Origin of the sequence: Acidithrix ferrooxidans (assembly GCF_000949295.1) — a bacterium.
In the GTDB taxonomy this organism is placed as follows: Bacteria; Actinomycetota; Acidimicrobiia; order Acidimicrobiales; family Acidimicrobiaceae; genus Acidithrix; species Acidithrix ferrooxidans.
In genome coordinates, this window is sequence record NZ_JXYS01000004.1 from 1 (window position 1) to 57671 (window position 57671).

Below are 57671 nucleotides of genomic sequence, written 5' to 3' on the forward strand. Positions count from 1 at the left end.
CCCCCCTGATGCTGCACTGGTACTATGTATTGACGAAAAGACACAGATCCAGGCGTTGGATAGAACCCAGCCACTGCTTCCCATGAGACCTTTTGTTCCAGAGCGGCAAACACATGACTACAAACGCAACGGCACAACAAATCTCTTTGCAGCACTTGATGTTGCCTCTGGCAAGGTGATCACCAACACCACAAAGGCTCATCGGGCGATCGAGTTCATAGCCTTTTTGGATCAGGTGAAAAAAGAAGTTCCAAAAGAACTCGAAGTCCACGTCATCCTGGACAATTATGCAACGCATAAAACCGATGCTGTACGGGCCTGGCTCATAAAAAACCCCAGATTCCACTTCCATTTTACACCCACCTACTCCTCGTGGATGAACCTGGTTGAGAGATGGTTCTCGGAACTGACTACCAAAATGCTCCACACATCCACCCATAAGTCACAAAAGCAACTCGTTGCTTCGATCAACACCTGGGCAGAGCGCTGGAACCAAGACCCAACACCATTTAGGTGGGTAAAGACAGCTGACGAGATATTCGCATCGATGGCAAAGTATCTGGGGAACTAGAACTCAGGGAACTTATGAGAGGGGATACTAGTGGGTGATACCCCCTTAGGTTGGTATAACCAAAGTAAGCTCCTTCTTTTTTGTTTCCATATACCTGACATACTGTGGAATCAACATCAATGGTAAGCGGCTCATCACCTCGACCTGCTCCAGCGAGCCAGGCTCGTTTTAGCAACAAAGCTGCAACTCATTCAACATCTGCGATGTCACTGGTCTCAAAACTACGCAAGAAGACACCAAACCTAGAAGGTGCTGGCATTATCTGACCAAGAATCACTTGTGCATTTGGGCTTTCAAGGATTGCAGTGTCATCAATGCAATCACCACCGGCCAAGATAGATGCGACGATAGCCATAGCTTTTCTGCCAACATTTGCTCGTCCAGGACGATCCTCTAGGTCAATGTGTAAATCAAAGAGATCCCTAAGGCCAAGTCTCTCAGCAAGGGTGATAGGGAGTATTAATCCACTGTTGGAAACTGCGTTCGAATCGTCAAAGGTGACTATCAAACACTCTAAAGCACTAGCAGATGCTCGCATCTAAAAGGTGCTCCTTGAACTGGTTGTTTTTTGACTATTACAACCTAAAGTTTACCAGTTCAGAGCACCTTTTCTATGCCAAAATCAAAGTCGATCGGCTAAATTTTCGGTGGATCCAGGGTTAGGTTCATGGTGGGAGTCGCCAACTCTACGAGGAGTGCCAAGGGATGCAAAAGCTATATCCCGAGTCAGCTCGAAAGGTCAAAAAGAAAAAGGCAATCTTTGGATCGACCTCTTGGTGCTTATTAATTCGAAGAGAACGCCAGATAAACTCATGGCTCAGCTGACTTTTTAAAAATTGACGCTTGATTCACTGAAGTGAAATATATTATCTCTCCAGCAAGTATCAAAGATAAACCAACTAGTCGAACTCGATTAAAAAGCAGTTTAACTGCTTCATTTCATTCAAGTCAGAGATATCGTCAACACCTCTTTTATGTAACCCTTCAATCAACGAAATCAGCTCCAAGGTCAGTCTGACTCGTATCAGATTGGCGAGCCTGGTACCTAGGCGCAATAATTTTCCAAACCTCAGCAGAAACGACTTGAATCATCGCAGCTACTGGAATTCCAATTAGAGCGCCAAGAAATCCGGCAAGATCCGCGCCGACCAAGACCGAGATGAGAACCCAAAGTGGATTCAGCTTCACCGCCTTAGCCATAATTATCGGATTGAGAATATGATTTTCCACCTGCTGATACGCGATAAAGACGACCAAGGATACTAAACCAGCTATCGGTGAATGCAAAAAGGCAATGGCTACTGTTGGCACGCCAGCAAGCAGCCCACCTACTAACGGTAGAAGATCCACGACTGCCACCCAAAGGGCTAAAAGCAAGACGAAAGGCACTCCGAGAAGCCACAGAGTAACTCCGACGATAATTCCTGCAATTGTCGAAGTTGCAACATTTCCAAAGACATAACCGGCAACCGCACGCTCACTCGCCTCGATCGTTCGGATAACTGTAGTGGATGTATTTTTACTCAAGAGTCCAAGAACCCCACGAATTATCACGGGACCTTCGAGCATGATAAAGACCGCCAATAGCGCAATCGTAATAAAACCTGTTATTCCTGAAAGCACAGTTCGAGTTGCAGATATCACTGGTCCAGTGAAATTGGTCAGAGCAGATGTAATCCTAGATGTGTTTTGAGCCACCCAGGATTCAATATGCAGTTGCTTGATTAGCAAGCCAAATTGACCCTGACCATTTTGAGCTTGAGACACTAAGGTTGGCAGCTCGTGGACAAAGGTAACTCCCGCCTGATAGAGAGGCTTCGTAAAGATATATAGAAGCCCAGATATCGCGGTCAGGCCTATAAAGACTACAAAAACTACCGCGATCGAGCGGCGCATGCGCAACTTTGACAGTCCACGAACTATTGGCTCTAGGACAATCGCTAGGATGCCAGATATTAGAAAATCCAATAACAGTCCTCGCAGCACAATTGCTAGATAGATGCCTAGTCCGGTCAAAACAACGATCAGATCAATCAATAGGATCCGCCGCATAAATTCAGCGCGAGAAGAACGTATCTCGAATTCCATGAAAACCTTAACCTTCATTTTGATAGATACTTATTAAGCTAAAAGCAACGCATTCGTTAAACTATGTCAACTTCTCTCCAATGAGAATCTAGCCATACGAATTCACGAGGGCGCCAAACTATAGCAAACGGAGCAGACAATCGGCGATTTCAAAGACAATGATCCAATTGATCACTCCTCCATGGCCAAAAAATGGAGGTCTCGTCTTCGCCTGCGTCGTTTTGCCATCAAGGGCATCAAAGGGGCGCTGCTACTGCTTGTTCTTGAATACCTCGTCCTACCCCAGCTAGCCGGGGCGAGAAAGTCTCTCAGCGTACTTGTTAACGTGAATGTAGCGTGGATAGGAGCCGGTCTCGGTCTCGAAATCGCAGCGCTAATCGCATACGCGAAGCTGACACAATCGGTATTGCCCACCAAGGTGCTCTCCCTTGGCAAGATCTTTAGAATAGACCTGGCATCCTTGGCAGTTTCACACGTGATACCTGCGGGAACCGCTGGAGGCACCGGAGTATCCATGAAACTCTTTACTGGCGGTGGCATACGAGCAACTGACGCCGGTTTCGCAATTGCAGTCCAAGGAATCGGTTCCGCGGTAGTTCTAAACCTAATCCTTTGGGTAGCTCTTATCATCTCAATTCCAATGAGAGGGTTCGACGCAATCTACGGAATCGCCGCCGGAATCGGCGCCGTTGTCTTCACCGTATTTTTCCTACTCCTGATTTTATTTACTCGAGGAGAGACAAAAGTTGAAAGATTGATCGATTGGGTTTCACGACGTATCTCATTCCTGTCCAAGGAAAAAGTAATGCCGATCCTACAGAGAATCGCCACTCGAATTCGCGATCTAGAATCCGATCCAGATCTCCTAAAGCGTGCAATAGTATTCGCGCTATTGAACTGGCTCCTAGACGCAGCATCGCTTTGGGTATTCATGGCTGCCTTTGGATATTACGTCAATCCAGACTCACTATTGGTCTCTTATGGATTAGCTAATGTTCTAGCAGCCATCCCAATTACCCCAGGAGGGTTGGGCGTTATTGAGGGTGTCCTCACCTCGACACTGGTGGGGTTTGGCTCGCCTCGCGCTATTGCAATCCTTGGGGTAATTGGATATCGATTAATCAACTTCTGGCTGCCGATTCCCGTTGGAGGCCTCCTCTATATCGGCGCAAATCGAAAGAACGGACCTACCACTGGAACATTACCAACGGTAATAAACAATGAACTACCCAGCGCAGAATCCAATGATGAACTTGAGGCTCGTTCCACTTCGATAAGTTCAAAGAAATTCATCGAAGCAATCACCAGGTCACATCTATTCCGCTACCGCAAGATAACGAAAGCTACCGATTGATCAACTTTTACACAAGGAAGCGGTTACAGGTTTAGAGAAATCGTCCATCTAAACACTACTATTTGGGTTTTGTTTTGGGCTAATCTCTTGGCCCAATCTCTAGAGCGCGAGCTAGAACTTTCACTAAAAAATTAAGCGGTTCGTAATCTTCCTTCGTCCGCTCGTAGCCGCTAACAAACTTTCCGACACATCTCTCCAGTCTCTGAACTGTACACCTCTGGACCATGCAGCTCTATAACGCTTTTCACCTGCTGGCGGGGTGTGTCTGAAAAACTCAATCGTTGAAACAGACAATAGGGTACCAAATTTAAACACACGACCATCCAAAGTCAAGACTCACCATGACCAGGGAGTACATGAGTGTCCTTATTCACAATGTAGCCATGCTGGCCATCGAGTCAACTTTCGATCATCTCTTCATTGAAGATGTCAAGCAAAGCGCCGACCTCTTTCGTAGCTTCATTGGGGTGGCGAAAATGCATTGATGCATTAACTTTGTAGTAGTTACGTCTACCAACTCTTGTCACCTCGACATAGCCATCCTCTACCAGGTCTGCGAGAATCATCTGAGTCGCTCTTTCGGTAATTCCAACCGCCTTCGCAATGTCTTTCATCAACGCATCCGAACGCGAATCAACTGCCAAAAAGACATGACCATGATTCGTCAGAAAGGTCCATTTTCGTCCAACTTTGTCCACTTGCTCACTCCTTGATGGATGTCATAATGACCGACTCCGACTAAACATTATTCCGGAATCAAAAATATTCCAAAGCCTGATGGAGCCAATTAATTTCCAAACGAAGTGGAGATTTTCCCAAAGGCGAAATCGGGTATAAAAAGTCATCGAAATAAACACTTCGCAAAGCAAACTTGTGATAAAGCTCACCAGGGCATCGCCTAAAACTTCCAATCCATGGAGAGCAATCCGTCAAAATGGGACAATAATAATTGAGACTCATTCAAACCGACCAATTAGCCAAGCAGGAAAAAGAAGGTTACTAACAGCGCTAAGGGCATGTTCTTGATCGTTTCTCTGTTGCCACGATATTTTGCGGCCACCAACAAACCCGAGATTGAGCTACCACCACAGCACCGAGTCTCAAAGAGATGACGCTTATCGTCGGCTATTCGCCACCTAGAGCGCAGGTGTAAAATGCATAGGTAGATGAGTGAGTGAGTGAATGAATGAAACCGCCGAAAAGGCAATTCAACTGATGGCAGCGAAATTCACATCATGGCAACCAATGTTTCCACAAGCCCGTTGTATATCATTTGGTTTCTCGGGCCAGAGCACCCAAAGTGGCAAATCGCAAGAACCAAATTGAACGAACCTAGCCTAAAACTGCCTACCTCGATTAAAAATTGGAATTGGCATTACCAATGAGATCCATAAAATCCCTTCTACCACCCGAATGAGGCGGCCATCACCATAAACACTCTAATAAAAGCAAGCAACACTAGTCGACCGAGTTGATAGATGGGAGTCGTTCTTGAATTAGTTAGCCATGATGGCCAAAAGGATCGGGGCACCCAAGGCAAACAAAATTCTCATCGATCTTGTCCACTCGGGAGAAGGTTCGCAACTAATTTTGAAATAGAATAAACCTTTTAAAAAATATCGCCTAAGTTGTCTCAGTAATGAGCGAACCAAGTTTCCTAAAGATCAACCAAATAGCGCCCACAGAGAACACCGGTGTAATTGTTGCCGCCCTCGATATGGGGTCTAACTCATTTCACCTAGTTGTGGCACGAGGTCATGGTCACAATAACTTTGAAGTTCTACTCAAAGAAAAGGTCATGATGCGCCTCGGTGATGAAGTCGCGCAAAACAAAGTGATATCGAACGAATCGGCAAAGTTAATCAAAGAGACGGTTGCTACTATGGCAAGCCTCGCCAGCGGTGTAGGCGCGAGCGAGATGGTCGCTTTGGCTACCGCAGCATTCCGAGACGCTAGAAATGCGGGTATCATCGTTGACGACTTAGAGGAGACCCTTGGCATTAAAGTCTCGGTAATCTCTGGACAAAAAGAGGCGGAATTAATCTGGAATGCGCTCACTCATGGGGTTGACTTCAATGGCGAAATGGTCATCGGCGCCGATCTCGGAGGTGGGAGCATGGAAATCACTGCGGGAACTCAAGATGCACTCGCCTATGCCAAAAGTTTCGCGGTAGGTGTAGGTCGCTTGACCACCCAATTTTCTAGCTCCAAAGCACCATCTGGCATAGATTCAAAATCTCTTCGGAGCCATCTTGAGGCAACCCTAGCCAATGAGCTACTTACCGTAAAATCAGAAATCGTCCCAACGACTCTTATTCTTTCTTCTGGAAGCTTCCTCAATATTGCCCGAATGGCCCTCCTTCGTACATCTCGGGCACAGTGGGAAAACACTTCAATAAATCAAGCCGAAATCGCTATATCACAGCTAAGATCGATCTGCTCGGACCTTACAAAGCTCGATCAAAAGTCTCGAAGCAAACTCTATGGCATCGACGAAAAGCGAATTGATCTACTTCCAGCCGGGGCAGAGGTCTTGGGACTCCTCTTAGACACACTGAAACCCGCTCGAGTTATCACATCTGAATGGGCACTTAGAGAAGGGATCATCCTACGAGAACTCTCTCAAAGAAGCGAAACAGAGTTCGAGGGATCACCTGAGTCGATCAAGCTTGCGTCGCTTACATCTGTGGCCGCCAGATATGGCTGGAACGAAGGCCATTCACGCCAAGTCGCAAACCTAGGTTTAGAGATCTTCGACCAGACTAAGGGCCTTCACAACCTCGGGGATTCAGATAGAGAACTTCTCTACCTAGCAGCCCTGGTTCATGATATCGGAGAATACATCTCAGTCGAGGGCCATGATCGCCACGGTGCCTACCTGTTGGAAAACTCACGACTTCCAGGTTTCAACAAAGATGAGCGAAATGAATTGCTCTCAATAGTCAGGTACCACAGACGTGGAACTCCAAAATCTGATTACGGGCCCTTTGGCGAACTCACCAAAGCCCGAGCAATCGTAGTAACAAAACTAGCTGCCATCTTACGTCTTGGTGATGCACTCGATCGCTCACATAGCCGCATCGTTGAAAAGTGCCGAATCGTGACCAATTCGACACAAGTCCTTCTTTTCGTTACATCACCGACAAAGATAGAACTTGAAGAATACGGGCTCAGGCGCAAACGTCAACTATTCGAAGACACATTTAATCGTGAAGTTCATCTAATTCAAGAGTAGCCATCTCCAAAGACAAGCAATAATCACTTAGTCGATGATCACTTGGTAGATCCAAATAACAACCTGAGCCTCCAGAAGTCTGATATGTTCCCGGGGCTATATTGATTCCCACCGCCCAGTCCCCATCACCAAAAGTAGTCAAAGGGGCACCAGTAGCTGCCAATGGACTCCAAGTACCACATCCCTGGGTCTGAAAACCAACGTCAGAAGCCAAAATAGTAACCACGCCGTGACCCGGTGGCGTTCCGTTCGCCAAAACACTAGAGAGCGATCCGCTCAAATCACTCGACCGCTCCCAATAACAACCTGAGCCTCCATAAGTCTGATAGCTTTCCGGGGAAATCTGCTTGCCGACGACCCAGGTGCCATCCGAAAAATTCGATCCCAACGATGCAGCTGCTGTCGTTTGAGACTGCGTCGCCGAAGTTGAAGCACCCAATGTACTGGAAGTAGTAGAAACAGGCGAATTTCTAGAACCAGTAGTAGTTAGTGGCTTATTCTTAGAAGCACTCACCTTAGATGAAGGAGTTGGTTTATTCTGATTGGTTGCAATAATGGCTAATTATGACCAACGCAGCGCCACCGATAGTCATCTTACGCTGGCGATTTTTTTAGGGCTGACATTAGAAATATCTAAATTCCAATCACTCGTAACCATGTATTAGAAAACCATTGTAACAAGTTGAATAGAGATATAAGCTCTTTTATAGATAGAGTTATCGATTCTTTTCTAAAAGTCTCAGTGCCATTATGAAACTTACTATTGAGCAGCAACCAAAGATATGAGTCCTGGAGTAGAATCAGAAAGATTTTGACTCCGAGGAGATACTCTGAAAGATTTACGCATTTTTATTCTTGCATTCCAAAATCAAGATATAAGCCCGCCTCGAACCCATTTAACTTCCAAGATGCCAAAACCAAAAGAATATCCCCGTTAAAAATGCTGTATGTCGTCTATTTCACAGGAGGATCAGCGTCAAACTTTGCCCCCTTGGAATCAGTCGGTTCTGAATTTTAAGGTACAAGCCACCCAGGCAATGACGACTAAATGTGCCTATTATGCGTCCCATAAAGTAGATTAACAAGATATTAAATCGTTAGGATATCATCGTAAGGTGATTGTTCAACACAAAGCTACCATTGCCATTGGTCCAGGGAATAGATCGAGCCAACTTTATTTTCACTTACACAATCGACACCAAGCAATCTAATCCGAATCAATAACGACCAGATAGATTCAAGACAAAATTACCTACAATCAAGAACAATAACCTTTCGATTTCAAGGCGTAGCGATAAACTCGCGCCTCTGGCTATGAAAAAATAAATCACTCAAAATTCTCGATTGTCTGTAATCCATCAGCTTTGGCAAAGCACGAGAATTCGGCCAATTTAGCCGCCAGCCAATCACCTAAAGCATTAAGTCCCCATCGTTAAACAATTAATAATTAAGGTACATCCCTATGGCCCAAAGGTTCCAGCGGCGCTCGTCGAAGTGCGATTCAATAGCGACATCCACCGCGCGGAGTCTTCATGGGCAATTCAAAAAACAGATCTAGAGTGCTTTAGTCTTGGCAGATCACCATTTTGTCGATAGAATCCCTTATGCCACAACGAAGCAAATCTCCAATTCTGATAGGCCTTATCATCCAGCGGTAAACCGGCTCTCCTGTCAATCATGAATCACATGGACATAACCTCTAGGCTGTGGAGAATTGACCCCAGCAACTTCAACCGATTCATCGAGAAGCTAACCTGTCAAAAAGTTATCTTTTACCCAAAACACAGGCCATCGTCGATCGCTCTTGCGTATTTTCTAGAAACGAGACAATAAAATTTCCAATAATCCATCGATCGAATTGGCTCAGAGCAACTTCCATCATTCCAATCACTACCTCGACACAGCAACTGTTGGATTGCCTCCGAGGACCACGACAAAAGCTATAGCCGAGACCCTAAAACTATGGGAAGAGGGGAACTTAGACATCCTTGCCTTTGACCAAGCCATAGAAGCGGCTACGAGAGATTTCGCATCGCTAGTAAAAACGTCACACAAAAACATTGGAATCATCTCTCAGGTGTCAACAGCAAGTGCACAAGTAGCGGCCTCGGTTAGCCCTGGTGGAACTGTTCTGCTCGCGATGGAAGACTTTACCTCTGTCCTTTTCCCTTTTATGACACGGGCCTCAATGGGCCAAATAAACCTCAGGATTGTTCCGCTTGTAAAGTTCATTGACTCAATCGATGACTCCATCGAACTCGCAGCCGTTAGCGCAGTTCAATCTAGCAGCGGTAAGGTAATAGACCTCACCGCACTCTCTGAGAGATGCAAGCTACATGGTGTGAGATCGTATTTAGACGCTACTCAGGCGATCACTTGGCTAGACATCAACTCAGAGCTTTTCGATGTCATCGCTGTGGGGGCCTACAAATGGTTATGTTCTCCTCGTGGAACAGGATTCATCTGCGTACAAGAAGAAGCCAGGAATTGGCTACAACCAATATTTTCAAATTGGTATGCGGGAGAAAATCCATGGACGTCCATCTACGGTCCACCACTTAGATTAGCTAGCGATACAAGACGCTATCAACTCTCGCCCGACTGGTTCGGTTGGGTCGGCGCGCAACATTCAATGGATTTAATCTCCAAGATCGGCGTAGCTGCAATTAAAAATCACAATCTGGAGCTTTCAAATGCATTCACAAATGAGTACGGTCTTGGCCCGACAGACTCCGCGATCGTCTCGATACCAGTTGAGTTGCAGCCACAACTCCTACACGAACGTAACTTGCGGACCTCGTATCGAAACAATAACCTCCGCCTATCCTTCCACTTCTACAACAATCTGAACGATGTTGAAGCAATGCTGCAACTACTTAGAGATTCAGCTAAATCACTCTAACAAAAACACTTCTAACAAGATAGGAGTGCCTTGGCACTAGGGATAGAACACAGATAGGAGTACCTGAACACAACAAAGACCCAGATCCGAACATAGCTCTTTGCTTGTCGCCGGATATGAATTACGCAATTGCACACTCCGAGGCATGTGGTTACCTTGCGATAGACCATATCCAATTAGAAAACTAGCCAGGCGTTTTCTCGCTCGACTTACAAAGATAAAAACAACGAGAATTCGCCCTCATGATAGAAGCCCAATCAAAAGCCACAGACTCTCGACCAACAGCGCTAAAGAGCTGGCACAAAAGCACCCAACTGCAACTTTATCAAGCCAAGGAGTGGGAACTTGATAAAAATTATTATGAATACATCTACAGAATCGATCCCGCAAGGGCGCTTAGCTACACGGAGATCAGCGATCTCGACCGAGTGGTCGAAACGAAAAAATAAAAAATCCTGTCTAGACAACTTTGAAAGTGATACACTAAATTAAAGTTGTCTAGACAGGATTTTCAAATATGATCGAAATTCACCCAGGGAATCTATCGCTCGCCCAATTGCGGAGGATAAACCTCTCACATGAAGAGATATCTCTCGATACAAGTGCACTACCAAAAATTGCTAAAGCCGCAGATGCAATAGGTACCATTGCTGCCAAAGGCGAGCCAGCATACGGAGTCAATACCGGCTTTGGACGATTAGCCACGACGCACATCGACTACGACCGTCTCGAACTTCTTCAAGAAAATTTAGTTCTCTCCCACGCAGTTGGAGTCGGATTGCCAATGGAAGATCCCGTAGTGCGACTTGTAATGGTCCTAAAGATTGCAAGTTTAGCTCGAGGCCATAGTGGAATTCGGTTCGAGGTGATCGACGCCCTGATCAAACTCTATAACGCCGGGGTAATGCCTATAATTCCATCTAAAGGTTCCGTAGGCGCCTCAGGAGATCTTGCCCCCCTCGCCCACATGGCGACGATCTTAATCGGCGTAGGCGAAGTGCGAATTGACGGAGTGCGCACTAGTGCCTTGGTGGGTCTTAATCGCGCAGGTCTAAAGCCACTAAAACTCGCTCCCAAAGAGGGACTAGCGCTCTTGAATGGCACGCAGGCATCCACCGCATTTGCTCTTCATGGTCTATTTTCCATCGAGACATTATTTGCAACCGCCACGGTCGCCGGTTCCTTAGCGGTCGACGCAGCCGCCGGATCGACAGTTCCATTTGATGATCGAATTCATCAGCTACGGGGCCACATCGGACAGATTGAAGTTGCTAAAAAATACCGCGAGCTTCTAAGCGGATCAGAGATCAACTTCTCCCACCAAGACTGCGCCAAAGTACAAGATCCATATAGCCTCCGCTGTCAGCCCCAAGTAATGGGAGCAATATTTGATCAAATTATCCATGCCTCCAAAATCATTGAAATTGAGGCAAACTCGGTTTCTGACAATCCACTCGTCTTTCCTGACACTCTGGAAGTCCTCTCTGGTGGAAACTTTCACGCCGAACCCATCGCCTTTGCTGCAGACAACTTGGCAATCGCCGCCTCGGAGATCGGCGCTCTCGCGGAACGGAGGATTGCACTTCTAATTGACTCATCTCTCTCAGGGCTGCCACCCTTTTTGGTACGCGAAGGTGGCGTTAACTCTGGATTCATGATTGCCCATGTAACCGCAGCCTCCCTAGCGTCAGAGAACAAGTCACTAGCCCATCCAGCATCTGTCGATTCCCTTCCCACCTCAGCAAATCAGGAAGACCACGTCTCGATGGCAACCTTTGCCGCTCGGCGCTTGAGTGAGATAGCAAACAATGTGGCTGTTATCCTTGGAATTGAGATCTTGGTTGCAACCCAGGGGATCGACCTGCGGGCTCCACATAAGACCAGTAACGCTCTGGCCAAAGTGACTGAAATAGTTCGGCGAAAAGTGGCACATTACGAAATTGACCACTATTTAGCACCCGATATTGATGTAGCCAGACAGATGGTTGAAGAGGGTGTCATAGCAAACAGCTATCCCGGATGGACCACTACTTCCGGGCTGGATCTGCCTTGATCAACGAAGCGGGATATAGCTACGAAAAGATCAAAGCTTATCTCTTGAGCGAGATCGAAGGTGGTCGACTCGTCACTGGAAGCAAGATACCTTCAGAAAATGAACTAGCAAGGCAGTTCGGGGTAGTTCGAATGACGGTAAATCGTGCAATTACAGAACTGGTCGGAGAGGGGATAATCTATCGAATCAAAGGCTCTGGGACATATGTCAGCGATGGCAGATTCGACACGACTCTAATCGAGATCGCGCCGATCTCAGAGACCGTATCTAAACGAGGGGCTAGCCATAGCGCCAAAGTTCAAACGGTGCGGCCCTTCCCTGCCTCGAAAGTTCTGGCTCGTGACTTCAACTTGGAGGAGGGAGCTCCTTTGTTTACCTCTGAAATCCTCCACTTTAGCGATTCCCGCCCAATTCAATATGAAGTGCGATATGTCAACCCTCAGGTTGCGCCTGATTATCTACTCCAAGACTTCGAAAGGATCACACCTACTGAATATCTAATAGCCGTCGCGCCTATCCAGCGAGTCGAATATGTAATAACAGCAATAGTGCCAACTCTCCACATAGCTAACGTTCTCGAGCTGGTGCCACATGAACCAGTCCTAATGCTTCGAAGAAGAACGTTCGCCTTTGGCAAAGTTGCATCACTGGCCGAATTACACCACCCAAGCAGCCGCTTTGAATTCAGCGGCGTTATTTGATCGACAAAAAGACAATAACACAGCTAATTTAAATCAAACAGCGTCAACCAATAGGAGGACCAGCCATGTCAAACAACAATCCACTTCATCCAACAACCGACCGCTTTGACCCAAATCGACGAATCAAGGCACCCACCGGCAACAAGTTGACCTGTAAAAACTGGTTAAGTGAGGCCGCCTACCGAATGATTCAAAACAACCTAGATGACCAAGTGGCTGAACATCCCCAAGAGCTGATCGTCTATGGAGGGATCGGTCGAGCAGCTAGGAACTGGCAATGTTACGATGAAATACTCGAACGACTAGTGGATCTAGAAGAAGATGAAACCCTGCTCGTACAGAGTGGAAAACCTGTAGCTGTCTTCAAAACACATGCCGACTCCCCGCGAGTTTTGATTGCCAACTCAAATCTTGTCGGCCATTGGGCAACTTGGGAGCACTTTTCAGAACTCGACAAGCGCGGATTGATGATGTATGGGCAGATGACGGCTGGAAGCTGGATCTACATAGGCAGCCAAGGAATTGTTCAAGGAACTTACGAGACCTTCTTTGCCATTGCAAATCAACACTTCTTGGGAGACGCCTCCGGTCGCTGGGTCCTTACCGCTGGTTTAGGCGGGATGGGCGGCGCACAGCCATTGGCGGCGACGATGGCTGGCTTCTGCATGATTGCTGTTGAATGCGATGAATCACGCATAGATATGAGAATTGCAAGTAGATACCTCGATAAAAAAGCGATGGGGATCGACGAAGCAATTGAGATGCTAAATAGCGCGATAGCAGCTAAAGAGGTGATCTCCATTGGCCTAGTAGGAAACGCAGCCTCGATCTATAACGAACTTTACGATAGAGGTATCCTGCCTGATGTGGTAACCGACCAGACCAGCGCCCATGACCCAGTAAATGGCTATCTGCCAATGGGATGGACCCTTTCGCAGTGGCGTGAGGGCGCAAAGCAGGAGCCCGAGCGAGTCAGAGATGCAGCTGTAGCCTCTATGGCTCATCAGGTCTCGGCAATGCTAAAGTTCATGGATGCCGGGGTAGCAGCGGTGGATTATGGAAATAACATAAGACAGATGGCTCTAGAATATGGAGTAAAGCGAGCCTTTGACTTTCCTGGTTTTGTCCCAGCGTATATACGGCCCCTCTTTTGCGAAGGTTACGGTCCTTTCCGCTGGGTAGCGCTCTCGGGCGATCCCAATGACATCTATAAGACAGACCAAAAGGTAAAGGAGCTCATTCCAAACGATCGCCACCTCCACCACTGGCTCGATATGGCTCGTGAAAAGATCGCCTTCCAAGGGCTACCGGCAAGAATCTGCTGGGTCGGGGTCGAAGATCGATACCGTCTTGGCATGGCCTTCAACGAAATGGTCACATCAGGCGAGCTTTCTGCGCCAATTGTAATTGGCAGGGACCACCTAGATACAGGTTCTGTTGCTAGCCCAAACCGCGAAACCGAGGCGATGGCTGATGGAAGTGATGCGGTTGCAGACTGGCCACTTCTCAATGCGATGTCCGCCGTCGCTGGGGGCGCCACTTGGGTCTCAATGCATCACGGAGGAGGCGTGGGAATAGGTTTCTCTCAACATTCCGGCGTCGTGATTGTAGCAGACGGAACAGATGCTGCAAAGAGACGAATCGAAAGAGTTCTCTTCAACGACCCCGCAATCGGAGTCGTCCGCCATGCAGATGCAGGATACGAATCTGCAATTCAAAGCGCAAAGAAAAACAATATTCGACTGCCAATGATCGATCGTGCCTCCAAAAGCGGTTCAAGGTGATGACTCCAGCCAAAGTTCTAAGGAATGCCACCGTCGTGAACACCTCGGTAGAGGGTGGCTATGACTTTGAGAGAAATGTCACCCTGATCCTAAAAGATGGAGAAATCAAGGCGATCGTTGACGATCAAGGCCTCATCGAAGCACTCTCAGACTCTCCAATTGAGGCTGAGATTGATTGCCAAGGTCGCATCGTAACACCGGGATTGATCGACTGCCATAGCCATCTAATCTATGGCGGTAATCGAATTGACGAATTTAATGCCCGCATGGCTGGAGCCACCTACGCCGAGATCGCACTCGGCGGTGGTGGAATCAAACAAACAGTAGAGATGACCCGGTCAGCCTCTTTTGACGACCTTTACGAAGGTGCCAAGGCTCGGATGAAGACAATGGCCTCCTATGGCCTTACAACGCTAGAGATAAAATCGGGCTATGGCCTTGAATTTGAAACCGAGAAAAAGATGCTATCTGTCGCAAGAAAATTAGATGGATATCTTGGAATTACGATAACCTCGACATACCTTGGCGCCCACAGCATTCCAAAGGAGTTCGAAGGAGATGCTGGCGGATACTTAGACCAGATCCTAAACCACGATCTACCGGAGATGATAGCCCTTGGTCTCTGTGACGCTGTTGATATCTTTTGCGAATCAATTGCATTCGACACCCTGGCGACAAAGCAACTTCTAGGTGCTGCAAAGTCGCTAGGTGTTGGAGTGAAAGCCCACGTGGAACAACTCACATCGACAGATGGCACAGCCGTCGTCGTCGACTTGGGGGGATTAAGCGTCGATCACTTGGAGTATATCTCGGATGAATCAATTGCGAAACTCGCTAACTCAAAGACCGTAGCAGTGGTTCTTCCAGGCGCCTACTACTTTCTGAGAGAAAAAAAGGCCCCTCCTGTTGACAAATTGATCAAAAACAAGATTCCAATTGCCATAGCAACCGATCATAACCCCGGAACATCCCCACTCTACTCACTTTTATTGGCCATGAATATGAGTGCTGTCCTTTTTGGACTCACCCCCTCATATGCATTGCGATCTACGACCAAAAATGCAGCAATGGCCTTGGGCTTTAGGGACCGAGGTGAGATCGCTCCAGGTTTGCGAGGAGACCTAGCCATATGGGATCTCGAAGATCCAAACGAACTCACTTACCAAATCGGCGGCTCACCTTTATGGGGAAGAGTTGCCAACGGAGAGATCTATGTTTAGCATCGCTTCTAACCCTCCCCTTTCAGGCCGAGATGACCTCATCGAATCACCGATCGCTCTGCGTGCCCACCAAGTGATAACCGCTTGTTCAATCAAGGAGATGAAACCATCTTCAGTGGCACTAGTCGGCTTCGCATGCGACAAAGGGGTAGAGGCCAACCATGGACGAATAGGTGCAAGAAACGGACCATTTGCCATTCGCGAACAGCTTGGCAACTTAGCCTGGCATAGCAACCGGTCTTGTTACTACCTAGGTGACGTTATCACCAAGGACGAATCCCTCGAAGAGCTTCAGATCCAACTAGCCGACAAGGTATGCGAACTACTGGGCCACGATATTATCCCTATCGTTCTAGGTGGTGGTCATGAGGTCGCTCGTGGATCACATCTCGGCGTCATAAAAGCAAATCAATCAGACACCACTTTGACCAACTTAGCAATTGTGAACTTCGATGCCCATTTCGACCTTCGAAAGTCCAAGGTGGCCTCATCCGGTACGCCATTTTCTCAGATAGAACAAGATCGAAGGGGTCAAAACCTCGACTTTAGCTACTTTGTCCTCGGAGTCTCAGAACCTTCAAATACCCAAGCCCTCTTTGAGAGAGCTGCCGAACTAAACTGCTCGTACATTTTAGATTTCGACTTCGATTCAATAACCAACCACCAATTCATAGAGATGGTCGAGCCTTTCGACGCAATTCATCTATCTATTGATTTAGACGTCCTACAAGCATCAGTAATGCCCGCAGTCTCAGCCCCAGCAAGCTACGGTGTAACTCTTTTTAGTTTAGAACGACTTATCCGAGCCTTACTTGCCACCAAAAAAGTACGTCTCGTAGAATTGGCAGAGCTAAACCCTACGTATGATATCGACAATCACGGAGCCAAAATAGCATCGCGGTTAATTCATACGATAGTGCATAACCTACCGAATTGACGGTGGAGCCCGTTATCGCAAGGATCCTAGACGATACCGAAATCTGATCCCCGAGGGCTAGGAAGCTCCCTCGGCAACCACCACGTCAAATAGAGACTTTGTGATCTCACCAACAAGGCGAGCATCGTCAATTGGTCTTCCCAATGAATCCACTACATAAAAGGTGTCGACTACGTCATCACCGATGGTGATGACTTTCGCATGCAGGATATCTAACCCTTTTGATGCTATCTCAAAGGTCAAACGGTGAAGAGTTCCAAGGCCATCGGGACCACAAACCTCTATAACTGTGGCCCGATCAGAAAAGTCGTCGTGGACAGTAACCCTTGGCGGTATCTTAGCACTCTCGGCCACCTTGCGCTTTTTGGCAGCGCTCTTAGACTTCTCATTCAAACGCCCCTCAAGGTAAGTGGGATCGACCAGACATTTTCTAAGCTCGTTCTCAAACTTATTCCAATTGGGTTCACGCCCATAAGGGCTAATCACCCTAAGTCGCTCTAATGCAATCACACCCTCGGAAAATACATCTGCCGACAGAATGCTGAGGTTCAATAGCGCCATCGTACCAGTCACCTTTGCAAAGAGGCCGACTTCGTCTGAGGCTGCTATCCAGATCTGGTTTCCTTGACTATGGATCAAAAGATCGCCATCAAATTTGGCTATCAAATCCAGTTCCAGCTCACCTAACTGATTTGAATCGACCTTGATCGAACCGCCATCTAAATAGGCTCGAGTGGCCTCAGTCAGCTTATTGATCAACTCCTCCTTCCACAAAGACCACGCGACAGGTCCTGTAGCCTTTGAGTCGGCCTCTGTCAAGACTCTAAGTAGCTCTAACGTTGTAATATCGACCACCTTTTCTGCAACGTCTAGAATCGTCTTTGGATCGCCAATATCACGTCTAGTAGCAACATCTGCTAACAAAAGATGGTGCTCCACAAGGCGAACCACGATCTCACAGTCTTTCTTCGAAAGACCCATCCGAATCGCAATTTCTGCTGCGAGTGAGGCACCCTGTGATGAGTGATCCCCATCGAGTCCTTTGCCTATATCGTGCAACAGTGCTGCGACTATCAATAGGTCTGGACGCTTGACATTACGACGAAGTCGACCAGCGCCAACTCCCGCCTCGATGAGGTGGCGATCAACGGTATAGGTGTGGTAGGCGTTCCTCTGTGGAAGATAGCGAACCCTCTTCCACTCCGGTATCACCTTATCTAAAAGTCCGTAATGGTCGAGGCGTTCCATAACCGCTATCGAAGCTTCGCCATAGGAGAGCAACGTGGTCAACGCCGTCAATGTAGCTGGCTCCCAAGGCTTATCGATAGTCCCAAGGCGTTCAGAACAAATCTCGAGGGCATCCACGCAAATGCCAAGACCCAAGGAAACCGATGCTGCCCCAATTCGAATAATCACCTGAGCATCAAAATCCGAAAGCGAAGCTGGGTCTATACAAATCTCACCGCCATGGGAAAAGACGCCTTTAGGTATCAACCCCCACGCGTCCCCAAGGTTCTTATAATTTACGCGTTTGGCATCTATGACCCTATAGGACTCCTCTAGTGCACGCGAGACAAAACGCCCTGCCTCTGAAATACGCCACATCAGTTCATCAGCGTCCCTAAAACCAAGTTGGGCACTTACGCTATCTTGATCCTGCAAAAAGAGTCGATTTTGCCCTCGGTCAGATCGCGCCTGAAGTACGTTTCGCACACGTAAAAGCAAGGTTGCGATCTCATCGACACGCCCTACAAAGACCTTGCGATCGGGGTCGGCTGCGACAAAATGGCGCAAAATAACGAGGTCTCGTAGCCCTCCATGTGCCTCTTTGATATCTGGCTCAAGCAAAAAGGCCAATTCACCCGACTCTACCCGTCGGGCTTCACCCTGTTGATGCATTATCACGCGATAGCGATCTAACCGAGAGGTAAATCGCTCCCAGATCTTTCGCTGTAGAGTCCTAAAGAGAACTTCGTCGCCATAGATCAATCGAGCATCCAGCATCCCCAAAAGAGCACGAGGATCGGACTCTGCGACTCGAAGTGCCTGAGCTACAGTTCGAACTGAATAGTCAAGGCCGACCCTTGAGTCCCAAATCGTATACCAAAGGGCTTCCGTCATGGCATCAACCGAGAGACGAGGCTTATGCAAAAGCAATATGTCAAGGTCAGAATTGATTGCAAGTTCACTTCGTCCATAGCCACCTATTGCAATGATCGCAACGCCCTGAAATCCCTCAGCCAGCCCAGCTACAAAGTGATCGGAGATGCCAGTCAGTTGGGCCATTGCCGTTGGATTTGACCAATCAGCTTGGCGCATCTTCGCACGTTCCGAGAGAAAGTTCTCTAAAAGAATTGACCGTGCCTCTGGGGTTCTCACTTTGGGCTCCAAAACATATTAAAAATGGGACGAATAAGCTTGAAAATCAATTGATCCCCTGAACTATTTGGCTAAATCTTACGACTCAGATTGAACCTAATCTACAAAGCGAGCCCAATCCATGCAAAGCATTTCAAAAGACCGCTCATGAACACCAAGATAAAAGGTGGAACGCTCAATACAGAGCGATCCACCTTTTATTCAAATACCCTGTATTACATACCTACTAAAACGTCTTCGAACTATCAAATCAGCTCTAAAGAGCGTCTGCTCCACGTTCGCCGGTTCTGACTCTCACGAGATCTTCCACGTTGACAACCCAGACTTTGCCATCTCCAATCTTGTCGGTCCTAGCCGCTTCCACCATCAGGTCAACGATCTCGGTTGCCGCTTCATCAGATACGACAACCTCTACCTTCAACTTCGGTACGAATTGCGTCTGATATTCAGCACCACGATAGACCTCGGTGTGGCCGCTTTGGCGTCCGTATCCCTGAACCTCGGAGACCGTCATACCCTTTACATCGGCCTTCGAAAGAGCATTTCTGACATCCTCTAGTTTGAAAGGCTTCACAATCGCAACTATCAATTTCATAGGATTTCACCAATCTTTCTAGTTGATACAATTGGCTCTTCCTTTGAGGCTACCGAAAGATGGGCCGAAGATGAGCCACTTCCGGAGAGGCTTCGAAGCAAAGACCCACCGAACTCATATGCAGATTCTGCATGGAGCGAAGTATCCATACCCTCAAGCTCATCGTCATCCTTGACCCTGAGGCCCATGGTCTTATCAATGATCTTCGCGAGGATCCAAGAGACCACGAAGGAGTAAATTCCAACTACCACAACGGCGATAGCTTGATGGCCAAGAAGAGCAAGGCCGCCACCGTAGAAGAGACCGTTCACTCCACCAATCGTTGAAGTTCCGAAAAAGCCGATCAAAAGCGCTCCGGTAATTCCTCCGACCAAGTGAACCCCGCCAACATCCAAGGCGTCATCTAGGCGAACCTTGAACTTAAGGCTAATTGCCAACGAACAAATGACCCCGGCTGCCAAACCGATAATCGTTGCGCCAACCACATTGACGAATCCACAAGCTGGGGTTATGGCAACCAGACCTGCGACCGCTCCAGAGGCCGCACCCAAGGTGGTTGATTTGCCACCTCTTATCTTTTCAACCAAGATCCAACCCAACAGAGCCGCTGCGGTTGCGGTATTCGTGTTCACGAACGCGTTAGCGGAGAGAACATTGGCTCCAAGTGCCGAACCGGCATTGAATCCGAACCATCCAAACCACAAGATTCCAGCGCCCAAAAGCACAAACGGTACATTGTGCGGTGGCATTGGCTCCTTTGGCCAGCCTTTTCTCTTGCCGACAACCATTGCTACAGCTAAACCAGCAGCACCAGCATTGATGTGAACTACAGTTCCACCTGCGAAGTCCTCGGCTCCGAGTTTAAAGAGCCATCCTGTTGGAGAAAAGACCCAGTGCGCTACTGGGGCATAAACAATGATCGACCAGATCAAAACAAATACCACAAATGGTCCAAAGCGAAGGCGATCAGCTGTAGATCCAGTAATCAGAGCGGGCGTAATGACCGCGAACATCATCTGAAATATTACAAAGACAAGAGGCGGAATAGTCTGTGCCGATGCTCCTGTATAGCCTGGTACCGCTTGGGTCATATGAGCTAATCCAAAAAAGTGCAAGGTACCAATAATCCCATAACCGCCCCAGTCTGTGCCAAATGACATCGAATAGGTAAGAAAGACCCAGACAATACTTACAATGCCAATTACAACGTAATTTTGCATTAGCATTCCAAGAACGTTCTTAGACCTAACCATGCCACCATAAAAAAAGGCCAGCCCTGGAGTCATGAAAAGTACCAAAGCAGAGCTTGCCAAAATCCAGGCGGTATCTCCGGAATTGTAGTGCATTTTCCTCCTTATTATCCACAATCCCGCTTGGTTAGCTCAACGACCCTGTCGAACCAAAAAAGCGATTGGTGCCAACTTATGAGCATGATGTTTCGGGATCAATTCGACATTGTTACTTCTCTGTTACGGCGTTGCACAATAGTTGGTGATTAAAACCCCTTCTCGCACTTTGGCCAACAATGCCTCAAGTTAATAGGTTTGCACACCGAAGTGTAGATAAAGCGAGGAGGTGAGTATGACATCACTTGAACTTGAATCAAAGATCTTCAGAATGGGCTCAGCGCTTGGCTGTGTTACCCTGGAAGGAGGCGAAACTCTTGCACCCTGCGAGCTAGTTTCTGTAAGTGCTGGAAAGCATGGAACACTTTGGGTATCCAATCTGGGCGAAGACATCTTCGTCGAAGTTGCCAAGGTAAGATCCATATCGCCAATTGCGATATAACAAAAGGCTTCATACTTATCAAGTTTCGTAAGCAAGAGCCATTTTGGAGTCAGATTCGCGAAGTAGCGGATGGGGAGACGCAAACACACATGTATTGAGAAGTCGCTCTACCAAGGACATTTCAAAGCATACTTATCAAGTTTCGTAAGCAAGAGCCATTTTGGAATCAGATTCGCGGAGTAGCGGATGTGGAGACGCAAACACACATGTATTGAGAAGTCGCTCTACCAAGGACATTTCAAAGTGCCTTCGGTTGAATCGGTATGCGAATTCCTCGAGGTAAAGTTGCTTATGTTCCTCACGTCCGTGGTATGTTCCGTCGATAAATTTCTTGGAGTTTTCAATTTAGGATCTTGAGCCATTTGAATGTTACATGTGCTTGTTCGTCTTTGGATAGAGTGAACCCGTGCGCTAGTCCAAGGTCTTTCAGCACATACCCCGTAACTTGGGTTACCATCACTTATCAGCTTGGTGTCGGAATCTAAACGTCTCACAAAAACATCTTTGGGTGATTTAGCAGTGGTATCTTTGATTACTTCCATGAAGCAATGAGTAGGAGCACTATTGCTAATCGATACTCCAATTAGGACATTGGTTTGTTTTGTTCCCTTTCCTCTTTAGCCCTAGCCCTCAGAGTCCTTGCCGGAAAATCTACTACAGTCATATATAGGGCGAGGATAGAGGAGTCATGAAAAAGGTATACCCAAGAGAACAAAAGGAACGAGTGCTGAGGAAGCTCTTAGAGCTAGGCGATGGTGGAAATGCTCCAGAGGGTGCTATTACCGAGCTTTCTAATGCTGAAGGAATTCCACTCAATACGCTCTACACCTGGAACGCGTCACTGAAACGAACTGGTGCCGTTGGCAAGTTCTCAGTATCTGGGAATCCGTCGCTTACGCTCTCGTCGAAAGCAAAGTACGAGATTGTTTTTAGAACTGAATCCATGACCGAACTCGAACTCGGTACCTACCTGCGAGAACTTGGGATTCTATTCGAGGATCTCGATAGCTGGAAGGTGGCCGATCAAGAAGCCAATGACCGCTCTAGTATCGCCGCAATGCATAATCAATCAGGCAAAATGAGACACGATGTCGATTCAGACAAGATATCCAAAGTCACTATTTAGCAAATTCTCAATACTTTCACATCTTCAAGATAAAAGATGAAAGAGTTAGAAGTTAGCTGCCCGTCAAAGTTAAGACGTTAGGACGGTCTAAGCGAAAAGAGGAATAAATGCCTTGGGATAATGGTATGTACGGAGGCGGACCGAACATTGCTGGTGTATTCGGGGTCTTTGTAGTTTTATTTGCGCTGCTTGGCTGCGCGGCTTATCTCCTTTTGCGCAACTTCTCTTTAAGCTATCAATCGCAGGTTAACACAAGCCCCCCATTCGACCCAGAAGACCCCAAGGTTATCCTCGATAAACGATTTGCAAGTGGAGCAATGACCGAGGAGGAGTACCGACGAGCCGCAGAAGTTTTAGGCTATCAAATTCCGCGCCGATACAATTCACAAGGCACCATCGACACAGCTAGCTGAAGTCGGTCCACCTCTAAAATCTCCCCAAAAAAGTCCCCAACCCCAGAAAACACCCCAAAAAAACAAGCCGATCGCTTTACCCCTGTGATCGGCTTGTTTTTTTAATTGTTCCATGAAATGGCGAAAACCAGTGGTGGCTATTGAACTATCGTGTTGGAGAGGCGGCCCAAACCTTCAATTTCAACGCTGACCACGTCCCCGTCTGATAGGAATGCCGGAGGATTTTTACCGGCCCCAACGCCATCGGGTGTGCCAGTAAAAATTAGATCACCAGGTCTTAGTGTTACAAATCGTGATATGTAACTGACGATCTCCTCCACGCCAAAGATCAAATTCGAAGTTCTAGAGTCTTGAGCCACCTCACCGTTAATAAAACTCCTAATCGAAAGGTCCTTACCAAAATCAACGTCCTTAGCAGGCGTTAGATAGGGTCCCACTGGCGTCGCGCTCTCAAAGATTTTGCCCTGGAGAAACTGTGAAGATCGCCTTTGAAAGTCCCTTATAGAGGTATCGTTTCCAACACAAAAGCCAGCGACATATTCAAAGGAGCGAGATGGGTCTATGTCCTTGGCACTTTTCCCAATTACAATTACCATCTCAGCTTCGTAATCGATCGATGTCGTAATCGCAGGAATAGCGATATCCGAATAAGCTCCAGTCAAAGAGTCGGAGTATTTCGCAAAGAGGGTTGGATACTTAGGAAGCTCATGGCCCATCTCTTGAACGTGCGCAGAGTAGTTGAGGCCAAGGCAGATGACCTTTGTCGGATCCAAGACCAATGGAGCCAAAGCAGACGGGTCAAGTCCCTCGTTAAGTTGGCCCTGACGGGCTCTTGAAATCACCTCATCGATCTCAACTTCTGACCTTAGGATTGCACCTACATCGTCAAAATCGCAAAAATAAAATGAATCATCCTCACGAACGGCGATGGCTCGCGTTCCGTCTTGCACCCATATGGTCGCTAATCTTTCCATCATTATCATCCTAAATAAGTTAATTGCCAACCTCGATGAATGAAAATCTAGTAGAAAACGACCACCCAAATGCTCGAAATGGCCAATTGAAGATCCAGGGCGCAGATGTCATCGAAAATGAGCGACATTATCCTTGACAACACCTTTGAGCCTCTGACTAGATCGACAGCTATAATCGATCCCTATCGTCGATACTCGATCACCAAATATCAATCTATAGCCACACGCCTAAAACCCTCGCAACTCAGATGGGCCTCACAAATAACTGAGGCTTTGGATCGGTCACCCCATCTAATCCAGGTAACAAAGCAGCCTTAGAAAGAATATAAAGAGCCGGTCTTGTGCAAAGGAGATCGCCAAGGATAAAAAGACCGACGGAGAGATATCTCAGATGCAGCCTCTAGTGGTCATTGGTCTCCGAATTTACAGTGAACACAGGGCCTCAGATATTCCTCATCCATACCAGCGGAAAAGGCCGATTCGAAAGCCATAGCCATCAATCGGTGAAAAGGCTAAGCCCTAAAAAGTTCACCTACACTCATCAAAGAGCCCCAAAAAAAATCTCGGCAAACTTGAATAGATAATCAAATCACAAAAACGTTTACAAATCACACTCAATTACAAAACAATTTAATAATAACTACATTGCATCATGGACTAATAAAGCCTCATTGAGTCAAGGATTGCAAAAATTGACAGCGACGCAAAGCTCTTACGAACAACTCTTTAGAAGGCTCGGCTTCGGTGCCAGTCAATCCGAGATCTCATCGGCGATGTCAATTGGCTACCAAGCAACTGTAAATAAAACTGTACAAACAGCACTGAACTCACCCTCAAACTTTTTTGCGCCACAGCCAGGACCGCTGACTTCATTCGAAGAACTCCACGCCACGCTGCGTTCCCGCAATTTCACGAACATCAAAGCGCTCACGAAAAAGATTCACGGCGAGGAGTTGCCTGCCGCAATAAGCTGGTGGTTGAATCAGATGGCCAAATCTCAAACTCCATTGGTCGAAAAGATGACACTGATATGGCACGGCCACTTTGCGACCGCAATCAATAAAGTCGGCTTGACATCTTTGATGCTCAACCAGAACAACACCCTTAGGCAAAATGGGCTCGGTTCAATGGAAAAACTAGCCACCAGCGTCGCGCAAGTCCCGGCAATGATGATTTGGCTCGACACCTATCTCAGCAAAGCAACTCATCCAAATGAAAACTTTGGGCGCGAGCTAATGGAGAGATTTCTAATAGGAGTTGGAAACTACTCACAGAACGACGTAGTCGCCGCCTCTCGTGCATTTACCGGATGGGGCTTCAACCCAACCACATTGGCATTCGTTTTGAATAACAAACAACACGACAACGGCAGCAAGACCTTCCTTGGGAACACCGGAAACCTCAACGGAACGGACATAATCTCGATCATTCTGTCAAAACCTCAGGCTGCCCAATTCCTAGCCTCGCGCCTCTTTAGCTTTCTGGCATATCCAATCAAACCACGTGACCCAATAGCAATAAGGTTGGCTTCGACTTTCAATCCCTCAACTGGATCAATTGCACCTCTGGTGGCTTCGATCGCTACGTCCCCCGAATTCATAAGCCCCCAAGCTGCAAGTGGACTTGCAAAGCAACCGTCGGAATACCTAGGCGGAATTATGAGGGCGCTAAAAGTCAACATCTCAACTGCGCACTCCAACATTTTAATGGAGATTCTAAACCTTTTGGGTCAAGTACCATTTAATCCTCCAAACGTTGGGGGGTGGCCCCAAAACGCCTATTGGCTCTCAACCGTTACCGCCTCCACGCGAGCCAAGGTAGCAAATATGATGGTCACTGCCGGCGACATCTCCCCCGTCTCTGACCTAAAACCCTCAGAGAGGGTAGATGGTACCTGTTCATTTCTTGGGATCTCAGATGCCTCACAATCTACAAAACAAGCCCTTGCGGCCTTAGTAAAAAAACCATAAGCTCTGGTGGCAATGGCACTTTGCTCCCCAGAATACACATCCAGCTGAACCGCTTGCAATACCGAGCAAAAGGAAGCAAAATGTCAACTTCAGGAGAACAGATCCACCTCTCTAGGCGAAAACTCATAGCTATCACCGGAACTGTTGGCGCTGGAGCTATCGTAGCGGGTGGCATTTACAGCCAGAATCAGCCTCACCCATTAAATGTTGTCATCAAGAGCCCAGCAAGCTCCGACAGAGTTCTTGTCATTGCAACACTGTATGGTGGAAATGATGCAATAAACACAGTAATTCCTTTTGAAGACCCAACCTATCAAAGCTCCCGAGGACCTCTAGCTCTCACAACCAGCGAAGTTAGTCCACTTGGCGCACAGGGCCTTTACCTCAACGGTGCGATGGTCAACACCCTTTCATTATGGAAAGAAAAAAAGGTGGCCATTATCCCAGGGGTTGGATACCCAAATCCAAATCTTTCACACTTTGTCTCAATGGATATTTGGCAATCTGGCTCCACCGACAACAATACATCAACGGGCTGGATTGGACGATATCTCGATGAGATCACAAACACTGACCCAATGACGGCCCTCTCAGTCGGATCATCGGTACCCCCACTTTGTGTGGGCGCCACGACACAAGCTAGCGCTGTAGCCTCACCCCTTGCGAGCCCAGATCCATTTGCCAGCTACGGTTCGGCCTATCTGGATATGGTAACGTCCAAGGAGCTCAACGGTGTGGGTCAATTGAGCGCTCAGGCTTCAAGCACTCTATTGAAATTGAACAGGGACATCTTGGCCCTAGGGGAAATCTCACAGAACCCAGGAACTAAAGTAAGCCCTACAACGATATCCGGTCAACTTGCAACAGTTGCTGACCTTTTAAATTCAGGTACTCCGACCAAGATCTTCACCGTTTCACAATCCGGGTTCGACACTCATGCCAATGAAAAAGGCACTCAATTTGAAGATTTGAAGATTTTTGATAGCGCGATCTCTGGCTTTCTCTCGACCCTTCACCCCAAAATCGCAGACAACGTCGTGGTGGTCGCTTACTCGGAATTCGGAAGACGAGTTCAGGTCAATGCGAGCGGTGGCACCGACCATGGTACCGCCGGAGTCGTCTTTGTCTACGGGAATAGCGTCAAGGGCGGGCTGGCCGGAGAATACCCATCTCTTACCAATCTATCGGACGGAAATCTAAAGATTACAGTAGATTACCGTTCAATTTACGCGACCTTACTCGAAAACGTCCTTTCGCACGACTCAAAGACGATTCTAAATGGCAACTACCCAAAACTAAATATAATCAAAACCTAGAACTTCATCGAAGGCGCACACGGATCGAAACGTGCAACCTAACGGTGGTCCAAGAACTCAGTATCACTACGCCGAAGTATTGCTTTCCGTCTCCAGACAAACAGATGGTATTAGGAGCAATTTTGCCCTATTCTTGGGGAAGAGATGCTAGAACCAATTAAAAAATAGCCACGAGGAGCTCACATTGTCACAGCCTAAAATCAACCAGATCAATTTCTTCTTTGATCCAATATGTCCTTGGACCTTTGTTGCTTCCCAATGGATTCGCAATGTCGCCAACACGAAAGGAATACCGTTAGTCTTTAGACCCTTTTCGCTGCAAATAAAAAACAGCGACAAGACTCCAACGGAGCCATTTATCTCATACTTTAGGGCATCTCAGCCAACCCTAAGAATGGCAGCAAATCTTAGAAAGACAGATCCCGAGCATAACTTGCCCATCTCAGAACTCTATTGGGAATTTGCAAAAGAATTTCACTTGAACAATAATAAATTCGAGATCAACCCAGTTGAAATTGCCCTTAAAATCGGCCTCGATGAAGCAACCATTAAAGCTAAGGACGATGAAAGCCTCGATAGCTTTCTAAAGAAGGAGATGGACTATGCACTCAGCTTCACTGGTAACGATGTTGGCGTTCCGATAATTGTACTCGAAAACGAAACCTCTCAACGTGGATTCTTCGGGCCAATTCTTGGCCGAGTGCCAAATGAACAAGAGGGTATTGACCTATGGAATAGCTTAATCCACGTAGCGGAAATGGACTTCTTCTACGAAGCTAAACGAATTCGAGGCTCCGTAGTTGTTTCATGAAAGCATTTCAACCGTGACTGAAACTTTTTATTCGTATGAAAATAGCTTACACAGCTATTTTCAGTAGATCGACAAAAACAGATCGATGGCGCAAATTGCTTGTAAACTTGCAAGTAATTTGCGCTTTTTCTAATTCAATTCTTAAAAGCCCATCCTAATAAATAAATCACTGACAGCCGTAAATAATTTAAAAATTGCCCTCAAGTATCCTGGAAAATAACCCAATTAAAGAATCAAGACGCAATCAATAGATATTCGACTAAAAAAGATCGATAAAAAGTCAATCACTGACAAGCAGGCTTTCACAAAGCCAAACTTGTCAATTAGGGCCTTCGGGTACTTTGAAATATCTGATCCGTGGCTACATTTATAGATTGTGTCGAGATAGATCCCAGAAATAAACCTTTAGGGAGTCTATAGCCAGAAACCTTTGACTGAATGATTTTAGGAGACGACTTGAATCCTCTTAGCATCCATCCACAGTCGCTCGAGTGAATAAAAGTCTCTTGTCTCGGGCATGAATATATGTACAACAAAATCACTGTAATCCATCAAGACCCAAGAAGTATCGTTAAGTCCCTCAATGGATCGAGGAGCTATGCCAAATTCAACCTTGATCTTGGCCTCGACTTCTTCTGCTAGAGACCGAACCTGACGCGAATTGTTACCAGAGGCGATTACGAAGTAGTCACAAACCGTACTAAGCTCAGATATATCTAATATCGTGAGCTCCTCACCTTTTTTGTCAGACAGTGCTTCGCCTGCCACTAAGGCGGCTCTTAGTCCGTCAAAGTCCAATTTTTTCTGATCTTCCAGCAAGAATCCTCCGAAGTATACCTAATAATCTATTCTAGCATCACCCATGCAAACCGATTCAAGATACTGCGCGACAATATCTCAGCTATTTCGATAGATCCCTGACCGAGCTATGTAATCTATGGTCTCCCTAGACAAAAGAAAATCTAGCGGACGCCCATCTCTAACTCGAGCCCTGATGTCGGTCGAAGAGACGTCAAGTGCTGGAATTTCCACAAAGTCAGTACGCCAATAACGTTTAATAGAAGCGTCGATCCGAGTTCCCGGTCTATTCACAATTATCAATGAGACCATCTCCGATAGCGTCTCAGATCGTTCCCATGTATCCAAACCTCCAGCGGCATCGGCTCCTACCACCAAAAAAAGTTCAGAATTTGGATATTGTCGAGCGACCTCACGCACCGTGTCGATGGTATAGGACTGCCCGCCACGTCTTATCTCCATGTCGCTTGCTTCAAGGCCCTCGACCCCTGCAATAGCAGCCTTGACTATCTCGTATCTAGTCGTAGCTTCAGTGAGCGCTCGGGTTCCTTCTTTCTGCCACGGAACATTTGCCACCACCATGAGAACTTTATCCAATCGAGCCTGCGCTTTGGCATTCACCGCAGCGACAAGATGTCCAACATGGATTGGATCAAAGGTCCCACCAAAAATTCCTATTCGGGTGAGATTTTTATCTATGTGCAAATCTCTATTCACCTTGTAACGCTGCCACCACTGGCGCAAACTCCTCTAATTCATTTTGATGAATTACCCAATAGTTGAAACCATATTCGCGACGCCTTGCCAAAATAGTCTCGGCAACCTGATCAACGGTCCCGCTCAAGACGATTGGAATCTCTCGCGCCTCTTTCCCTGATATGCCAAATGCCGGGGCCATAGAGTCAATCCAGTCATTTGCATCCGGACCCACCTTAGCTATGAAGGAGAGGCACTGTAGGTCAACTTCACCTATGCGATCGCCCATATAGGAGTTGACCCATTTAAGTTTCTCATCAAAAGCATTCGGTCCAACCTCAGCAACCAAGCTAGGCCCCACAGCTCCAGATGCCAAGTTTACGTTGACTCCAACCACATCACCATGGCGAGAAGCGACCTCTAGCATCTTCTTGCCGCCTCCGCCCACTATCAGCTTTGGAGCCATTCCTTCTGGGATTGTAATAGTGCTAGCATTCTCCAACTGGTAGTACTCTCCAAAATAGCTAAAGGCAGAGCCCAAAAAGAGCCCCTTCATCACTATCAAAGCCTCTTCAAGGCGTGCGATTCTCTTGCTCGGTGAATCCATTGCAATGCCAGCTCTCTCGTAATCAGCCTTCATCCACCCGGCCCCTAAGCCAAACTCCAGTCGACCGCTGCTAATCACTGAAAGACAAGCGAGTTCCTGAGCCAAAACGACCGGGTGGCGATAGTCATTGCAAAAGACAAGTGCTCCCAAGGAGATCTCTTTGGTTCCAAGCGCAATGGCAGTTAGAGCAGATATCGGTGACCACTGATCGCCCCCGAGATGGTCAGGTAAAAAGATCGACGAAAAACCAAGGGCTTCAGCTCTTTGAGCAAGCTTCACCAAAGATTCAATATCGGTCGTCAATTCCGAAACTTGAACGCCAAACCTTAAATGCCGCACGAGGTTACCCTTCAGTCGCTTTTGGCCATATCCTATAAGTAGAAAATATCCAAAGCTTTATTATTTCACAATTGGAATCAACATGATGAATCCTAATTCCATGTCGAGGAAAGTTCGGAATATCTTATTAGAGGGTCAATTGCAAACGCCTGAAAATGCCGGAGGGCTTACTCAAAGAGCGGTTGACAAAAATATGGAACTTGGGTTAGAGGTAAATTAATATGGAGACATCGGTGTGGACGCCTGACTCGTGGAGGAGACTCCCGATCGCCCAACAACCCGATTGGGACGACCCGAGCGAATTAGACGCGGTAGAAAAAGAACTGGGCAGCTACGCGCCTTTAGTTTATCCTTCTGAGATTCGAGAGCTCCAAAGCCAGCTCGCTAAAGCGGCTAAGGGTCAAGCCTTCGTGCTCCAAGCTGGAGACTGCGCGGAGTCATTCAACGACTTTTCAGCCGACGTAGTAAGAAACAAGTTGCGAGTCATCTTGCAAATGGCAGTAGTTCTAACTTATTCATCAGGGGTTCCAGTAATCAAAGTTGGCCGGATAGCGGGCCAATTCGCAAAACCAAGATCCTCTCCGATGGAAAAAATCAACGGCCAACTGCTTCCGGTATTTCGAGGGCATATAGTAAACGACGATGAAGCCTCGATCGACGCAAGAAGACCCGACCCCAAAAGACTCCTCAGGGCCTACCATCAGTCGAGTGCCACCTTGAACCTACTGAGATCGTTGACACGCGGCGGCTTCTCAGACCTCTCCAGGGTGCACACCTGGAATCAAGAGTTCGTCGCATCATCAGCCGAAGGCCAAGCCTATGACGCGGTGGCCACTGAAATTGAGCGGGCTCTAAAGTTCATGGCCGCCTGTGGTATCGACCTTGAACGGGAAGAAACCCTTAGAAAAGTCGACTTTTGGACGTCACACGAGGCTCTTCTGCTTGGGTACGAATCGGCTATGACCAGATATGACCGGACCTCTAAAACCTATCTGGATCTTTCGTCGCATACAATTTGGATCGGCGAACGTACTCGCGAGCTCAATCATGCGCACATGGAATTCTTTAGCGGTATCTCTAATCCGATCGGTTGCAAGATAGGTCCAAGTGCAACACCAAAAGAAGTCATTGAAATCTGTGAAAAACTAAATCCCATGAGGATACCTGGCAGACTTAGCCTCGTCTCTCGAATGGGCTCAGAAAAGGTCCAATCAGTACTTCCCAAGCTGATAAGCGCGGTTCAACAAGCAAACCATCCCGTCATTTGGTCCTGTGATCCGATGCACGGAAACACATTTGTCTCAGAAAATGGCTTTAAAACTCGAAACCTAGAGCAAGTAATTGACGAGGTTAGGGGATTCTTTCTAGTGCATCGCTCCCTTGGCACATGGCCCGGAGGACTCCACGTGGAGCTCACCGGCGAAGACGTGACAGAATGTCTCGGTGGTTCAGCCACGGTAAACGAAGAGGACCTAGATACCGCCTACAACACTATCTGTGATCCAAGATTGAATGCTAGGCAGAGTTTAGATCTCGCCTACCGGGTTGCGGAGATGTTAATAGGTGACTGACACAGCCGACATGTTGTCACCATGAACACTTGGATGGTCATTTAATACTGCCACTCCGGGTGCTATTTCAGACCACTGCGCAACGACAAGCTATACACGTGATGGCACAGCCTGCCCAAAAATCACGAATTATTCCAGCTCAAATGGATTAATCATCGATTTAAACCGCTAATAGGTTCAGTAATGTGCGCTTTGGTCGATACAAGCAACATAATAAAAACATCTCTGGGTGAGGTTTAAAGCGCTCGACTTCCTTCCTCAACCATGACAAAAACAAATATCAACTTAGAAAATTGGATGCGGAGTTTCCACTATGACAAAGCTAAAGTACGCAAAAGCAATTATCGGCTCGTGCGCGCTGGTGGCAGGCGCTGGTCTAGCACAGGCATCCCCACACCACGTCCTTGGCCGGCTAGCAAGCCCACAAAAGCTGTTTCACACAGCAAAGCTCACGGCAGCAACAACGATATCCGGATACCGCCTAATCAGCGCAAACGGAACCGTCTATACACACGGTGGGGATCGATTTTTTGGGGATGCCCATACCCTTTCGCTTGCTAAACCAATTGTTGGTTCAGCGCCCACTCCAGATGGCCTTGGCTATTGGCTAGTTGCTTCTGACGGTGGGATATTTTCCTACGGGGATGCAGCCTTCTATGGCTCAACCGGTGCAATGAGACTCAATAAGCCAATAGTGGGGATGGCCTCGACACCAGATGGCAAGGGATATTGGTTGGTCGCCTCTGACGGTGGGATATTTTCCTTTGGGGATGCGGCCTTCTATGGCTCAACCGGTGCAATGACCCTAAATAAGCCAATAGTGGGGATGGCCTCGACACCAGATGGCAAGGGATATTGGTTGGTCGCCTCTGACGGTGGGATATTTTCCTTTGGGGATGCAGCCTTCTATGGCTCAACCGGTGCAATGACCCTAAATAAGCCAATAGTGGGGATGGCCTCGACACCAGATGGCAAGGGATATTGGTTGGTCGCCTCTGACGGTGGGATATTTTCCTTTGGGGATGCAGCCTTCCATGGCTCAACCGGTGCAATCAAACTCAATAAGCCAATAGTGGGCATGCAGGCAACGCCAACTGGAGCAGGATATTGGTTGGTCGCCTCTGACGGTGGGATATTTTCCTTTGGGGATGCCAGCTATTACGGATCCCAAGGCGGTTCACAACTAACTTCTCCAATCATTGGAATCAACACCTCGAACCAAACTGTGGCGACAGCCTCTGGGGCTACTGGCTTTGACGTTAGCAACTTCCAATGCGCCAGCACGGCATCTCCAGCCACTGGCACGTTCGCAATCATAGAAGTAAATGGCTGGCCTTTTTCCGCCACCAATCCTTGTATTACCAAAGAAGCCTCCTGGGCGGGAAACAACTATCAGCTCTACACATTCTTAGCACTTCCGATTTCAGGAAACACGTCGAATCCCACCTGGAACCCATCCACCCCAACTACCGATTATTCTGTCGGGCCAAAGAGCACTACTGATATTGCATCTCAGGCTTACAACTATGGATACAACGCCGCAAAATATTCCTATGCGGCTGCCTCGAGCCAAGGAGCAACTTCCAACATATGGTGGATCGACGTTGAGGGTGCCACGAACTATTGGAGCCAGATTCCGTCCCTAAACGTAGCCGCTATACAAGGTGCCGCTGACTACCTAAGTTCGACCGGCGTTGTGGTCGGCCTTTACTCAGGGAATGCAGGGATGTACGCACAGATCACGACTGGCACAACCAGCGGAGCCGGGGCGATAATAGCGGGGGCAAAAGGTGGTCCAATACCCCTATGGTTCTACTCTGCAAGCGGAAGCGCCGCGTGTACAGCCACCACGAATCCATCGGGAAACCTAAATCCATTCGCCGGAGGTATCCCTTGGTACATTCAAAGTCAGCTTCCAAACGGTATGGACGTAGACTACTCGTGCTAGGTTCCACACAGAGGGCGATCTAAGGCTACCCATAAATTTAGGCGCAAAGCAACGGTCTAGATTGCATTGATAATTCGTGCCATTAGTTACATCTTGGAAAAGATACTTCAGTGGAAAAACTTGCAAAATAAGAGATTCCAAAGGTCCAAGCTAGGTCGTTAGCGCCAAGTGAATTTCAACAGTGGACTATTGCTGGCACCACTAAAGACTCTAAGGCAAGAAATTAGCGTACCTATCATTGAGATGGACAAACTACCACAGCTATCGATTAAGGCAAACATTGCAGTTCAATCTTATGTCGCAAAGCAAAAGCAAGTGAGCCACCACCGCACTCTTTAATATAAAGTGCCAATAAGTCAATAGATCCCTCATTATCCTCCTAAGATCGCAGTCGGAGGAGTTAGATGAAAAATAGAGTTATATCAGAGTCCATAGAAGTTAACACAAGCGCGTCAAACGTCTTTGATCTACTGGCCCAACCCAAAAAGCATTCAAGCTTCGACGGCTCGAATTCGGTGAAAGGTAACATCTCTGGACCAGACCGTCTCTACCTAGGAGCCAAATTCTCAATGTCAATGAAACTTGGAATTCCTTACCGTATTACAAATGAGGTCGTTGAATTCGAAGAGGGGCGCATCATCGCTTGGCGCCATTGGGGCCATCACATTTGGCGCTATGAACTTTTAGAGCTAGATGCCTCCAGATGCAGGGTCACCGAAACGTTCGACTATCGCAACGCTAGGAGCCCAAAGATGCTCGAACTAACTAAAGCTCCAAAAACGAATCAAAGATCGATAATTGCCACCTTGAATCGTATAGCAAAACTTTACTCTTGAGGACTCCACTGTTTGAGGCCGGACAATAAGCCCTCTGTGCGAGCGATTGGTTGGGTGGTTGATAGATGGATAGATTGATTGCGTTTATCCAGCAATTTTATGGATATTCATGGATTCTAAGACATTACAACTAATAACAAATAATAGGCGATAAGACTGGCATCTTTCGCAATTGATAGTCATTGGGCGCATTTAAAGATTCAATAGATGGATTTGCCTCATCCCGATCTTTGAAATGTGTCATTACCTAGGAATATCGGTACTCAAAATGATTGATTATGACTAGCGCCATTGCAATTGATAGTAGACACCAAATCCTCAACCAAATTTCGCCCAGTCTATTATAATAATGGCAAGTCGACACTTCACAAAGACTCTTACAATCTCCGTGTCTATCAAGCGCTGCGGATCACATGGATCTCTTCGCATCTCAATTAATCCTGTTGATCGCCACAAAACCTATCTGGCGTGAACTGGATATATCTCTTGGATACTTGCACCTAAAAAGCTCGAAAGACGAGGGGTTCTAGCCCCCTCAATTGAGTCACGACAGACCAAAAGCGAATGAACGCTTGCGATCTCAATGACGTATTGTTTGAGAGAGGTAACTCCGGTTCCCTTGCATATTGCATAAGCACTAGATATTGGACCTCGGTGCGTAAATACAAAGGTCGGACCTTCGCGTGCGTCCTGTCCCGCCGCCAAAAGTGCGTTACTAGCCTCCGCCAAAAGTTCTCCCAAGCAGAGGTCTACCCTGTCGTACATTTGCACGATTGACTCGCCACCCGGGCCAATCGCAGAGTCAATTTTGACCTCCACCAAGCTCAGGTTCGCCCATGCCTTACCATCGTCTTCTCCTGGATCTATCTCACAAAGGCCACAGAGGCGTTCTATGACACTTGGATCGATCCCAATCGCTAACTGAGCAGTCTGAGTTGTTCGCAAAATCGACGAGGCCACCACCCTTGAAGAAGAGATTGTAGAGAATTTCGAAGACAAAAATTCCCCTAGCTCAAGCGATTGAGCCATCCCAAATGAACTCAAGCCTCTACAGCCAAGATGTCCCCCAACAACCATATCCAAGGTGGATTGCGACTCCCCGTGACGAATCAAGATAAGCTCGATGAACCCTTTAGCCTTTTCCATCGCCCTCAAATACTCCCGGTCAAAGATTTCTAGGTTAGGTTCATAATCTTCAAGAAAACCTAACCTAGACGATCCACGAACTCTTCAAGCTGACGCAAATTCCGACATTCAACTACGCTGTCACAATATTTAGCGTACTCAGAGATGATCGAATCTCCAGAATTCCAATAGTTAGAGGGCTCTGGATTCAGCCAAAAAAGAGCTCTTGCATTTCTCCTAAGCTTGGCCAACAATTCCGCACGCGAGGAATGGTAATTGTTTCTGGCATCTCCCAAGATGATTATGGTCGACTTTTTATTAATCGATCTACCATATCGCTCTTCAAATTGCGACAGCGCATTTCCGTAGTCGGTATGGCCATCGATGTGAACAACATTGGCCTTGGTGTTTATATCTCGCAAAGCATCTTCGATGGAGGAGGCAGCATCGAAGTAGGCCGTAACCTCGTCACAAGCGTCGATGAAGACAAAACTCCTCACCTTCGAAAATTGCTCAGAGAGGGCGTAGACGAGTTGCAGCGCAAAACGAGCAAAGGACGAGACGGAGCCCGAAATGTCAGCAACGATAAATATCTCTGGCTTAGAGGGCCGTGGTGAACGAAACTTCAACGCCATAGGTACGCCACCATAACCCAATGATTCGCGAAAGGTCTTGCGAAAATCTAAGCCGCCCTTATGGCCAAGGCGTCGTCGCCGAGCCAAACGTGCGGCAAGCTTGTTCGCGAGAGGATTTATCGCGTGGCGAATTTTAGCTATCTCATCACGGGATGCCTGCATGAATTCGATATCTTCTGGAAGCGTAGGTCGCATAGTCTTAGCAACCGCTCTGGCACCACGATCCTCAACTAATAGCTGGCGCACCTCGTCAGCGACTGCAGAGCGAAGATTGGATAATAGTTCTTGTAGATCGTTTTCAACGACTGCGTCTGACATCTTGCCACCATCTAAGTCGCCAGATCGCGCCTCTCGTAACGCATCGTAGATCATCTCGATATTTAGTTGCTTTAGGGTCCTGTAGGTATAGTAGACACCACTTACTGCGCGTCCTGGCTCCATACCTGCATATCTAGCTACCGCTCCGCGTGCCAAACGCGACAGCCGAGCACGATCATTCTCCAAAAGCGCCTTTATGATCCAACTGCGCAGTTCACCTCCGGAGTCCCCTTGGTCGCGCGCCCCTTGAATCTCCGATCCCTTGGAGTCGTCACCCTCGCCCTCATGGTCTGGGGCCAGACCATGAGGGTCTTCAATCTCCAAAGAAGACCTTGATCTCTTTGAAAAAAAGACATCAAAGATAAGGTCGAAGACTTCACTATGGGACTCATCCTTTACCAAGGTGGCATAAAGGGCAACCCGAAAGGAGCTTCTGTCGACTTCACCTATTGCCGATATTGCCCTACCTGCATCAACCACCTCAGTCATTGAAACGGGAACACCAGCAAGGCGCAAGGTCTCTGCAAAGTCTACGATCTGATCAAACATAGCGCTAACCTAGGAGACCTTAGACAATACTTTTTCAATGTCAGCCTGATATTTCAATAAGACATTGAGAGTTGAGATCACCATTGGCTGTTCAAGTTCAGTCGCCCCTAGTGTCATCAAAGTGATAGCCCAATCTAGCGACTCAGAGATAGATGGATGTTTCTTCAAATCCAATGTTCGAAGCATCGCCAAGAAATCAGCTATCGAATTAGCCAACGCACTTGAAAGCCCAGGAACGCGCATAGTCAAAATAGCCTTTTCGCGATCACGGTCAGGATAGCCGATGTGCAAAAACAGACATCGTCTCTTTAGGGCTTCAGAGAGTTCGCGAGTATTATTCGACGTCAGAATTACAAGCGGATGACGAGTGGCGCTAATCGTACCATATTCAGGTATGGTGACCTGAAAATCTGAAAGTAATTCCAAGAATAGGGCTTCGGTCTCAACCTCGACCCGATCGATCTCGTCGATCAGCAAGACGGCGGGGGCCGATGTAACTATTGCCTTCAGCAATGGGCGATAGAGCAGGAACTCACTTGAAAAGATGTCGGACTTTACTTCATCCCACTCCGCCGAAGCACCCGAGGCTTGTGCTGACTGAATCCTAAGCAACTGCTTTGAATAATTCCACTCGTAGATGGCTTTAGCATCGTCCAAACCTTCATAACATTGGAGGCGAATCAGTTCGGCACCCAACGAGCTCGAGAGAGCTTTTGCCAACTCGGTTTTACCGGTTCCCGCTGGTCCTTCAACTAATATTGGCTTGCGAAGAACTATTGATAGAAATACAGTAGTTGAAATCGTCTTGTTGGAGAGGTACTTAGCCCCCAATAGGGCCTCATCTACCATTTCGATAGTCTTAAATTCCTGTCCGGTTGATATATAATCCTGATTCAATTGCATCTTTCTAAATATTATGTAATCAGGATCTAACCTGACCACTGCCTTCTATCACATACTTCTCAGTTGTGAGTTCAACTAAGCCCATTGGCCCTCTAGCATGAAGCTTTTGAGTACTAATTCCGATCTCAGCACCTAGTCCCAACTGATTACCGTCTACGAATCGTGTCGATGCATTTACCAAAACTGCAGCAGCGTCAACTCTTTCGCAAAAATAATTTGCATTGGCGTAACTCTCAGTGATAATCGCTTCTGAGTGACCGGTTCCAAAGCGCCTGATATGGTCGATCGCATCGGGCATATCATCAACTATCTTCACCGCTAGGACCAAATCCAGAAACTCAGTCGCATAATCGTCATCCGTCGCCAAAAGTGCCCGCGGAACGATAGCCGTCGTATTGAGATCGCCTCGCAATTGAACCGATGAGAGCCTCTCATCCAATGCGCTTAGAAGTTGGCGAGCAATCTTTGTATGTATCAAAACAGTCTCTACCGCATTGCATACACCGGGCCTTTGTACCTTGGAGTTCTCGATGATCTCGATCGCCATCTCAATGTTCGCGCTCTCATCGACATAGATGTGACAGTTTCCATCGCCATCAATTACATATGGCACTGTGGCATTTTCTTTTATAGCCTCGACCAAAGATCTACCACCTCGCGGGATCAAAAGATCAATCTTGCCATTCAACCTCATGAACTCACCAGCTGAGGCACGATCGGTGAAAGGAATCAAAGTTATAACATCTGGGCTCAATCCAACTTCACCAATTGCACCCCGCAACAGTGTTGCTATCACCCGATTGGAATTTATTGCAGCAGACGATCCTCGCAAAAGAGCGACATTCCCGGACTTAAGACAAAGTGCGCCCGCATCGGAAGTAACGTTGGGTCGGTTTTCGTATATAATCCCGACAACCCCCAATGGCACACGAACCTTTCGAACATTAAGTCCATTAGCCAATCGATAGCCGCTCGTTACTTGCCCTATTGGATCTGGCAATTTAATGATCTCTTTTATCTGTTGGGCCATTGCCAATACTCGATTGTGATCCAGCCTCAATCTATCGATAGCAGTCGAGGCGAGACCGAGCTCACTAGCCATTTTGAGATCGATCTCATTAGCAGCCAATATCTCATCACTATGGGCCAAAATTTCTTGTGCCATCATGGCTAGAGCAGCATTCTTGGTGCTTGTGGAAGCCGTAGCGACTACCTGGGTTGCACTCTTTGCGCCTTGGGCGAGCTCCTCTAAGGATAGATCTCTTTCTTCACTTGGTTCCATACCATTAAAGACTAACCTAAGCGGCCCGGTTCAAGTGGTCCAAATTAATATGGGCGAACTTAGGAAATCTCCAACATAGAGATCCAATTTCCAGCCACGTACTGCTCAAAAACAATTTAAACCAAAAATGAGCCATGGAACGGCGACAACATGGGAACTTAGGTCACTCAAGAACGATAAGGTCGTCCCTATGGATCAAGACCGATGAGAACTCAGAGCCGAGTTGACTCTTATCAGCATCCATAAGCCTCAAGAGATCGACGCCAGAGATCCGGGCCAGGCCCTTAGCGACCACCTCTCCAGAGAGTGCTCGCACCTCTATTGCTGATCCTACTTCAAAAGAATCGCCGACGTTTCTGACTCCCACATACAAGAGAGAAGAGCCACCTTGAGTAATCGCTCTACGTGCACCTTCATCTATCGTTACAAAACCATCAATTGGAAGCGCAAAAGCAATCCATAATTTACGAGCCGCCAATCGGCGCCTGCTCTTGGCCACCCAAGTACCTATTCCAGCAACTCGTTCAATAGCGTCATCTAGTGAGCTTGCATTTGAAGCCGAGGTGATCAAAGTCTCAACTCCCGACCAGGCCGCAATTCTAGCAGCCATCACTTTGGTCATCATGCCACCACTGCCGCGAGTCGTCCCTCTACCACCAGCCATGGCAGCCAACTCTCTTGAGACCTCTTCAACCTGTTCAATCAAGGTGGCGTCTTCAAAAATCCGTGGATCGCCAGAAAACAGACCATCTTGGTCGGTCAAAAGAACTAAAGTGTCGGCACCAACCAAACCTGCAACTAATGCCGCAATTCGATCGTTGTCCCCCAAGCGAATTTCGTCATCGGCGATCGCATCATTCTCATTTACAATCGGGATAACTCCCATCTCAAGCATTCTCGAAAGAGTAGCTTTAGCCGATAGGTATTGTCGCCGTTCCATAAAGTCTGAACCAGAGAGCAAGATCTGCCCCGCAAGCAAGCCCTCGAGGCTAAAGCGCTTGGCGTAATAGTCAAAAAGACGCCCTTGACCTACGCCAGATGCCACTTGGAGGAGATCCATCTCCGTCGGCCTATCGCCAGTCAAGCCAAGCATCCCTAAGCCAATAGCGATAGCCCCTGAAGTAACCACGACTACCTTGTGGCCCGACTTGGAAACCTTGACTATTTGCGAGCAGAGCGAATTCAATGTCGCTTCATTTATCTCAAATTCGTCCGTCGTAACAGATGACGAGCCAATCTTGACAACCAAATTCACCTTGGATCAAACCTCTACACTTTTACCAATCAAGTACCAATCAAGTAAGTCATAAATAGTGCGATCGGATTTCAAAAGCAGATCTAAAATCTTTCGCGATCGCATTTTGCAAAGTAGCAATAGTTACTCATAGCCATATTGGCGAAGGTTCTCGAGCCATTTAGTCGCGATAATATATAAATTCAAACTCCCCGATAGCCACTTCATCGCCATCGGTAGCTCCAGCTCGCACCAAAGATCGATATACCCCGAGATGATATAGTCGCGTATGGATATATTCTCTAGCATCAGGCGTAGTCACATCAGATAGAGCTACCGCTCGCTCTGCTGCACGCCCTGACACTCTGAATCGATTGGGCGCCTCACGATCGACACTATAGCCTTCGGTTGAGAGATTTATAACAATTTCATCGCTTGTAGCATCCATTGGCGTGACCTCTTTGGCGTTGGACACCTTCTCGGCTAAGACCTTTGTTAGCTCTGAAATCCCCATCCTTGTGACCGCGGAGATAACGAAATCCGCATCTACGCCGAAATAGTCACCTGGGTTCGCAATTATCTCTGGATCAAGGGTATCTGCCTTAGAGATGACTACTTCACAGGGTCGCTCTAAGAGATCTGGCATATATGCGCCAAGCTCTTGTTGGAGGATCTCGTATTGATCCAACACAGCCTTACCTTGGGATTCAAGACCATCTAACAAATAAACAAGAACGCGGGCCCGTTCGATATGTCGGAGAAATTCATGGCCAAGTCCACGCCCTTCTGAGGCACCTTCGATTAAACCTGGAATATCAGCGACAACATATTCAGAAAAATTAGAGCTGTCGCCCAAACGCACGACGCCCAAATTGGGCTTTAAAGTAGTGAATGGATAGTCAGCTATCTTTGGTTGGGCGCGACTCATAACCGAGATCAAAGTTGACTTACCCGCATTCGGAAAACCAACCAGCGCGACATCGGCACGAAGCTTCAATTCGAGGTTGAACCAAAACTCCTCGCCCTTCTCGCCTTGTTCTGCGAAGGTAGGAGCACGACGCTTATTGGCTAGAAATCGTGCATTTCCTCGCCCGCCTTGACCCCCCTTTGCTGCCACATAACGCATCCCGGGAAGAGAGAGATCACAAAGAGCTAAGCCTTCGAGGTCATGAACTACCGTACCGGTAGGAACCCGAACAACCAGCTCCTTGCCACGATGGCCATGGCGAGCTTTGCCCATTCCGTGAACGCCGCTCTCAGCCTTTCGAAAGGGTTGGTCGACGAACGTCAAGAGCGACACCATGTCGTCAGTGGCAAGCAAAACAACATTTCCTCCGTCACCACCGTCGCCTCCATCAGGGCCGCCCTTATCGACGTGAGCTTCACGGCGGAAAGATATTGATCCCGCACCACCGTCACCAGCCTTGACGTGCAGCTGGGCCTTGTCGACGAAACCTGACATACTATTCCTTTCAAAATGAATGAACCTCGGGTCTAACCGAGGTTCATTCATCAATTAGCGTCGGTCGCCATGGACCAAAATACCTCTAGTGGGTTTAGACGATGTCTACTAGACGTCGTCCCTTACGCTCGCCAAATTTGACTACGCCGTTAGCCATAGCAAATAGAGTGTCGTCCTTACCAAGGCCAACATTGATTCCAGGATGGAACCGAGTACCCCGTTGTCGAACCAAAATCGACCCTGCAGTGACGGTCATACCATCGAATACCTTCGCACCAAGGCGCTGGGCGTTAGAGTCTCTACCGTTTCTAGTAGATCCACCACCTTTAGTCTTTGACATTTCAACTCCTATCTATTATTAAGGTCAAAAAACGACCTAAAACCTTTCATTTGAGACCTTTTGGCCCAAAGAAATAGTTACTTTGCGATCTCGAGAACTTTGACCATTACATACTTTTGACGATGACCAAAGCGCCTGCGGTTGTTGGACTTATTCTTATATTTAAAGCCAACCACCTTGGGTCCTTTAGCGAAGCCTACAATTTCACCCCGTACCACAGAGTTAGCTGCGGCGGCACCGCTTACAACATTTTCTTCATCAACGACAAGGATTGGATTGAACTCAACGGAGTCTCCAATAAGACCATCTAGTAGCTCAAGTCGCACGGACTCGCCTACCGAAACTTTTTCCTGCTTGCCACCGGACTTAATAACTGCATACATAGGTTGAACAGTCTAGTGACTATCTAGAGAACTTCGACATCTAGAAATACCATCCCACGCCCCTTGCACGTAGGGCAGGCGTCTGAGAGCGCTTCGACTAATCCTTCAGAGACTCTCTGGCGAGTCATCTCTACTAAACCAAGCGAGGAGATGTCATATACTTGAGTCTTCGTCTTATCGCGCGAAAGCGAACCTTTGAGAGCTCTAAGAACGTCCTCTTTGTTGACCTCAACAGTCATGTCGATGAAATCAATAATTATGATTCCGCCAATATCGCGCAGTCGCAATTGTCGGGCTATCTCATCTGCAGCTTCAACATTCGTTTGGTGTATTGTCTCCTCCAGAGAGACCGTTCCTACGTGCTTACCTGTATTGACATCAACCACAGTCAAGGCTTCTGCGCGATCGATTATAAGATAACCACCTGACGGCAACCAAACCTTCCTGTCCATCGCCTTATGGAGTTGTTCGTGAACATGATGGACTTCAAAGAGCGGAAGTCCTGCTTCGGCTGGATCATAATACTCTACGCGATCAGCTAACTCAGGTGAGATGCTCCCCACATAGGAGTGAACCTCGTCATAGATATCTGCATCATCTATGATCACGCCTCTATAGTTTCTATTGAACTCCTCGCGAATTACTCGAACCGCAACGTTCGGCTCTGAATATAAAAGAGTTGGTGCATGTGCGACTTTAGCCTTGGCTTCAATAGCCTTCCACATCTCAACAAGTTGAGAGATGTCACGCCCAAGCTCATCAGCACTAGCGCCTTCTGCTGCAGTACGGACAATTACTCCAAAACCTTCCGGTTTCAGTTCGCCCAAAATACGCCGAAGTCGACGACGCTCGTCGTCAGGTAATCGCTTTGAGATACCGTAACTCTCCGAGTTTGGCACAAGAACGACAAATCGCCCAGGAAGCGACACCTCCTGGGTAAGACGAGCTCCTTTGGTCCCAATAGGGTTCTTGGTGACTTGGCAAAGAACTACTTGTCGCGGACGTAGAAGATGCTCAATTCTTACCTCGCGGGACGGAGCCTCAACTAAATCGTCACGGTCATAACGAACATCGCCCCGATATAGCACCGCATTTTTGGTTGTACCGATGTCAACAAATGCAGCCTCCATGCCCGCTAAGACATTTGTGACACGGCCCAGATAGATATTTCCATCTATCGCATTGGGATCCTGACCAACCTTAGAGACATAGTGTTCAATTAAGGTTCGTCCCTCGAGTACTGCGATCTGGACAAAATCATCGGCCTTGTGAACGCACATTAGGTACCGCCCTAGCGGCCGTCCATTTCTCGAGCGACCAATTCGTTGGTTGGCCCGGCGACTTCCACGAGTATCGGTCTTTGTCTCATTTGCCAGCTGAGAATCAACGCTATATCGCACTGGTTCATCTACGACGCCATATTGCCTTGACTTGGGGCCGCGCTTTCTACGCACAGGGTTTTGTGGCGCAGACGGCGATAGCTCCGTGCTTTCAGGGGTGGCTCTTGCGAAACGAGGAAGATGGGTTCGATGCTCTCGATCCTGATTTGGAAGATTCGAAGAGGGAGGAGCCTCATTTGATGCCTTTGGCGGAAGGACGCGCTTTGGTCGCCTGTCATTTGGCCTTTCGGTCTTAGGACTTACATTGCCTGGAACCTCGAGCGAGTCGCTCTGTGGCGGCTGGCCAGTCTGCCCTGTCGCATTCCTAGGACCCTGTGGACGTCGATTTCGGCTTCGCCTTGGTTGTGGGTTGGACGCCGAAGTCGCCTGCCCTTCTAATCTTGGCCTTTGACCATTCGAATTATTTGAACGAGATGGAGCGTTAGTAGCATCTTGGCTCGTTCGCTGATGCTCAACCGTTATCGGCGGTGGGATCAGCGGAGATTTTGAACTCTCCTCTGGATTATTACCTGTTGACATCTAAAACCTGCACTTCCTAAGTGTGATCTAGCGCCAAGGAACGGAAATCGAGTTAAACCTAATGTCGAAAATTCAGTGCTCGAAGGCCTCACGGTCCTCGATCGGTCAAACCTTTTACCTCCGTCGCAAAGACGCTCGGAAAAATTCAGGGTTCTCCCACGGGAATCAGATACTGACATTGTGCCGATAGAATACGAGAGCCTTATAGCTATTAATGCCATAGGAATATGCCGCACACCAATCAATTTCCAAAATTCGGGAAAATCCATTACATACAGTCTAGCCCACTCTTGAGTATCCCATTGAATGCGTAGTCGGTTACTTGATGCAACAAAGAATAAGTAAGCCTCAATCGAGCCGCCCAAAGTTCATTTGAAAGCTCCAGACTCTAGAAGATCTACAGATTGGAAGATCTCAAAAAACAAAAACGAACTAGCCCTTTTTCGTTGTGGTGGTTGTAGCTGGGGCAGTAGCAGAGCCACCAGTTTTTGACGCTCCACCCACGCCAGTAGTCGATGTTGTAGCTGTTGGGGTTGTCTTGATGCCATATCTAGCGTAGGTAGTAGCGCCGGCTGGAATATGAGGCTGGCCAAATGTGACGGGGGGAATGGTGTGAGTTCGAAGATAGTTAAAGATCGTACGAACAACAGGTGCCGCTCCACTTGTACCAAAACCACCGTGATCAACCACTACTGTAACAACATACTGTGGTTTGGGAAGTGGTCCGTAGGCCACGAACCACGCATTTGGCTCCAATCCTGTAACAGAAGCCGTTCCAGTCTTACCTGCCAATGGATAACTAGAAAGTGGAAAGCCAGAAAAGGTGCCATAAGCTGTTCCAAGGGGGTTCGAAATAACTCCAGCAAAGCCGGCTGACATCGCAGCTCTGTCCACAGCCGATAGGGGTACCTTGGCGGCAACCTTCGGAGCGAAGGTCTTGACCACCTTCCCATTCTGATTTACGATTCCGGCTACCATCTGTGGAACATACCTAGTACCGCCATTGGCAAAGGTTGCATAAGCATTCGCCATTTGAATTGGCGTAATCACGGTCTCACCCTGACCAAAGGCCATTTCCAATTGATCTGCTGTATACCAGGAGCTATAGGGATAAGCCTTCGGATACTTTTTATGCAATAGAGCCCTAAGAGCGGGTGAATCCACGAGGCCTCTTGCCTCTCCTGGAAGATCAACCCCAGTTGGCGAGCCCCACCCATACTTAGCGGCCATATTCTGAATTGGAGAGGTGCCGTAAGTCTGCGTATTTGCATAAAACATGTAGCCAAGATTGTAAAAAAAGATATCGTCAGAGGCGGTGAGAGCTGTTGTTACATTGATCGATCCAAGGTGTTCAAAGCCAGAGTTGTGAAAGCTACACAGGCCGCTTCCAACTTTACAATTGGGGATATTGAAGATTCCCGTATCGTTATAGTAATAATATGGAGAGATCAAGCCAGAAGAGAGCGCCGCAGAGGCGGTAGCTAACTTAAAGGTCGACCCTGGCGTATATTCACCAGCAATAGCCCTATTGAAAGTCGGATCACCGTATTGGGGTAAGGTAATTTTGTTGTACGCCGCCTGAGATATGTTACCGACCCACACTGAAGGATTATAGGTCGGATACGATGCCATAGCAACGATAGCCCCAGTATTGACATTTTCAACGACAGCAGCACCGGAAAGATTCGTGAAGTATTGATGACGATATGGATCGTAGGTATGGCTCAACTTGGCAATCTGGCTTGAGAGCGCACTCTCTACTGCTTTTTGAAGGTTCAAGTCCATATTCAAAACCACGTTGTCACCCGGCTTTGGTGGAGTATTGGCAAGAGTTCCAACCACTTTGCCAGCAAAATTAACTTGCAAAGTCTTCTTGCCGGGAACTCCTCGAAGGTACTTCTCATAGCTTGCTTCAATTCCGGCCTGGCCAATCTGATCCCCGGCCTGATATCCGGCAGCCGCATATTGTGCCAATTGGCTGGCGGAGATCTGTCGCACATACCCCAAAACCTGAGATGCAGTGGTTCCCTCTGGATAGACCCGCTGTGTGCCAAGTGAGCTTGAAACCCCTGGAAATAGAGAAGGATGCTCCTTGATATAAATTATCTGTGCCTTCGTAACGTTATAAGCAACCGAAACCGGAGCATAAGGACTCTGTTGGGGACTGTTGTAAGCTGCTTGAATATTTGCCAAGGGAACACCTAGCTCAGTAGCTATATTCTTTAGAACCCATGGGGACTTGGTAACTATCGTTTGATCCACCGTCAAGGACTCGACGACCTGATTCCCAACGAGTAAATTCTGATTTCTATCCACGATTAGGCCACGAGGCGGCGATGTCACCACAGACCTAACCTGATTTTGAGTGGCAAGCGACCTATACGTCGACACTTGCAAAACTTGCAAGGTGTACAAACGAGCGATTAAAGCAACAAACAGAGCAAATACGGCGAAACCAACTGCTCGTATTCGCCTACGATCTGAGAGTGACCCCCGACCTGGCTCCTCTGAATCAAAAAAACTCATTCGACCCTTTTCTCAAAAGTCATAAACTTCGCGAACTACGTCGACTCGGTGGTCGATCTCCTGATCCCAAATTAATCAACCAGCGAAATAGCGGAACCCCTATCAAAGAGAAGATTCCACAGACCGCTGCAACAACAATCAGCGCCACCGAAAACTTAGCACTGAGCGTAGTTTTTAAACCTAAAATTCGGACTACAACCTCCAAGAAGGCCACTCCAACTGCCCCACCAACCAAAGAGATAAGAACCTCAGCTATGAGCGAATCCGGCATTGAAGTAACTTCTACGAGGCCTACACAGTATCCGATGGTCGCATATACCAGACTAGATACACCAAAGGGAATTGACGCAAACGAGTCCGCTATCAGGCCAAACACAAAGCCAGCAATAGCACCAGCCTCGCGGCCCTCGATCAATCCAATGACTATCGCGCCAGCCAATAAAAGATCCGGGTGAACCCCCTGAATCGTCAAAGTACCCAACTGGGAACGTTGAAGCCCTGCAATCAACAGAATTATAAATGGCAGCTTGAAATAATAAGAGCTACGGTTCATGGCAGCTTTACACCTGGCAGCCAGTGAAGCACTGAAACGTAATTCAAATTAGAAAGCGATGCTAAAGGTGTCAGCTCCACGTGCTCTTGCAGTCCGCCCGGAGGAGTAAAAGCCTTGTAGACCGACCCAACCGGAATTCCTGCCGGGAAGATCTCGCCGGACAATCCGCTGGTATACATAAATGTTCCGACAGGCAGGACTGTACCTGGATCCACAAGTTGAACGCTCAACTTCTGACCGCCCCCCTGCCCTACTACAAGTCCCAATTGAGAAGCGCTGCCAAAACGCACTCCAACGGAGAAGTTTGGATCGTTTAGCAAAAGTACAGTAGAAGAACTAGGAGACACTTGAATAATTCGCCCAACCAAACCCAGATTCGAGACAACTGGATTGCCAATGGCAACTCCATCAGAGGTTCCCTTATCGATCTCAACGCTCATCTGAAGATTCGTAGGAGTTACCGAGATAACCTGAGCCGGAGTACTAGGTATATTGCCAACATATGGTATCTTCAACTGCTTGGAGAGCTGAGCAAGAGACCTAGCCGCTCCAGCATCTACAACTCTTTGATTGCGAATCACCGCTATCTCATTTACCAACTTCTGATTGGTAGCCTTGAGAGACGAGTAGTCAAAAGCACCAATTATCGTATTGTAGATAGGTGTCACTAATGCAGTGGCACCTTGTCTTATCGGCGTAACTATGTCGCGAACGTATCCTCTCGCTCCAGTTATAAATGGCGGTGTCTTCTTATAGCTCACTGATATCAGTGAAATCGAAACCAAAATTAATATAACGAGAGTGATACGAGGGCGTCTAAATATTTGAGTAGCCACCTTGGCTTGCTGGCTCCCTATCGACTACTAGCTGAAATCAGCACTTGCTTGAGTGCCTCAAACTCCTCTAGACACTGACCAGATCCCAAAGCTACACATTGCAGCGGATTATTTGCCACAACGATAGGCATACCCGTCTCGGCGTGGATCCTCTTATCAAGACCTGTAAGCAGTGCGCCGCCGCCAGTTAGAACAATTCCTTGCTCCATAATATCTGCGGCAAGTTCTGGTGGCGTGTTATCAAGGGTGAACTTTACTGCATCAACAATCGCAGCTATAGGCTCTTCTATCGCCTTACGTATCTCCTGCGTGGAGACCAATATCGTCTTTGGAAGGCCCGTTACGAGATCGCGGCCCCTAATCTCTGCTTGAAACTCTTCTTCTAGAACAGTCGCCGATCCAAGGGCCATCTTCATCTCTTCAGCGGTCCGCTCACCAAGAGCTAAGCTATGCTCCTTCTTGATATAGGCAATTATTGCCTCATCTAGTTCGTCGCCGCCTATTCGAATCGACTTTGAGGTAACGATACCGCCAAGGGAGATTACTGCGACCTCGGTTGTACCACCACCAATATCGACCACCATATTGCCAGTCGGCTCATGGATTGGCAAGCCGGCACCGATAGCTGCCGCCATTGGTTCTTCGATGATATATGCGGGTTTACGAGCGCCTGCATATTCGGCAGCTTCTTGAACTGCCCGTTGTTCCACCCCTGTAATACCTGACGGAACACAAATGACCATACGAGGCTTACCAAAGCGCTTTGATTGAACCTTGTGAATAAAGTACCGAAGCATCTTCTCACAGATCTCAAAGTCAGCGATAACGCCGTCTTTTAGAGGGCGAATCGCTTGGATATTACTTGGGGTACGCCCAATCATCCTCTTAGCTTCGACGCCGACCGCTAGCGGCCGACCATCTTTGGTGTTAATTGCAACGACTGAGGGTTCGTTCAGAACGATCCCCTTACCACGAACGTAAACGAGCGTGTTAGCGGTACCTAGGTCAACCGCCATGTCCCTGCCAAATGAAATTCCGAATGCCATGGAATCCTCCGTGGTGCTATGTAAATAAAAAGAGAGGGTCTATCCGACTAGGGCCTCAAATGCCCTAAATGGTGTTCGCTGATAATATATGCGATATAACAAACAGTCTAATGAGCATTTGCACAAATCAAAACATCAACTACTGGTCCTAGCGAACTGGGAAGAAATTAGCCAGCTCACGGCGGGCTGAATCTGCCGAATCGGAGCCGTGCACGAGATTAGCTGAGATCGAAGTCGCCAAATCCCCCCGGATAGTGCCAGGTGCAGCTTCGGCCGGATTGGTCTTTCCCATCAACTTACGAACGATCTCCCAAGTCCCATCAGGTCCAGAAATCTCGGTTACAAAGACTGGCGACGAGGTTATAAATGAGATCAGCTCTCCGAAGAATGGCTTGCCTTCATGTTCCGCGTAATGTGCCTTTGCGGTAGCTTCATCTACCACACGCAATTCCGCTCGTACAATCTTCAATCCTGTAGCTTCGATACGGCGAATGATCTCACCAATTAGCCCTCGTTCCACTGCATCTGGCTTACACATAAAAAAGGTTGAATTCATAGCCCACAAGTTTACAAGTCCGAAGCCCATAACTACCTGAATCACAAAGATGCAATTCCTTGGAGCATCAAGATATAAGAAATTCTCGCGCACTAGCCGCGGTTCTAAAGGATCCACATACGACCACGGCACCAACGTCCCCGACTAAATTCATAGCAATCGATACGGCGCTCGGTACATTCTCCGATAGAACCACCTCTAATCCGACCTTAGTAGCAATCTCAGAAAGGTCCTGGATAGAAACCGAGCGCACATCAAAAGTACTACTCACCACTACCGTGCCGCAGAAACGCCTTATCTCGCGTAGATAACCCTCGGTATCTTTACCCTCCAACATGGCCACAACCGCCACAATCGGCTCCACACCCTCAAATTCGATGCAGATAGAGTCGCCGAGAGCCCTGGCCGCCTCCAGATTATGCGAGCCATCCACTATCACAAGAGGAGATCGGTATACAACCTCAATCCGCGCGGCCATCACCACCGACTCCAGAACCATACGCACAAGATCTTGCGAGATAGATCTGGCCTCTAACTCTTCCACCGCACTAATTGCCAAGGCTGCATTGAAGATTTGATGGCGTCCATGAAGAGATAGAAAAAGATCGTCCAAGAGCGAACGTCGCGTGACCAGATCGAACTGCCAACCTCCCAGGGCCGGTCGGAGATTTGAAACCAGAATATCCCGACCAACTATAGCCAATCCGGCATTCTGAGTCTCGAAGACAATCTCCATCAAGTCGGCATCCAAACTCGCGACCACACCAACTGAGCCTGCTTTGATAATGCCAACTTTATTACGGGTCACATCGGCCAGAGTTGGCCCAAGAAGCTCCAAATGGTCGTGACCAACAGACGTTATAACAGAAACGTCGCCATCGATAACATTGGTGGAATCCCAAGTGCCACCAATGCCCACCTCAACCACTGCCACCTCTACACCTTCAGCGTAAAAAGTTGACAGTCCAAGAGCTGTCACTATCTCAAACCATGAAAGCTCAAGGCCAAGTTGCTCAATTACGGCCTTGACTACCAACAATTCAGAGATCAAAAGGTTGTCATCGATAGCGATATTATCGATTCGAATTCTTTCATTCAAGATGTGAACATGGGGAGAGGTAAAGAGACCAACACGCCGACCCATAGCGCAAAGAAGTTCGGAAGCAATATGAGAAACGGTACCCTTACCATTTGTTCCTGTTACATGGATGATCTCAAAACTATCCTTGTTAACCCCAAGTGCTTGAAGAACCGCTCGAACGCCTTCCAGCGAAGGTGGGCGTTCAAATTGCCGCGACCTCTCGAAATTTGCATGCGAATCAAGCCACGCCAAGGCATCGTGCTTAGACCACAAGTGCGCACCGCCTTTGAAAGAAATTAACCAATTCGCTAAGAGGCTCGCCTAGAACGCGGAGGCCTCTCGGTCGATTTCTCCTTTGGAATAAGAGTTGGAGCCGCCTTTGAAGAGACCACCTTTGCGTCAATTACACAACGTTGAATGTCATTCCTCGATGGCAATTCATACATTACATCCAGAAGTACTTCCTCCAAGATCGCTCGCAATCCGCGAGCTCCTGTCCCTCTCAGAAGGGCTAGGTCCGCAATCGCCTCAAGACCATCAGTTGTCACCTCGAGTTCCACACCGTCCATCTCAAAGGTGCGACGGTACTGCTTGACTAACGCATTACGAGGTTCAACAAGAATCTCAACTAGCGAATCACGCTTCAGATTCGAAACTGCCCCAACTACTGGCAGCCGTCCAACGAACTCTGGAATAAGACCGTACTTCAAAAGATCTTCTGGTAGTGCGGAATGAAAAAGCTCGGTAGCTTCAAATCGATCGTTAGAAAGATCAGCGCGAAAACCTATGGTCTTTTTACCAATTCGCGACTCAATAATCCGTTCCAATCCAGAAAAAGCACCTCCACAAATAAAAAGAATATTTGTGGTGTCAATCTGTATAAATTCCTGATGAGGATGCTTTCGACCACCTTGTGGCGGAACCGAGGCGACGGTACCCTCTAAAATCTTTAGCAGCGCTTGTTGGACGCCCTCACCAGAGACGTCTCGGGTTATTGAAGGATTCTCAGCTTTTCTAGCGACCTTGTCGATCTCATCTATATAAATAATGCCGGTCTGCGCTCGCTTTACGTCGTAGTCAGCAGCTTGGATCAATTTCAAAAGGATGTTCTCAACATCCTCTCCAACGTAACCTGCTTCTGTTAGAGCTGTCGCGTCAGCGATGGCAAAAGGCACATTCAACATGCGAGCCAAAGTCTGCGCAAGTAGCGTCTTGCCACAACCGGTTGGACCTAACAGCAAGATGTTCGACTTTGAAAGCTCGACCTCTTTATCGAGGGTTGAACTCTGCTGAACTCTCTTGTAATGGTTATAAACCGCAACAGAGAGGATCTTCTTGGCGCGTTCCTGACCAACGACGAACTGATCAAGAAAAGATGAAATCTCTTGGGGCGTAGGCAACTTATCGACTTGAAGATCGGTCTTTACACCCTCATCTTCCGAGATAATATCAACGCAAAGCCGAATACACTCATCACAAATGTAAACACTCGGGCCAGCAATCAGCTTGCGTACCTGCTTCTGAGACATTCCGCAAAAGCTGCACTTTACGACCTCTTGGCCGTCACTGTACTTGACCACTCCCACTTCCTCCAACCTAGGGAATCTATCCTAGCCCCAACTGGCCACCGTGGCTAACCAAGGGAGATCCAAGGATAGCCACATCCATAATTAGTTGACGATGGACCTTGTCTCAATAGCGAGCCTCGAAGCCAAGACCTCGTCAATAATTCCGTATTCCAGGGCCCCAGGTCCATCCAAGATGAAATCTCGATCGGTATCATGCGAAATCCGCTCAACATCTTGTCCTGTATCCGAAGCCAACATCTCGTTGAGAATATCTCGCATACGCAATATCTCTTTGGCCTGAAGCTCAATATCAGTTGCCTGTCCACCAACGCCTCCGTAAGGCTGATGAAGCAGAACCCTAGCATGGGGAAGAGCGTAACGCTTGCCTTTCGCTCCGGCAGCTAATAAAACAGCCGCGGCAGAAGCAGCCTGTCCAAAACAAAAAGTTGATACATCCGGCCTGATAAATCTGATCGTATCATAGATGGCGAAGAGACCAGTGATGTCGCCACCTGGAGAGTTGATATATAGATTTATATCTCTCTCTTGATCCTCATACTCAAGGAAGAGCAACTGTGCACAGATTAAATTTGCAACTGCGTCGTCAATTGGGGTACCTAAGATAATGATTCGCTCACGCAAGAGCCGAGAATAAAGGTCGTAGGACCTCTCGCCGCGACTGGACGACTCAACTACGGTCGGTACCAAATAGTTATATGCTTTCACTTAGCCTCCTACAACTTGGCGATTCGTCTACAGCATCTAACGCTCAAAGCGCTCGATCTATTCGCTATCTTCCGTTACTAACTCTAAATCAACCGATTCTTCTACCTCGACATCTGCCGTCTCGGATCCTTCCAAAGCCTCGGCCTCCTTTGTGGAGACCTCTATCGAAGATGGAGCAACTTCACCAGTTACGTCCCATCGGCTCAACTCGTTTCCATTCGCGTCCACAAACTTCGAATTTTCAAACAACCAGTCGAGGGCCTTTCGCTTTGCAATTTCCACTCTCAAACCAACCAATTGACCGGCCTCACTCAAACGAACACGAACATCCTCAATGTCCACGCCATTCGACAGAGCAATCTTGCCCAGCTCTAGATCGATCTCCTCAGGCGTTGCGTTCAAGCCCTCAGCCTTCGCCAGAGCCCTAAACACCAAGTCAAATCGACTTTCTACAATAGCTTCAGCTGCGATTTGAGTAGATAATTCATCGGCAGTTAAGTTTGCAAGCTCAAGATATTTGGCCAAAGATAGACCACTATTTTCAATCCGGTGTCCGAAGTTATGAGACATATTCTCAAACTCCATCCTTACCAAAGAGGAAGGAAGTTGCGCCAATCCAGCGATCTCAGCCAGTTTGTTCGTTACGACATGACGCCAAGTATTTCTAAGCATCGACTTGTGATAGTTATCGAGATTCCTCTTGATATCCTCTTGTAGCTCCAAAAGTGTCTCAAATTCAGAGGCTTCAGAGGCAAACGCATCGTCTAACTCGGGCTTTACTAGAGCCTGATGCTCCTTGATGACACCCTTGACGATTGTCGATGCTTTCTCGGAATCGTTCTCTACTGGCTCCAATTCGGGCTCTTGAGCAACGGACTCCTCCGAAATATCTTCTGCTTCTAGATCGTCGAAGTCTAGATCGTCTAGTTGATCCTCGTCAGTTACATCCGTCAATACAAATTCGAAACTTTCGCCAACGGCCTTACCTAGAAGGGCATCAGACAAGCCTTCAAAAGGCTCTGGCGCGCCAATCCTATAGACATAGTCACTGATATCCGTCGGTGCTTCGCTATCATCAGAGGTGACGCTTAGATCTACGGTAACAACTGATCCCTGGGATATTGCACCGTCTGAATCCTCTAATGATCCCAGTGCCTCCCGAAGTCGATCTATCTGTTCGTTGACTTCATCCTCTGAGGCCTCGCCTGCTGGCACCTCGAAAGTTAGATCTCCATAACCTTCGAGATCTAGAGTTGGGCGAACCTCTACGATAACATCGAGCTTCAGAGGACCAGCCTCTTCGCCTTCTAGAACGGTTACCGCTGGCGCCGATATCGGCTCAACCTCGTTCTCAATTATCGCTTGTTCGGCCCAACGATTGCTATTCTCATTGATCGCTTCCATACGAGCAAAACCAGCACCAAGCCTAGACTCAAGGACCTTTCTTGGGGCTTTACCAGGGCGAAATCCTGGCATACGAATTTGGGACGAGACCTTACGAAAGGCCACTTCTACCGCTGGGAGCAACTCCTCTTCGGAGATCTCAACGAGAAGCTTAATTTGATTATTTTCGAGTAGCTCGCTTGAAGAATGCATATGATATCCAAACTAGCGCGAATATAGCAATCTAAGGACATTTATAGGCAAGGCGTTTATAGGTTATGGAAATGAGAGCCCTAAAAACCTACTTTTGTAACGAATCTTGATCAAAAAATAACAAAGCTAACGAGAAATCCCTCAAAGTAATAAGTGAACCTGTTCACCAATGGTCAAAACATCTGCTCCAAACTGGTCTTATCTTTGATCCCAATTAGATTTTCAACCCAAATTGAAGATGCGCATCACATTCTCTAACTAGAAATTCCAGGATCTGCCAACCATGATGACTTCGACCAAAAGCTATTGGATAGCCCTTTCGATCACCATTTAATCGAACTCAAGTTCTGCCGCTCAAATTATCATTTAGGCGGAATAAAAATCGCTCATATACAAGAAATGTTGAGATAGGAGCCAAGACGCTCAGAGCACTGAAGAGCCAAGCGGCCGTTCACCCTTCGAAAAGTTTCGCACCGCCAAGGTCCATAAACGTCCGTTTTGTGAGCCACTCCAGCACAACCCTAAAACAGCTTCATTAGCTGTTCAGTTGAATACGGCAGAACTCACTATCCTAGGAGGCCATCGCGCAATTCATAAATCGACTCTTTCAGGTGGTATTTTTTTGACTCCGAATGCAGTTACTATGCCTGATTCGGCATTAAGTGCGGAGCTTAAAATCCAAAACGGGTAAAAATCAACTTATGCAATTGTCTCCGTGCCGACAAACAACGCCCTCGACAACAAGCAGATACCCATCCACCAGGCCTTAGAGAATCTATCTGACTATCCGAAAAACAATTTGGGCTCTGATCCCACCAATTATTCACGTACGCTTCGAATGGCTGCACCTCAAAAGTTCTCACGGTTAGAGATCCAGGACAACCCTTCGCCACGGATCTAAACGTTAAATCGAAACTCGACTACGTCTCCATCACGCATAATATATTCTTTACCTTCTATCCGAGCCTTCCCTAAGGATCGAACAGCCGCGATAGACCCAGCCTCCATCAAATCTTCAAAGCTGACTACTTCTGCCTTAATAAAGCCGCGTTCAAAGTCAGTATGAATGGTACCTGCGGCTTGGGGGGCAGTGTCGCCAATATGAATCGTCCACGCCCTAGACTCCTTTGGGCCAGCAGTTAGGAACGTTTGGAGCCCTAAAGTTCTAAAGCCAACATGAACCAGTTGAACCAATCCTGACTCAACCTGACCAAAGCTAGCTAGGAGTTCCGCAGCGTCGTCTTTATCCAAGAGCGAAAGTTCCGCCTCTATCTTGGCACATAGCACAACAATTTCAGCAGGCGCAACCATAGCCGCCAAGCGAGCACGTAATTCTAAATCGGAGAGTGCATCTTCATCTACATTAAAAACATAGATAAAGGGCTTGGCGCTCAAAAGATGGAGATCATTCAGGAATGTCGCGTCTAGTTTGCCAGAGCCAACTGCCCCAGCAATTGTATTACCGGAGTTTAATATCTCATGCGCCTTTTCCAAGGCCGAAAGAGCTTGAGCGAGTTCTGGCCTTTTCCTGGCCTCTTTGGCCAATTTGACTAGCCTATTCTCGACTGTTTGTAGATCCGCAAGAATAAGCTCGGTATTGATTGTTTCAATATCTGAACTCGGAGATATCTCGCCATTTACGTGGATTACGTCAGGATCGGAAAAGACCCGTACTACTTGGCAGATTGCATCGCTCTCCCTAATAGAGGCAAGAAATTTGTTACCGAGCCCTTCGCCAACCGACGCACCTTTGACGATTCCAGCTATGTCGACAAAGGTAACCATCGCCGAAACAATCTCTTTGCTTGAATAAAGCGACGCTAAGGAGTCAAGTCTCGGGTCAGGCACAGCGACGACCCCTACATTTGGTTCAATTGTCGCGAACGGATAGTTAGCCGCCAAGACCTCATTTTGGGTCAACGCATTGAACAACGTTGACTTTCCAACGTTTGGTAGCCCAACGATTCCAATTGACAAACCCACGAATCAATCCTCCGCTATCACAGTCGACCCTCTTACCT

At 47.7% G+C, this 57671-nt stretch carries 48 protein-coding genes and 1 pseudogene; 18 read left to right on the forward strand and 31 right to left on the reverse strand.

Annotation, left to right across the window (positions count from 1 at the left end; genetic code table 11):
• A partial coding sequence (locus tag AXFE_RS01095) for an IS630 family transposase (RefSeq protein ID WP_152625782.1) occupies positions 1-571 on the forward strand: 571 nt, incomplete at its 5' end.
• A gap of 187 nt (positions 572-758) precedes the next feature.
• Here AXFE_RS01095 and AXFE_RS01100 read toward each other — a convergent pair.
• Both AXFE_RS01100 and AXFE_RS01105 read right to left on the reverse strand, forming a co-directional pair.
• Positions 759-1109 carry a hypothetical protein gene (locus tag AXFE_RS01100; protein ID WP_052604058.1) on the reverse strand — a complete coding sequence of 117 codons (351 nt, stop codon included), beginning with the start codon at positions 1107-1109 and terminating at the stop codon, positions 759-761.
• Positions 1110-1555: 446 nt separating this feature from the next.
• Entirely contained in the window at positions 1556-2677 is a 1122-nt protein-coding gene (locus tag AXFE_RS01105) for an AI-2E family transporter (RefSeq protein WP_082058369.1), read from the reverse strand.
• A 163-nt stretch (positions 2678-2840) separates the two neighbouring features.
• Between AXFE_RS01105 and AXFE_RS01110 the strand changes: the two genes are divergently transcribed.
• Entirely contained in the window at positions 2841-4013 is a 1173-nt protein-coding gene (locus tag AXFE_RS01110; protein ID WP_052604060.1) for a lysylphosphatidylglycerol synthase transmembrane domain-containing protein, read from the forward strand.
• A gap of 398 nt (positions 4014-4411) precedes the next feature.
• Here the strand turns inward: AXFE_RS01110 and AXFE_RS01115 are convergent, their stop codons facing one another.
• Positions 4412-4711 carry a helix-turn-helix transcriptional regulator gene (locus AXFE_RS01115; protein WP_052604061.1) on the reverse strand — a complete coding sequence of 100 codons (300 nt, stop codon included), beginning with the start codon at positions 4709-4711 and terminating at the stop codon, positions 4412-4414.
• A 941-nt stretch (positions 4712-5652) separates the two neighbouring features.
• Here AXFE_RS01115 and AXFE_RS01120 point away from each other — a divergent pair.
• On the forward strand, positions 5653-7248 hold the full coding sequence (locus AXFE_RS01120; protein ID WP_052604062.1) for a Ppx/GppA phosphatase family protein: 1596 nt from the start codon (positions 5653-5655) through the stop codon (positions 7246-7248).
• Here the strand turns inward: AXFE_RS01120 and AXFE_RS01125 are convergent.
• Entirely contained in the window at positions 7217-7762 is a 546-nt protein-coding gene (locus AXFE_RS01125) for a hypothetical protein (RefSeq protein WP_152625784.1), read from the reverse strand. The genes AXFE_RS01120 and AXFE_RS01125 overlap by 32 nt on opposite strands.
• A gap of 1344 nt (positions 7763-9106) precedes the next feature.
• On the opposite strand from AXFE_RS01125, the gene AXFE_RS01130 reads away from it, so the two are divergent.
• The 6 genes from AXFE_RS01130 to hutG all read left to right on the forward strand — a co-directional run bounded on the left by AXFE_RS01130 (position 9107) and on the right by hutG (position 16845).
• Positions 9107-10150, forward strand: coding sequence for an aminotransferase class V-fold PLP-dependent enzyme (locus AXFE_RS01130; RefSeq protein WP_052604064.1), 1044 nt, complete (start codon positions 9107-9109; stop codon positions 10148-10150).
• Positions 10151-10667: 517 nt separating this feature from the next.
• On the forward strand, positions 10668-12203 hold the full coding sequence (gene hutH / locus AXFE_RS01140; protein ID WP_052604066.1) for a histidine ammonia-lyase: 1536 nt from the start codon (positions 10668-10670) through the stop codon (positions 12201-12203).
• On the forward strand, positions 12170-12904 hold the full coding sequence (locus tag AXFE_RS01145; protein ID WP_082058371.1) for a UTRA domain-containing protein: 735 nt from the start codon (positions 12170-12172) through the stop codon (positions 12902-12904). Before hutH ends, AXFE_RS01145 begins: the two co-directional genes overlap by 34 nt.
• 65 nt (positions 12905-12969) lie before the next feature.
• A complete protein-coding gene (gene hutU, locus AXFE_RS01150) occupies positions 12970-14688 on the forward strand; it encodes a urocanate hydratase (protein ID WP_052604068.1) in 1719 nt (572 codons plus the stop codon).
• Positions 14688-15908, forward strand: coding sequence for an imidazolonepropionase (hutI, locus tag AXFE_RS01155; protein ID WP_052604069.1), 1221 nt, complete (start codon positions 14688-14690; stop codon positions 15906-15908). Before hutU ends, hutI begins: the two co-directional genes overlap by 1 nt.
• Positions 15901-16845, forward strand: a complete 945-nt coding sequence (gene hutG, locus AXFE_RS01160) for a formimidoylglutamase (RefSeq protein WP_052604070.1) — start codon at positions 15901-15903, stop codon at positions 16843-16845. The genes hutI and hutG overlap by 8 nt, the downstream gene beginning before the upstream one ends.
• A gap of 57 nt (positions 16846-16902) precedes the next feature.
• On the opposite strand, the gene AXFE_RS01165 is transcribed toward hutG, so the two are convergent.
• The 3 genes from AXFE_RS01165 to AXFE_RS01175 all read right to left on the reverse strand — a co-directional run bounded on the left by AXFE_RS01165 (position 16903) and on the right by AXFE_RS01175 (position 21165).
• On the reverse strand, positions 16903-19224 hold the full coding sequence (locus AXFE_RS01165; RefSeq protein ID WP_052604071.1) for a [protein-PII] uridylyltransferase: 2322 nt from the start codon (positions 19222-19224) through the stop codon (positions 16903-16905).
• Between the two features lie 256 nt (positions 19225-19480).
• The gene (locus AXFE_RS01170; protein ID WP_052604072.1) at positions 19481-19819 is read right to left on the reverse strand and encodes a P-II family nitrogen regulator; all 339 of its coding nucleotides are present in this window, start codon (positions 19817-19819) and stop codon (positions 19481-19483) included.
• On the reverse strand, positions 19816-21165 hold the full coding sequence (locus AXFE_RS01175; protein WP_052604073.1) for an ammonium transporter: 1350 nt from the start codon (positions 21163-21165) through the stop codon (positions 19816-19818). The genes AXFE_RS01170 and AXFE_RS01175 overlap by 4 nt, the downstream gene beginning before the upstream one ends.
• 235 nt (positions 21166-21400) lie before the next feature.
• Between AXFE_RS01175 and AXFE_RS01180 the strand changes: the two genes are divergently transcribed.
• Positions 21401-21607: a hypothetical protein gene (locus tag AXFE_RS01180; protein ID WP_052604074.1), complete on the forward strand. Its 207-nt coding sequence runs from the start codon at positions 21401-21403 to the stop codon at positions 21605-21607.
• 135 nt (positions 21608-21742) lie between these two features.
• Here AXFE_RS01180 and AXFE_RS18915 read toward each other — a convergent pair.
• Positions 21743-22224 (reverse strand): annotated as a pseudogene (locus tag AXFE_RS18915) (IS1595 family transposase); the annotation flags it as partial.
• Positions 22225-22295: 71 nt separating this feature from the next.
• Here AXFE_RS18915 and AXFE_RS01185 point away from each other — a divergent pair.
• Positions 22296-22733 (forward strand): hypothetical protein, encoded by a 438-nt coding sequence (locus AXFE_RS01185; protein WP_052604075.1) that lies wholly within the window; start codon positions 22296-22298, stop codon positions 22731-22733.
• Between the two features lie 107 nt (positions 22734-22840).
• Positions 22841-23146 carry an SHOCT domain-containing protein gene (locus AXFE_RS01190; RefSeq protein WP_052604076.1) on the forward strand — a complete coding sequence of 102 codons (306 nt, stop codon included), beginning with the start codon at positions 22841-22843 and terminating at the stop codon, positions 23144-23146.
• Positions 23147-23283: 137 nt separating this feature from the next.
• Here the strand turns inward: AXFE_RS01190 and AXFE_RS01195 are convergent, their stop codons facing one another.
• Complete coding sequence (locus AXFE_RS01195) at positions 23284-24123, reverse strand: fumarylacetoacetate hydrolase family protein (RefSeq protein WP_160291681.1); 840 nt, start codon at positions 24121-24123, stop codon at positions 23284-23286.
• Positions 24124-24812: 689 nt separating this feature from the next.
• Here AXFE_RS01195 and AXFE_RS01205 point away from each other — a divergent pair.
• The 3 genes from AXFE_RS01205 to AXFE_RS01215 all read left to right on the forward strand — a co-directional run bounded on the left by AXFE_RS01205 (position 24813) and on the right by AXFE_RS01215 (position 28217).
• The gene (locus tag AXFE_RS01205) at positions 24813-26090 is read left to right on the forward strand and encodes a DUF1800 domain-containing protein (RefSeq protein ID WP_052604079.1); all 1278 of its coding nucleotides are present in this window, start codon (positions 24813-24815) and stop codon (positions 26088-26090) included.
• A gap of 80 nt (positions 26091-26170) precedes the next feature.
• Positions 26171-27406: a DUF1501 domain-containing protein gene (locus AXFE_RS01210; RefSeq protein WP_052604080.1), complete on the forward strand. Its 1236-nt coding sequence runs from the start codon at positions 26171-26173 to the stop codon at positions 27404-27406.
• A 184-nt stretch (positions 27407-27590) separates the two neighbouring features.
• A complete protein-coding gene (locus AXFE_RS01215) occupies positions 27591-28217 on the forward strand; it encodes a mycothiol-dependent nitroreductase Rv2466c family protein (RefSeq protein ID WP_052604081.1) in 627 nt (208 codons plus the stop codon).
• Between the two features lie 444 nt (positions 28218-28661).
• On the opposite strand, the gene rsfS is transcribed toward AXFE_RS01215, so the two are convergent.
• The 3 genes from rsfS to AXFE_RS01230 all read right to left on the reverse strand — a co-directional run bounded on the left by rsfS (position 28662) and on the right by AXFE_RS01230 (position 30657).
• Positions 28662-29036, reverse strand: a complete 375-nt coding sequence (gene rsfS / locus AXFE_RS01220) for a ribosome silencing factor (RefSeq protein WP_052604082.1) — start codon at positions 29034-29036, stop codon at positions 28662-28664.
• 78 nt (positions 29037-29114) lie between these two features.
• On the reverse strand, positions 29115-29720 hold the full coding sequence (nadD, locus tag AXFE_RS01225; protein ID WP_160291682.1) for a nicotinate-nucleotide adenylyltransferase: 606 nt from the start codon (positions 29718-29720) through the stop codon (positions 29115-29117).
• A 4-nt stretch (positions 29721-29724) separates the two neighbouring features.
• Positions 29725-30657, reverse strand: coding sequence for a TIGR03621 family F420-dependent LLM class oxidoreductase (locus tag AXFE_RS01230; protein ID WP_052604083.1), 933 nt, complete (start codon positions 30655-30657; stop codon positions 29725-29727).
• A gap of 221 nt (positions 30658-30878) precedes the next feature.
• Here AXFE_RS01230 and AXFE_RS01235 point away from each other — a divergent pair, with 221 nt between their 5' ends.
• The 3 genes from AXFE_RS01235 (at position 30879) to AXFE_RS01245 (ending at position 35012) form a co-directional block, all read left to right on the forward strand.
• Positions 30879-32228, forward strand: a complete 1350-nt coding sequence (locus tag AXFE_RS01235; protein ID WP_052604084.1) for a class II 3-deoxy-7-phosphoheptulonate synthase — start codon at positions 30879-30881, stop codon at positions 32226-32228.
• A 313-nt stretch (positions 32229-32541) separates the two neighbouring features.
• The gene (locus AXFE_RS01240) at positions 32542-34176 is read left to right on the forward strand and encodes a glycoside hydrolase family 25 domain-containing protein (protein ID WP_052604085.1); all 1635 of its coding nucleotides are present in this window, start codon (positions 32542-32544) and stop codon (positions 34174-34176) included.
• Positions 34177-34580: 404 nt separating this feature from the next.
• Positions 34581-35012 (forward strand): SRPBCC family protein, encoded by a 432-nt coding sequence (locus AXFE_RS01245; RefSeq protein WP_052604086.1) that lies wholly within the window; start codon positions 34581-34583, stop codon positions 35010-35012.
• 459 nt (positions 35013-35471) lie between these two features.
• Here the strand turns inward: AXFE_RS01245 and AXFE_RS01250 are convergent, their stop codons facing one another.
• From AXFE_RS01250 to ychF, 19 genes are all read right to left on the reverse strand, one after another.
• Positions 35472-36158 carry a histidine phosphatase family protein gene (locus AXFE_RS01250; protein WP_052604087.1) on the reverse strand — a complete coding sequence of 229 codons (687 nt, stop codon included), beginning with the start codon at positions 36156-36158 and terminating at the stop codon, positions 35472-35474.
• 59 nt (positions 36159-36217) lie between these two features.
• A complete protein-coding gene (locus AXFE_RS01255) occupies positions 36218-37639 on the reverse strand; it encodes a vWA domain-containing protein (RefSeq protein WP_052604088.1) in 1422 nt (473 codons plus the stop codon).
• Between the two features lie 9 nt (positions 37640-37648).
• On the reverse strand, positions 37649-38488 hold the full coding sequence (locus AXFE_RS01260; RefSeq protein ID WP_152625786.1) for an AAA family ATPase: 840 nt from the start codon (positions 38486-38488) through the stop codon (positions 37649-37651).
• Between the two features lie 73 nt (positions 38489-38561).
• Positions 38562-39824: a glutamate-5-semialdehyde dehydrogenase gene (locus AXFE_RS01265; RefSeq protein WP_052604090.1), complete on the reverse strand. Its 1263-nt coding sequence runs from the start codon at positions 39822-39824 to the stop codon at positions 38562-38564.
• A 163-nt stretch (positions 39825-39987) separates the two neighbouring features.
• On the reverse strand, positions 39988-41079 hold the full coding sequence (gene proB, locus AXFE_RS01270; protein WP_052604091.1) for a glutamate 5-kinase: 1092 nt from the start codon (positions 41077-41079) through the stop codon (positions 39988-39990).
• A 160-nt stretch (positions 41080-41239) separates the two neighbouring features.
• Positions 41240-42520 (reverse strand): GTPase ObgE, encoded by a 1281-nt coding sequence (gene obgE / locus AXFE_RS01275; protein WP_052604092.1) that lies wholly within the window; start codon positions 42518-42520, stop codon positions 41240-41242.
• Between the two features lie 94 nt (positions 42521-42614).
• A complete protein-coding gene (gene rpmA / locus AXFE_RS01280) occupies positions 42615-42860 on the reverse strand; it encodes a 50S ribosomal protein L27 (protein ID WP_052604093.1) in 246 nt (81 codons plus the stop codon).
• Between the two features lie 77 nt (positions 42861-42937).
• Positions 42938-43243, reverse strand: a complete 306-nt coding sequence (rplU, locus tag AXFE_RS01285; RefSeq protein ID WP_052604094.1) for a 50S ribosomal protein L21 — start codon at positions 43241-43243, stop codon at positions 42938-42940.
• Positions 43244-43266: 23 nt separating this feature from the next.
• On the reverse strand, positions 43267-45162 hold the full coding sequence (locus tag AXFE_RS01290; protein ID WP_052604095.1) for an Rne/Rng family ribonuclease: 1896 nt from the start codon (positions 45160-45162) through the stop codon (positions 43267-43269).
• 432 nt (positions 45163-45594) lie between these two features.
• Positions 45595-47688 (reverse strand): penicillin-binding protein 2, encoded by a 2094-nt coding sequence (mrdA, locus tag AXFE_RS01295; protein WP_052604096.1) that lies wholly within the window; start codon positions 47686-47688, stop codon positions 45595-45597.
• 19 nt (positions 47689-47707) lie between these two features.
• The gene (mreD, locus tag AXFE_RS01300) at positions 47708-48241 is read right to left on the reverse strand and encodes a rod shape-determining protein MreD (protein WP_052604097.1); all 534 of its coding nucleotides are present in this window, start codon (positions 48239-48241) and stop codon (positions 47708-47710) included.
• Entirely contained in the window at positions 48238-49077 is an 840-nt protein-coding gene (gene mreC / locus AXFE_RS01305) for a rod shape-determining protein MreC (RefSeq protein WP_152625787.1), read from the reverse strand. Before mreC ends, mreD begins: the two co-directional genes overlap by 4 nt.
• A gap of 17 nt (positions 49078-49094) precedes the next feature.
• Positions 49095-50123, reverse strand: coding sequence for a rod shape-determining protein (locus AXFE_RS01310; RefSeq protein WP_052604099.1), 1029 nt, complete (start codon positions 50121-50123; stop codon positions 49095-49097).
• Positions 50124-50271: 148 nt separating this feature from the next.
• Positions 50272-50679, reverse strand: coding sequence for a nucleoside-diphosphate kinase (gene ndk, locus AXFE_RS01315; protein WP_052604113.1), 408 nt, complete (start codon positions 50677-50679; stop codon positions 50272-50274).
• Positions 50680-50746: 67 nt separating this feature from the next.
• On the reverse strand, positions 50747-52033 hold the full coding sequence (locus tag AXFE_RS01320) for a bifunctional folylpolyglutamate synthase/dihydrofolate synthase (RefSeq protein WP_052604100.1): 1287 nt from the start codon (positions 52031-52033) through the stop codon (positions 50747-50749).
• 35 nt (positions 52034-52068) lie between these two features.
• The gene (gene clpX / locus AXFE_RS01325) at positions 52069-53340 is read right to left on the reverse strand and encodes an ATP-dependent Clp protease ATP-binding subunit ClpX (protein WP_052604114.1); all 1272 of its coding nucleotides are present in this window, start codon (positions 53338-53340) and stop codon (positions 52069-52071) included.
• Positions 53341-53430: 90 nt separating this feature from the next.
• Positions 53431-54054 carry an ATP-dependent Clp protease proteolytic subunit gene (locus tag AXFE_RS01330; RefSeq protein WP_052604101.1) on the reverse strand — a complete coding sequence of 208 codons (624 nt, stop codon included), beginning with the start codon at positions 54052-54054 and terminating at the stop codon, positions 53431-53433.
• Between the two features lie 57 nt (positions 54055-54111).
• Positions 54112-55650, reverse strand: a complete 1539-nt coding sequence (tig, locus tag AXFE_RS01335) for a trigger factor (RefSeq protein ID WP_052604102.1) — start codon at positions 55648-55650, stop codon at positions 54112-54114.
• An 897-nt stretch (positions 55651-56547) separates the two neighbouring features.
• Positions 56548-57633, reverse strand: coding sequence for a redox-regulated ATPase YchF (ychF, locus tag AXFE_RS01340; RefSeq protein WP_052604103.1), 1086 nt, complete (start codon positions 57631-57633; stop codon positions 56548-56550).
• Positions 57634-57671: the final 38 nt, after the last annotated feature.

Excerpts from the sequence above, each read along its gene's own strand:
- AXFE_RS01100 (WP_052604058.1), bottom strand. The coding sequence starts at position 1,109 with ATGCGAGCATCTGCTAGTGCTTTAGAGTGTTTGATAGTCACCTTTGAC.
- AXFE_RS01105 (WP_082058369.1), bottom strand. The coding sequence starts at position 2,677 with ATGAAGGTTAAGGTTTTCATGGAATTCGAGATACGTTCTTCTCGCGCT.
- AXFE_RS01110 (WP_052604060.1), top strand. The coding sequence starts at position 2,841 with ATGGCCAAAAAATGGAGGTCTCGTCTTCGCCTGCGTCGTTTTGCCATC.
- AXFE_RS01120 (WP_052604062.1), top strand. The coding sequence starts at position 5,653 with ATGAGCGAACCAAGTTTCCTAAAGATCAACCAAATAGCGCCCACAGAG.
- hutH (WP_052604066.1), top strand. The coding sequence starts at position 10,668 with ATGATCGAAATTCACCCAGGGAATCTATCGCTCGCCCAATTGCGGAGG.
- AXFE_RS01145 (WP_082058371.1), top strand. The coding sequence starts at position 12,170 with ATGGACCACTACTTCCGGGCTGGATCTGCCTTGATCAACGAAGCGGGA.
- hutU (WP_052604068.1), top strand. The coding sequence starts at position 12,970 with ATGTCAAACAACAATCCACTTCATCCAACAACCGACCGCTTTGACCCA.
- hutI (WP_052604069.1), top strand. The coding sequence starts at position 14,688 with ATGACTCCAGCCAAAGTTCTAAGGAATGCCACCGTCGTGAACACCTCG.
- hutG (WP_052604070.1), top strand. The coding sequence starts at position 15,901 with ATGTTTAGCATCGCTTCTAACCCTCCCCTTTCAGGCCGAGATGACCTC.
- AXFE_RS01170 (WP_052604072.1), bottom strand. The coding sequence starts at position 19,819 with ATGAAATTGATAGTTGCGATTGTGAAGCCTTTCAAACTAGAGGATGTC.
- AXFE_RS01175 (WP_052604073.1), bottom strand. The coding sequence starts at position 21,165 with ATGCACTACAATTCCGGAGATACCGCCTGGATTTTGGCAAGCTCTGCT.
- AXFE_RS01180 (WP_052604074.1), top strand. The coding sequence starts at position 21,401 with ATGACATCACTTGAACTTGAATCAAAGATCTTCAGAATGGGCTCAGCG.
- AXFE_RS01185 (WP_052604075.1), top strand. The coding sequence starts at position 22,296 with ATGAAAAAGGTATACCCAAGAGAACAAAAGGAACGAGTGCTGAGGAAG.
- AXFE_RS01190 (WP_052604076.1), top strand. The coding sequence starts at position 22,841 with ATGCCTTGGGATAATGGTATGTACGGAGGCGGACCGAACATTGCTGGT.
- AXFE_RS01195 (WP_160291681.1), bottom strand. The coding sequence starts at position 24,123 with ATGATGGAAAGATTAGCGACCATATGGGTGCAAGACGGAACGCGAGCC.
- AXFE_RS01210 (WP_052604080.1), top strand. The coding sequence starts at position 26,171 with ATGTCAACTTCAGGAGAACAGATCCACCTCTCTAGGCGAAAACTCATA.
- AXFE_RS01235 (WP_052604084.1), top strand. The coding sequence starts at position 30,879 with ATGGAGACATCGGTGTGGACGCCTGACTCGTGGAGGAGACTCCCGATC.
- AXFE_RS01240 (WP_052604085.1), top strand. The coding sequence starts at position 32,542 with ATGACAAAGCTAAAGTACGCAAAAGCAATTATCGGCTCGTGCGCGCTG.
- AXFE_RS01245 (WP_052604086.1), top strand. The coding sequence starts at position 34,581 with ATGAAAAATAGAGTTATATCAGAGTCCATAGAAGTTAACACAAGCGCG.
- AXFE_RS01250 (WP_052604087.1), bottom strand. The coding sequence starts at position 36,158 with ATGGAAAAGGCTAAAGGGTTCATCGAGCTTATCTTGATTCGTCACGGG.
- AXFE_RS01255 (WP_052604088.1), bottom strand. The coding sequence starts at position 37,639 with ATGTTTGATCAGATCGTAGACTTTGCAGAGACCTTGCGCCTTGCTGGT.
- AXFE_RS01260 (WP_152625786.1), bottom strand. The coding sequence starts at position 38,488 with ATGGTAGATGAGGCCCTATTGGGGGCTAAGTACCTCTCCAACAAGACG.
- AXFE_RS01265 (WP_052604090.1), bottom strand. The coding sequence starts at position 39,824 with ATGGAACCAAGTGAAGAAAGAGATCTATCCTTAGAGGAGCTCGCCCAA.
- obgE (WP_052604092.1), bottom strand. The coding sequence starts at position 42,520 with ATGTCAGGTTTCGTCGACAAGGCCCAGCTGCACGTCAAGGCTGGTGAC.
- rpmA (WP_052604093.1), bottom strand. The coding sequence starts at position 42,860 with ATGTCAAAGACTAAAGGTGGTGGATCTACTAGAAACGGTAGAGACTCT.
- rplU (WP_052604094.1), bottom strand. The coding sequence starts at position 43,243 with ATGTATGCAGTTATTAAGTCCGGTGGCAAGCAGGAAAAAGTTTCGGTA.
- AXFE_RS01290 (WP_052604095.1), bottom strand. The coding sequence starts at position 45,162 with ATGTCAACAGGTAATAATCCAGAGGAGAGTTCAAAATCTCCGCTGATC.
- mrdA (WP_052604096.1), bottom strand. The coding sequence starts at position 47,688 with ATGAGTTTTTTTGATTCAGAGGAGCCAGGTCGGGGGTCACTCTCAGAT.
- mreD (WP_052604097.1), bottom strand. The coding sequence starts at position 48,241 with ATGAACCGTAGCTCTTATTATTTCAAGCTGCCATTTATAATTCTGTTG.
- AXFE_RS01310 (WP_052604099.1), bottom strand. The coding sequence starts at position 50,123 with ATGGCATTCGGAATTTCATTTGGCAGGGACATGGCGGTTGACCTAGGT.
- ndk (WP_052604113.1), bottom strand. The coding sequence starts at position 50,679 with ATGAATTCAACCTTTTTTATGTGTAAGCCAGATGCAGTGGAACGAGGG.
- tig (WP_052604102.1), bottom strand. The coding sequence starts at position 55,650 with ATGCATTCTTCAAGCGAGCTACTCGAAAATAATCAAATTAAGCTTCTC.